Genomic DNA, 56,252 nt, shown 5'->3' with positions numbered 1-56,252 from the left:
GGGTCGGCCCCGGCGAGCGCGTCGGGGTGCGCGCCCCGTCGGGCGGCGCCGACCTGTACGTCGCGATCCTGGCGGTCCTGGCCGCGGGCGCCGCGTACGTCCCGGTGGACGCCGACGACCCCGACGAGCGGGCCGAGCTGGTCTTCGGCGAGGCGGACGCGTCCGTGGTCATCGGCGCGGAGCACGCCCTCACGGTACGGCGGGCCCCCGCGTCCGCGGCCCGGCCACCGCGGCCCGAGGACGACGCCTGGATCATCTTCACCTCCGGCTCCACCGGCAAGCCCAAGGGCGTGGCGGTCAGCCACCGCAGCGCCGCCGCCTTCGTGGACGCCGAGGCCGGGCTGTTCCTGCAGGACAGCCCGATCGGGCCCGGCGACCGGGTGCTGGCCGGGTTGTCGGTGGCCTTCGACGCCTCCTGCGAGGAGATGTGGCTGGCCTGGGCCAACGGCGCCTGTCTGGTCCCGGCGCCGCGGGCGCTGGTGCGCACCGGCATGGACCTGGGGCCCTGGCTGGCCGAGCGCGAGATCACGGTCGTCTCCACGGTGCCCACGCTGGCCGCGCTCTGGCCGGTCGAGACGCTCGACGGCGTGCGGCTGCTGATCTTCGGCGGCGAGGCGTGCCCGCCCGAGCTGGCCGATCGGCTGAGCACCCCGGGCCGGGAGGTCTGGAACACCTACGGCCCCACCGAGGCGACCGTCGTGGCCTGCGCGGCGCCGCTGGTCAAGGGGGAGCCGGTGCGGATCGGGCTGCCGCTGCGCGGCTGGGACCTGGCCGTCGTCGGGCAGGACGGCCGCCCGGTCGCCATGGGCGAGACGGGCGAGCTGGTCATCGGGGGCGTGGGCCTGGCCCGGTACCTCGACGAGAACAAGGACCGGGAGAAGTACGCGCCGCTGGAGTCGCTGGGCTGGGAGCGCGCCTACCGCAGCGGTGACCTGGTGGTCGCCGAGCCGGCCGGGCTGCTGTTCGCCGGCCGCGCCGACGAGCAGGTCAAGCTGGGCGGCCGGCGCATCGAACTGGGCGAGGTGGACGCCGCGCTGCAGGCGCTGCCGGGCGTGACCGGCGCCGCCGCCGCGGTCAAGATCACCGCCTCCGGGCACCAGGTGCTGGTCGGCTACCTCGTGGGCGACGACCTCGACACGGGGCAGGCGCGGGAGCTGCTGCAGGAGACGCTGCCCGCCGCGCTGGTCCCGCGGCTGGCGATCGTGGCCGACCTGCCCACCCGGACCTCCGGGAAGATCGACCGCAACGCGCTGCCCTGGCCGCTGGAGCAGGAGGACGACGAGGAGGCCGGGGAGCTCGACGGCGTCCAGGCGTGGCTGGCCGAGCGCTGGCAGGACGTGCTGGGTGAGCGGGTGAGCGGGCCCGACGCGGACTTCTTCACCGCGGGCGGCGGCAGCCTCGCCGCGGCCAGGCTGGTCTCGATGCTGCGTGAGCGCTATCCGGCCGCGGCGGTGGCCGACCTGTACGAACACCCGACGCTGGCCGCGCTGGCCGACCGGCTCGAGGCGCAGAAGGCGCCCCGGCAGAAGGCTGCGGCGCGGACGGTCGTGCCCATGCCGCGCCGGGCGGCGCTGGCGCAGGCCGCGCTCATGCTGCCGCTGCTGAGCGTGCGCGCGCTGCCGTGGGTGGTGGGTGCGCTGGCGATCGGCAACCTGACGGGCGCGCTCGCGCTGTCGTGGTGGTGGGTGGCGGCGGGCGCGCTGCTGTTCCTGACGCCGTTCGGGCGCCTGGCGCTGGCCGCCGGCACGGCCCGGCTCGTCCTGCGGAAGGTACGGCCCGGCGTTCACCGGCGGGGCGGCGGCACGCATCTGAGGGTGTGGTTCGCCGAGCAGATCGCGGCCGGTCTGGGCGTGGGCGGGCTGGCGTCGGCCCCCTGGATCACCTACTACGCGCGGGCGCTGGGCGCGCAGGTGGGCGAGGACGCCGACCTGCACACGCTGCCGCCGATCACCGGCATGCTCAAGCTCGGCAAAGCCTCCGCGATCGAGCCAGAAGTTGATTTGTCGGGATACTGGGTGGATGGTGATCTCTTCCGGCTGGGCGAGATCAAGATCGGCGCGGGCGCCACGGTCGGCGCCCGGTCGATCGTGCTGCCGGGCACCAGGATCGGGAAGAACGCGCAGATCGCTCCGGGTTCCTCCGTGAGCGGCGTGGTCCCGGCCGGGCAGCGCTGGGCCGGCGCGCCGGCCGTCAGGAAGGGCAAGACGACCCCCGGGGCCCGGCCGCCCAGGTACCGCCGCTGGAGCGTCGTCTACGGCGTGTCGGCGATGGCCTTCAGCCTCATCCCGCTGGCCGCCGCGCTGCCGGGCTACCTCGTCCTGGAGCCCGCGGGCATCGTCGCCGCCACCGTCGTCTCCATGGTCTCCCTGGCGCTGCTGCTGCTCATGGTCGTCCGCCTGCTGTCGATCGGCCTGCGCTCCGGCAGCCACCCGGTGCACAGCCGCATCGCCTGGCAGGCGTGGGCGACCGAGCGCCTCATGGCCATGGCCAGGGTCTGGCTGTTCCCGATGTACGCCAGCGCGCTCACGCCGCTGTGGCTGCGCGCGCTCGGCATGAAGGTCGGCCGCGACGCCGAGCTGTCCACGGTGCTGGCGCTGCCCTCGATGACCGAGGTGGGCGACGGCGCCTTCCTCGCCGACGACACCAAGGTCGCCCCCTACGAACTGTCCGGCGGCTGGATGCGCCTCGACCGGGTGCGCATCGGCAAGCGCGCCTTCGTCGGCAACTCCGGCATGACCGCACCGGGCCGCAAGGTCCCCAAGGACGGCCTGGTCGGCGTGTTGTCCGCGGCGCCCAAGAAGGCCAAGGCGGGCTCGTCCTACCTGGGCATGCCGCCGGTCAAGCTCCGCCGTACCGCCCAGAGCGGGGACGCCAGCCGTACCTATGACCCGCCGCTGCGCTTCAAGGTGGCCCGCGCGCTCGTCGAGGCCCTGCGCCTGATCCCGGCCGTCGCCACGGCCGGGCTGGCGGTGCTCGTGGTCATGGCGCTGATCACCATCGCGCGCGACGCCCACCCGGTCGCCGCCGTGCTGCTCGGCGGCGTCGTGCTGGCCCTCGCCGGATTCACCGCCGCCGCGGTCGCCGTCGCCGCCAAGTGGCTGCTCATGGGCCGCATCCGGCCCGGTGACCGGCCGCTGTGGAGCGCGTTCGTCTGGCGCAACGAGCTGGCCGACAACTTCATCGAGGTGCTGGCCGCCCCCTGGTTCGCCACCCCCTGGCTCGGTACGGCGGCGCTGAACGCCTGGCTGCGTGCCCTGGGCGCCAAGGTCGGGCGCGGCGTCTGGTGCGAGACGTATTGGCTGCCGGAAATCGACCTGGTCACCCTCGGCGACGGCAGTTCGGTCAACCGCGGCTGCGTGCTTCAGACCCACCTGTTCCACGATCGGGTCATGAGCATCGATACTGTCGAACTGGCTGAGGGTTCCACACTCGGCCCGCACGGTGTGGTGCTGCCCGCGGCCTCGGTCGGGAGCAACACCACGATCGGCCCCGCCTCGCTGGTGATGCGCGGCGAGGCGCTGCCCGCGCGGACCCGGTGGTACGGCAACCCGGTCGCCGCGTGGCATCAGGCAGCGTGATCGACGGGAGAGCGGTGCGGTACTTCCCCGACCGGGGCGATGAAGGTTACTCCGTAAGGCACTACGATCTGGCTCTGGACTACCGTCCCGAGCCGAACCGGCTGGCGGGCGTGGCGACGCTGTCCGCGGTCGCCAACGAGCCGCTCGACCAGGTACGCCTGGACCTGGGGACGCCGATGCGCGTGGCCCAGGTGCTGGTCGGCGGGCGCCGGACCAAGTTCACCCACCGGGCGGGCAAGCTGCGCGTGAACCCCGGGCGCTGGCTGCCCGAGGGCGGCGCGTTCACCGTCGAGGTGAGGTACTCCGGCAACCCCCGGCCCGTGCCCAGCCCGTGGGGGCCGCTCGGCTGGGAGCAACTGGAGGACGGCGCGCTGGTGGCCAGCCAGCCGACCGGCGCCTCCTCCTGGTTCCCGTGCAACGACCGGCCCTCGGACAAGGCGACCTACCAGATCGCGATCACGACGGCCGCGCCGTACACGGTGGTGTGCAACGGGCGGCTGGCCTCGATGCGGCGGGCCGGATCGCGCACCACGTGGGTCTACCGCGAGAGCGCGCCGATGGCGTCCTATCTGGCGACCGTGCAGATCGGCCGCTACCAGGTCGGCGAGCTGCCCGGGCAGGTGCCGCAGCGGCTGGCCGCCCCGGCTGCCGGGATGGCCAGGGCGCGGCAGGCGCTGGCCCGGCAGGACCGGATGATGCGGGTCTTCGGTGAATGGTTCGGCCCCTACCCGTTCGACGAGTACGCGGTAGTGGTGACCGAGGACGACCTGGAGATCCCGGTCGAGGCGCAGAGCATGTCGATCTTCGGGCCGAACCAGCTCGCCGAGGAACGCCTGGTGGCGCACGAGCTGGCGCACCAGTGGTTCGGCAACAGCCTCACGCTGGCCTACTGGCGTGACATCTGGCTGCACGAGGGCTTCGCCTGCTACGCCGAATGGCTCTGGTCGGAGGCGTCGGGCGGCGAGCCGGCGGCCGCGCACGCGCGCCGCTGGCACGCCAGGCTGGCCGCCCGCCCGGCCGACTTCGTGCTGGCGGATCCGGGGCCGAAACGCCTGTTCGACGACCGGGTCTACAAGCGCGGCGCGCTCACCCTGCACGCGCTGCGCGAGCGGCTCGGCGAGCCCGCCTTCCGCGCGGTGCTGCACGAGTGGGCCGACGGCTACCGCCACGGCACCGTCACCACCGGCCGCTTCACCGAACTGGCCGCCCGCTACGCCGCCGGGTCGCTGGACGCCTTCTTCATGGCCTGGCTCTACTCGGAACGGCTGCCGCCGCTCTCCTAGCCGAGCAGCGGCATCATGCCGCTCAGTGGACCATCCACACGCCCGGGTCGCCGGGCCGGCCGGACCCGCTCGCGCTGCCGGATCGGGGTGATGTCGCGGGGGTCAGGATCGCACCAGGCGGGCGATGGCGTCGGCCGCCTCCTTCACCTTGAGCTGCGCCTCCTCGCCGCCCTTCTGGGTGGCCTCGGCGACGCAGTGCGCCATGTGCTCCTCCAGGAGCGACAGGGCGAACGACTGCAGCGCGCTCGTGGCCGCCGACACCTGGGTGAGGATGTCGATGCAGTACTTGTCGTCCTCGACCATGCGCTGCAGGCCCCTGGCCTGTCCCTCGATCCGGCGCAGGCGGCGCAGGTGCTCCTGCTTGTTGTCGGTGTAACCGTTCACGTGATCCCCGTCCTCTCCATCTGTCCTGGAGCAACACCATACCCCCCTACCGTATTCCACGGGATACTTTCATGCGCTAACTTGAACATCAGTGTTCGACTTATGGAGGTGACCGTTCATGGGACGCTGGCGCGTCTTGGGACTGCTCGGACTGGCCCAGTTCATGCTGATCGTGGACATCACGGTGGTGCAGGTGGCGCTGCCGGACATCGGAACGGACCTGGGGCTCGGCCGGGAGGCGCTGACCTGGGTGGTGACGGCCTACACGCTGCTGTTCGGCGGCCTGATGGTGCTCGGCGGGCGGCTGGCCGACCTGTTCGGGGCGCGGCGGACCCTGCTGGCCGGGCTGGGGGTGTTCACGCCGGCCTCGCTGCTGTGCGGGCTGGCATGGGACGGCGCCGCGCTGATCGCCGGGCGCGGGCTGCAGGGGATCGGGGCGGCGCTGATGTCACCGTCCGCGCTGGCCGTGATCAGCGCTGCGTATCACGGGCAGGATCGCAACCGGGCGCTCGGGATCTGGGGCGCCATCGGCGGCTCCGGCGCCGCGGTCGGCGTGCTGGCCGGCGGGTTGCTGACCGCGGGACCCGGATGGAGCTGGGTGTTCTTCGTCAACGTGCCGATCGGGCTGGCCGTGCTGCTGGCGCTGCCCCGGCTCGTCGGGCCGGGCGCGGCCAGGGGCCGGGGCGGCGTGGACGTGCCGGGGGCGGCCCTGGTCACGCTGGCCACGGGGCTGCTGGTGTTCGGGCTGGTCACGGCGGGGGAGTCGGGCTGGGGCGGATTCGGCACGCTCGTGGCGCTCGGCGGGGCGGCCCTGGCGTATGCGGCGTTCGCGCTGGTCCAGCGGAGCGTGCGCGCGCCGCTGATGCGGGCGAGCACGATGGCCAGGCGGCCGGTCGTCTCCGGCACCTTCCTCATGCTCGTCGCGACCGGGCTGCTGCTCGGCCTCTTCTTCCTCGGCTCGCTCTACCTGCAGCGGGTGCTCGGCTACGACGCGCTGGTCACCGGGCTGCTGTTCCTGCCGGTGGCCGTCGCGATCACCGTGGGCGCGCAGCTGGGCGGGCATCTCGTCGGGCGGATCGGCGGGCGGCCGGTCGCGGTGGGGGCGTTCCTGCTCACCGCCGCCGGCGCGGCGCTCATGACCCGGATCTCGCCGGAGGCGAGCGTGTGGACCACGTTGCTGCCCGGCTTCACGCTGGCCGCCTTCGGGATCGGGCCGGCGTTCGTCACCGCGACCACCACCACGATGGCCAACGTCCCGTCCGCGGAGGCGGGGGTGGCCTCGGGGGTGCTCAACACCTTCCACGAGCTGGGCGGCTCGATCGGGGTGGCGGTGGTCTCCACGCTGGCCGCGGCGAGCCTGGCGCCGGGGGCGGCGGACGTCTCCGGGTTCACCCGGGCGCTGCTGCTATGCGCGATAGTAGCCCTGGTCGCGGCCGGGGTGTCGGCCGCCCTGGTGCCCGCCGGGAAGCCCTCCGGTGTGGCCGTGGGACACGGGCACGGACACTGATCGCGGTCGCGGCATTCTCCGTTATTCCCTCGATCTAGACGGAAGTTCTATTTTATAGTGTGATTTTCAACCGGTTGGGGGCCCCGTCATCACGTGAACCGAGAGGGTTGAACTGTGAGCACGGTGCAAGAACGGGGGATCCGCGGCTCCGCAGAGGTCTCCCTCCTCGCGGGCGAGCACGCCCTGCACCACGAGGGGGATCTGCAGACCGCACGCGGCCACTTCGAGGCCGCCTACCACCAGGCCGAGCGTGCCGGAGACGGGCCGGCGCTGGCCAGAGCGGCACTCGGCCTGGGCGGAGTCTGGGTGCACGAACACCGCACCGCGGCCGAGGCGCACAGCATCCGGTGCCGCCAGCGGCTCGGGCTGTCCATGATCGATCCGCGCTCGCCGCTGGCGCTGCGGCTGCGCGCGCGGCTCAGCGGGGAGGAGGACTACCGCACCGGCCGGCACGCCACCATCCTGGGCATGCTCACGCAGGCCCGGCACTCAGGCGACCCGGTCGTGCAGGCCGAGACGCTCAGCCTGGCCCACCACTGCGTCCTCGGGCCGGAGCATGGCAGGCTCCGGCGCGAGCTGGCGGAGGACCTCATCGGCCAGGCGGGCCGGACCGGGCGGCGCGGCGACCTGATGATGGGCCTGATGTGGCGCACGGTCGACATGTTCCTGGCCGGGCACCCGCACGCCGAGCGCTCCCTCGACGAGCTGCGCGCCCTGCTGGACGAGGCCGACCACCTGGCCGTCGGCTTCATCGTCAGCGCCGTCGACGTCATGCTCGCCATCCGGGCCGGCCGGTTCGCCCACGCCGAGCACCTGGCCGCCGTCAGCGGCGAACGCGGCGCCCGGGCCGGCGACGTCGACGCCTTCGGCTGGCCCAGCGGCCAGGTGACGATCATCCGCTGGTACCAGGGCCGCCTGCCCGAGCTGCTGCCCGGCCTGGCCGAGCTGGTCAACTCGCCCGTGCTCGGGGTCCTGGACTACTCCTACCTCGCCGCCACCGCCACGGCCGCCGCGGCGGCGGGCGAGCGCCGCCTGGCGCTCAACATGCTCGCCCGCCTGCGGGGCCAGGACCTGTCCGCCCTGCCCAGCTCCAGCGTCTGGCTCACCACCCTGTACGGCGTCGCCGAAGCCGCCCACCTGCTCGGCGACACCGACCTGTCGGCCGGGGCCTACACGCTGCTGCGCCCCTACGCGCACCTGCCGGTGATCACCAGTCTGGGCGTGGCGTGCCTGGGCTCGGCCCACCACCCGCTCGGCGTCGCCAGCCTGACCACCGGCGATCTCGACCGGGCCATCACGCACTTCCGGGAGGCGGTCCGCGCCAACCTCGCGCTCGGCCACTGGCCCGCGGTCGCGCTCTCGCGCTGGCGGCTGGGCCAGGCGCTCGCCCTGCATGGCGAACCGGCCGACCGGGAGCTGGAGCTGGCCGCGCAGGAAGCCGCCGAACTGGGCATGGAACTGCCCGCCCCGGCAGGCGGGGCGGCCCGCCGTACCGGGAAGGTGGGGTGCGCGCGGCACGGGCAGCGGTGGCGGCTCACCTTCGGCACGCGCAGCGTGCTCGTGGACCACAGCGTCGGCATGGGGCACCTGGCCACGCTGCTGGACAATCCCGGGCGCGAGGTGCGGGCCGGTGACCTGGTGGCCGGGCCGGTCGCGGCCGAGCCCGGCGCGGCCCAGCCGGTGCTGGACGAGGAGGCCAAGCGGGCCTACCAGCAGCGGCTGACCCAGTTGCGGGACGACATCGACGAGCTGGAGTCCCTCAACGACCTCGAGCGCGCCACGACGCTGCGGGCCGAGCACGACTGGCTGGTCACCGAGCTCGCGGCGGCGGCCGGGCTGGCCGGGCGCACCCGCGCGTTCACCGGGCCGGAGGAGCGGGCCAGGATCTCGGTGGGAAAGGCGATCCGGCGCGCGATCGCCCGCATCACCGCGGCGGACCCGGTCATCGGCGCCGAACTGCGTGCCACCGTGCAGACCGGGCAACGGTGCGTCTACCGGCCCAGGTGAGCGCTCACTCGCAGGTGAGCTTGGGTTCCGGCTGGTAGACGGTGGTGAACTTCTGCTTGCGCACGACCTTGCCGTCTTTTCCTGAGCCGGCTTTCTTGAAGATGCGCCAGACGTCGATGGTGAACCCCTCGACCCCGCTCATCGGCTGGCACTTGGGGCCCGACTCGCTCAGCGACGGGAAGCTCTTGACGTTGTAGCGGCCGGAGCTCTCCGAGGTCACCTCGTAGCGTTTGGTGCTCCAGAACTGCACGGTGATCGAGGTCGAGGTGAAGGAGGTCTTGATCAGCACGCCGTACTTGGAGTCGTTCTTCCACCGGAAGTCCGGCTGCGGGAAGGAGACCGTGGACTCGCGGCCGGCCGGATAGCGGGAGATGTAGTACATGTGCGGCATGTGCTGGACGTCCTCGAAGCCGCCGAAGAAGACCGCGTTGAACATCGTGGTGGCGAACTGCGAGACGCCGCCGCCGACGTCGTTGACGAAGCGGCCGTTGAGGATCATCGGTGCCTCGACGAAGCCGCGGGCGGTGTCCCGCTTGCCGACGATGCCGTTGAGCGAGAACGTCTCCCCGGGCTTCACCACGTAGCCGTCGATGATCCCGGCGATCGTGTGGATGTTGGTCACCCGGGGCGCGCAGCACGTGTGCTGGGTGGTGTAGGAGGAGACCTTCTCCTTGATGCCGAGCCGGCCCGCGGCCTCGGTCGTCAGGCGGGCCTGCGTCACCTTCACCGGCGCCTTGGCCGTGCGCTCACCGGCGGCCACGGCCGCGGCCACCGCCTGGCCGAGGGCCTTCACGTCGATGCCCTTGCCGTCGCGGGCCGGGACGACCTTCGGCTTGCCCGACACGATCTTGAACGTGGCGTCGCGCGGGAGCTGACTCTCCGCCACCAGCTTCTTCTCCAGGCCGACCACCACCTGCCCGGCGTCGAAGACCGGCTTCAGCTTGCCGTCGTCGCCGGTGAAGCGCAGGCCGGCGGCCAGTTCGGCGCGGGTGATCGCCGCCTCCTTGGCGCCGGAGGTCACGGTGAGGTCCGCGGCGACCGCGGTGCGCGCCGTGGTCGTGGCCAGCTCGCGCACGTCCTCGGCCGGCACCGTGGGCGGCAGGCTCTTCGTGGTCAGCTCGAGCGGGCCGCCCTCCTTCAGGAACGCCTGCCGTACGGCTTGCGCCGCCCCCGCGCGGTCCAGGGCCAGGCCCTTCTTCGGCGGACTCGTGCGCGGCTCCAGGCCCTGGTAGGAGACCACGCCCTCGCGCGGAGCGCGGTCCACGGACTTGGCCAGCTTGGCGATGCGGCCGGTCAGGGCTTGCTCGTCGACCTTGACCACCGGCTCCAGCACCCGGCTGCCGAACAGCGAGCGGAAGACCCCGGCCGGGGTCGAGGCGCCGTCCATCGCGGCCGCGACGGTGGCCGCCGCGTCCACGGACAGGCCCAGTTCCTCCGGCTTCAGCCGCGTCTTCTTGCCCGCGGCGCGCACCTCGATCGGGCGCGCGGCGTGCGGCCCCAGCTCGGCCTCCAGCCGCGAGCGCGCCTGGTCGGGGGAGAGCCCGCCGATGTCCACGCCCGCGACCTTGGTGTCCGGGGGCACGTCACCCGCGAGGGCGATCGCCGGTACGGCATAGGCCAGCACGGCCAGGCCGAGCACGGCGGTCACGATCACGATGGCGAGACGGGGTGTCGACATTTTCGGCATTCAGGTCTCTCCGGGGCATTAGGTATTCGCCGGTCTGAAGAGTACGTTGAATGACGCACCGCCGTCGCCAGACTCGTGCACCACACCTGCCTCAGTGACCGCCGGCAGGCGTCCGTCGTCCACGGCGGTGAAGGCGGGGTTGGCGGCTGCGGGACAAGTTCGGCGCATGCCAGGGATTCTACTAGGAAGCGTCGTAGATGGTCTGCCGGGGCGCACCCGCGGCCACGCCGCGCTTGAGCTTGATCAGGTCCTTGGGGGAGTTCACGGCCACCGCGCCCACGAGGACGCCGTCCCTGGAGAAGGCCACCGCGAACCGGTCCTCCTCCGGGGCGCCGGTCACCACGTCGGCCCGGTCGCCCAGGTGCGGCAGGCCCGCGGTCTGGACGCGGCTGCCGTGCACGCTGGTGGCGAAGCTGGGCACGTCCGCGAAGCCCTGAGCCTCGCGGGGGCCGGCCAGGAGGTTCCTGGCCGCCGCCGCGCCCTGCTCGTTGGCGTTGGACCAGTGCTCGATGCGGACCAGCGCGCCGCCGTACAGGGAGTGAGGCCAGCGCGCCACGTCGCCCGCGGCCACGATCTCCGCCGACCCCCGGGCGAACAGCCGCTCGTCCGCCAGCACGCCGTCGCCCACCTCCAGGCCGCTGCCGTCCAGCCACTCGGTGTTGGGTAGCACGCCCATCCCGGCCACGACCAGGTCCGCCGGGAGGGAGCGCCCGTCGTCCAGGTGGACCCGCCCTTCGTGCACCGCCCGCACGCGCACGCCCGAGATCAGCTCGACCCCGCTGCGCTCGTGCAGCCCGGCCAGCCACCGGGCGGCCGCGTCGCCGAGGCCGGCGTGCATGGGGTAGCGTCCGGCGTCGATCAGGGTCACCTTGAGGCCCAGCTCGCGGGCGGTGGAGGCGACCTCGCCGCCGATGAACCCGCCGCCGATGATCACGACGTGCTCGTGGCCGCGGGCCAGTTCCGCGCGCAGCGCGAGGGCCTCCTCCAGCGTGCGCAGGGTGTGGGCGCCGCCCTCGGGGCGGCGGGGGCGGGCGCCGGTGGCGATGACCAGGCCGTCGTAGCCGACCTCGGTCGCGTCGTCCAGCGTGAGCGTCCTGGTGGCCGGGTTCAGGCGGACGGCGTTGCGGCCGCGCAGCCAGCCGTCGCCGAGCTCCTCCGCGCCGGGCAGGAGGATGTCGTCGTCGCCGCGCAGGACGCTCTTGGACAGCGGCGGGCGGTTGTAGGGGAGGTGGGTCTCGGCGCCCACCAGGGTGATCTCGCCGTCGAAGCCCTCGCGGCGCAGGGTCTGGACGGCACGGAGCCCGGCGAGCGAGGCGCCCACGACAGTGATCTTGTTCAGGGTTCGCATGGCAGTGACCATACCCATAGGGGGTATGGGTTGCGCAAGCCATGCCGGACCTGTATACCTGTTGGGGGTATTGAGAGAAGGGAAGCACGACGAGATGAGCACGACGACGTTCGCGGTGACCGGGATGACCTGCAACGGCTGCGCCAACAAGGTGAAGGGTGAGATCGGCAAGGTTGCCGGGGTCTCACAGGTTGACGTGGAACTGGCCACCGGGCGGGTGACCGTGACCGCGGAGGGTGTGGCCGACACGCAGATCATCGACGTCGTGGAAGAGGTGGGATACGAGGCCGTCGTGGTCTGAGAACGGGGACTTTCTTGGCCTGAGGGGCCGGGTGGCTTTGCCTGCCCGGCCCCTTCGCATTGCTACTATCTTCGATAGTTATCGGGTTGGGGGTGAGCGGGATGCGGCGGTTCGGCAGATGGCTGATGCTCTTCCTGCTCGTCCTCGGGGTGTCCGGGATGCACACGCTCGGGCACAGCGCCCACGCCTCCGGCTCCGCCCACGGGGCTCCGGCCGCGACGGACTTACCGGAACTGGATCCCGGTGACGTCTGCGTCGCCGTACTGACCTCGACGGTCCTTCCGGCGCCGCCCGTCCTCGGGTGGGCGGCCGTGGCGCTTCCGCCGCGCTGGACCACCGGGGGCGTACGGCGGGCCCACGGCGTGGCCCGGGCGCCGCCCCGGCTGAGCGAACTCTCCGTGATGCGCATATAGGCCGGCCGGTTCGGTCACGCCTTCACATCACGACTTATGGGAGTTCAACCATGTTCACCAGCCGTATCGCCCTCACGGGGGTGGCCGCGCTCGCCTTCCTGACCGCCTGCGGAAGCGGGGAATCGGGTGCAGGTCACGACATGTCCGCCATGTCGAGCACGGCGCCCAGCGCCGCGCCGAGCACCCCGGCGTCGTCCGCCGCCGCGTTCAACGACGCGGACGTCATGTTCGCGCAGATGATGATCCCGCACCACCGCCAGGCCGTCGAGATGGCCGACCTGGCCGAGACCCGGGCCGCGGACAAGGAGATCAAGGAACTGGCCGCCAAGATCAAGGGCGCCCAGGACCCGGAGATCCAGACCATGGAGGGCTGGCTCAAGGAGTGGGGCAAGCCCATGCCCACCGGCGGCATGGACCACAGCATGCCCGGGATCATGTCGGAGGAGGACATGAAGAAGCTGGCGGCGGCCAAGGGCACGGCCTTCGACCGCATGTTCGCCGAGCTCATGATCGCCCACCACAACGGCGCCATCGAGATGGCACGCACCGAGCTGGAGCAGGGATCCGACCCGAGGGCCAAGGCCCTGGCCAAGGCCATCGAGTCGGCTCAGCAGGCGGAGGTCGCCCAGATGCGCAAGCTGCTGGAGCGCCTCTGACGCCTCACACCCTCTCGTAGACCGCCACGTTGAAGAAACGGCCCTCGTGGTCCCCGTCCGTGTTCGACACCGACGTGAAGCCCTTGTGGCCGTCGAACTGGGTGTGCAGCAGGCGCGCCTGCGGGCGGGAATGCGTGAGGATCAGGTGGCCGCCCGGCTCGAGGAGACCGCGCAGCCGGTCGGCCACCACGGACATGTTGCCCAGGTAGTAGAGCACTTCGCCCACGAAGATCAGGTCGTACGGCCCGCCGGCGTCGCCGGTCATGAAGTCCATGCGGATGAACCGGGCGCCCGAGCCGGTGCGCGCCGCCTGCTCGCGCGCCCGGCGCAGCGCGCGGGCGGAGATGTCGGCGCCCACGGTCGCGGCCTCCGGGAAGGCGTTCGCCGCCAGCAACGTGAACGCGCCTTCGCTGCAGCCCATGTCGAGGATGGCCCGGTATTCCGTTCCGGGCACCTGCTCCAGGGTCGCCGCGTATTTCGCGCGCTCGTAGGGATCCACCGTGACACTCCACGGATCGGGCCGCAGGTGCCACAAATCAAAGTAACTGCGCAGTACGCGGCGCTGAATGCGCGGACCGGCCATGGAAATGGCTCCGAAAAGGAGCTGATGGAGCCGGTTGGGGCGCTCCTCGGCGTCGGCCATAATCCTCCGCTTTCCCTGCGTGGCTGAGTTTTGCACTCCAACCTATGTCGCGGGTTCCGTGAACGCGGGGGGAAATATCGGTTACGGCATGCGCGGGCTGATCCGGCCCTGGTCGACCAGGGCCAAATAGACGGCGAACGCGCCCACCGCCCACATTTCCGCATGGGCGGTGGTCAAGAGGATTTCGGCGCCGTCACGGGAGATGAGTTCATATCGGCCGAACGGCCGCCGGCGCCATGCGACGAGGACGTTCTCGTAGACGAGCACGTCCAGCATCGCAGCCAGGCTCTCGCGGTCCGGAGGCGGCACGGGGCAGGTCTCCTTGCTCCCTCGCCCTGGCCTCCATTCTGCGACCTCGAAGCGGGATTACCTAGTCGTGGTTTACTGCGGCGCGGACTCGGCGCGCTCGTGCTCGCGGTCGGCCTTCTCCCGCTTGAGGACGGCACGGACCCCGAACAGGAAGGCCGCGGCCACGACGGCGGGCGGGACGAGGGCGGCGACGACTTCATACATGGACGCCAGTTTACGACCCGGAACCTGCGGTCCCTCTCGCGGTGTACAAGCTGCGGAGGTGTTGACATGAAAAGACTGCTGTTCGTGCTCTCCGCCACGCTGGTCCTGGCGGTGGGCCGGCTCGCGGCCCCGGCCGGTGCCGGCGGATGGGCGGCGACCTACCTGGACCCGCTGCCCGCGCAGTTCCGGCCCGGCGTCACCTACACCGTGGGCTTCTGGGTGCTCCAGCACGGCACCCACCCGTTCGAGGGCGACCTCGGCACGACCGGGCTGCGGCTGAGCGGCCCGGCGGGCAAGGCGCTGACCTTCGACGGCACGGCGCTGCCGGAGCCCGGGCACTACGTGACCTCGATCGTCGTGCCGGAGGGCACCTGGAAGGTCGAGGGCGTCCAGGGCTTCTTCAAGGAGCACGACGTCGGGACGCTGACCGTCCCCGGCGCGCTGAAGGTCAACCCGCCGCCCAAGGACCTGAGGGGCGACGGCAAGGACTACTGGGGCGCGATCCGGCCGCCGGGATTCCCGCCGGGCAAGGGCGGGCCGGTCCAGGATCCGGCCACGGCCGCCGCTCAGGCCGGCGGCGCCGCGGCGACGGAGAGCGCCGCTCCGGGGGCGGCTGGTTCGGCGGGCGGGGCGGGGCCGGCTTCCTGGGCGGGTCCGGGGGCGGGCCTGCCCGCCTATACGCTGCTGCCGGCGGGCCTCGGCGGGGCGGTGCTCGCCCTGCTGGTGGTACGGCTGGCGCGCCGCCACCCGAGGCACGAATCCACCGGACCTGACAAGACGGACATCATTCCCACTTCCGGCTGACCAAAAATTACCCCCCACGGGTACTTGACGGAAATGCCGGGTGGGGGGACTGTGGACCTCAGGTACCCCCCATACGGTGTCTGAGGTGGAAAGATGCACATCCTTTCCCGAACGATCCCCGTCTCCGTGCTCGTGCTCGTGGCCCTCGCCGGATGCGGCGGGGGCCAGGGCGAAAAGGACCTTTTGCAGCGCGTTAAATCCGCCGGAGTGCTCCGCGTCGCCCAGACCCAGGCCAACCCGCCGTGGAACTTCCTCGAGGCCGGCAAGCCCGCCGGCTACGACGTGGACGTCGCCAACGAACTGGCCAAGCGCCTCGGCATCGGCAAGGTCGAGTTCGTCCCGTCCAACTTCCAGAACTTCATCCCGGGCATCAAGGCCAGCCGCTTCGACGCGGTCGTCTCCGGGCAGACGATCACCGAGGAACGCGGGAAGCAGGTCGACTTCTCCCGCCCCTACCAGGTCAACGGCATCTCCATCTTCGTCTCCGGCACCTCGGCCGTGACCGGCGTGGCCGACCTCAGGGGCAAGAAGGTCGCCGTGACGGCGGGCACCACCCAGGCCGCGTTCGCCGAGAAGTCGATTCCGGACGCCGACGTCAAGACCTACGAGAACGCCACGCTCGGCCTCACCGAGGTCGGCCGCGGCCGCGCCGACGCCGCGCTGGTCTCCCGCTTCCAGGGCGCCTTCCTGGCCGAGAAGAACGGCCTGGCCGTCAAGCCGGCCGGTCCGCTGCTGGAGTCCGAGGTCAACGGCATCTCCTTCGCCAAGGGCTCGGACGGCTTCAAGCGGGCCGTGGACCAGGCGCTCGCCGACATGATCACCGACGGGACGCTCTCGGCGATCTCCCGCAAGTGGCTGGGCGGCCTGGACATGGCGGCCGAACTGGGGAGACTGTAATGGATCTCCTCGTCGACTCCTTCCCGGAACTGCTCGCCGGGCTGGCCGTCACGCTGGTGCTCGGGGTGATCTCGTTCGTGCTCGGCAGCGTGCTCGGGGGGCTGATCACGCTGGCCCGCATCTCCGGGGTCAAGGTGCTCAAGGCGGCGGCCGCCGCCTACGTCTCCGTCTTCCGCGGCACCCCGCTGCTCATCCAGATCATGATCATCTACTATGGCCTGCCGCAGATAGGGCTGGAGATTCCGCCGATCCCGTCGGCGATCATCGCCTTCACCCTCTTCAGCGCCGCCTACCTGAGCGAGAACTTCCGCGCCGGGGTGCTCGGCGTCGACCGCGGGCAGTGGGAGGCGGCGGCCTCGATGGCCATGCCGTACGGGAAGACGCTGCGGCGGATCATCTTCCCGCAGGCCATCAGGATCGCCACGCCCGCCGTCGGCGGCCGGTTCGTGGCGCTGATGAAGGACACCTCGCTCGCCTCCGCGGTGACCGTGGTGGAGCTGACCCGGGTGGCCGAGGGAATCGGCACCTCGACCTTCAGGTACATGGACGCGCTGCTGATCGTCGGGCTGCTCTACTGGCTGGTCAACACCGGCCTGCAGGTCGGCCAGCAGGCGCTGGAGCGGCGGCTGGGAAGGGCGTATTCATGACTGTCGTGCGGGTGCGCGAGCTGCGCAAGAGCTTCGGCGCCCTGCGGGTGCTGGACGGCGTCGATCTGGACGTGGCGCGCGGGGAGGTGGTCGTGGTCATGGGGCCGTCCGGGTCGGGCAAGACCACGCTGATCCGCTGCCTCAACCTCCTGGAGCAGCCCGAGTCGGGGACCGTCGAGGTGTGCGGGACCCGGGTCGACTGCGCCGCCATGCCGCGCCGGAGGACGGTGCGCGAGTTGCGGGGCCGTACGGCGATGGTCTTTCAGCAGTTCAACCTGTTCCCGCACCTGACGGCCCTGCAGAACGTGATGGAGGGACCGGTCTCGGTGCGCCGCGTGCCGCGTGAGCGGGCGGCGCGGGCGGGCTGCGCGCTGCTGGAACGCGTCGGGCTGGGGGACAAGTGCGACTGTTACCCGGCCAAGCTGTCCGGCGGGCAGAAGCAGCGGGTGGCGATCGCCCGCGCGCTGGCCATGGAACCCGAGGTCATCTTCTTCGACGAGCCCACCTCGGCGCTCGACCCGGAGCTGCACGCGGAGGTGCTGCAGGTGATGCGGGAACTGGCCGCCGAGGGCATGACGATGGTGGTGGTGACGCACGAGACCGCCTTCGCCCGGGAGGCGGCCGACCGCGTCGTCTTCGTGGACGGCGGCCGGGTGATCGAGCAGGGGCCGCCGGAGAGCTTCTTCGGCGCGCCCGGGCATCCGCGCGTGCGGGCGTTCCTGCGCGTGGTGGGCATGTGAGCGGCGGGCCGGTGGCGCTTCTTTCTACTATGATGCATAGTAATCAGGGTGGAAGAGGTCGTGGCCGTCACCTACTGGTTCGAGCCCGCCCCGGAGCCGCCCGTGCAGTCCGCGACCCTGCGGCTGACCGGGCGGCGCCTGGGCGTGCACGGCGCTCCCGGGGAGCGTGATCGGTTCATCCGGGAGGTCCGGGTCGAGGACGTGCCCGCCGGAGGCGGACCGGTCTCCGTCACCGCCACCGTCGATCAGGTCAATCCCGGCGTCTGGCACGTCGGCGCGCGGATGGTCCGCCTGGACGGGCCGTCCGGGCCGCTGCCGGTGCGGCTGGTGCATCCCGCCGCCTGGTCGTGGCGGCGCCGGCGGCTGCTGACCGGAGACCGGCGGCCGGTCAGGACCCGGCCCCCCGGGCAGGTCCGCCCGCCCGGCGTCGTCCCCCGCGGCCGGCGCGTCCTGCTGTCGGCCGGGTTCGCGGCCGGCCTCGCGCTCACCGCCGCGCTGCTGCCCGGCCTGCGCGGGGAGCCCGCCGGCGCGTATCTCGACGCCGCCGCCCCCGGCCTGCTGTACGGCGTGGCGGCCGGGCGGCTGGGATGCCTCTTGGGCGGGTGCTGCGCGGGGCGGCCCACCGGGTCCCGGTTCGGCGTGTGGGCCTCAGACCGCACGGTCGGGGTCCGGCGGTATCCGGCGCAGCTGCTCGAATCCCTGCTGGCCCTGGTCGCCGCCTCGCTGGCGCTGGCCGTCCTGGTGGTGGCCGGGCCGTACCACGGGGTGATCTTCGCCGCCGCGCTCGGGCTCTACACCACCGGACGGCAGGCCGCGCTCGCGCTGCGGGCCGATCGGCGGCCCGCCCGGCTGGCCGGTTCGGCGGTGGCCGGGCTGGCCGTGGGGCTGGCCGGGATCTACGCCTGTGCGGTCACGGGCGCTTGAAGCCGATGTGCACGTGGTCCTCGTGGACGGTGTCCGTGAACGCCCCCGCGAAGGACCACGGGCCGCCCACCTCGTCCGAGCCCTGGCTGATCGCGCGCTCCATGAGCTTCCTGACCGGATCGCCGCCCTTCACCGCGGCCGGCGCGGCCACCCGGCGGCCGTCCACGGCCCAGATGTCCACCGCGCGGCCCCTGGTGTGATTGCTGGTGGACGCCCGGCCGAACACCTTCTCCGGATGGCCGGAGACCAGGACCGTCACCGCGATCCGGTGCTCGCGGGACAGGCGCAGCAGCATGCGGAGGATCCGGTCGTCCACCCGGCCGGCCCGGATGTCCCAGCGGGCGCTGTCCGGGAGCGTGATCCTCGTGGCGGCCAGGACCTTTCTCGCCAGGAGGCTCTCCGCCGCCCCGGCCGGGGCGCGGCCGCCGAGGGAGGCCAGGGCGGTGACCTGCCAGCGCCTGCCCTGCTTCTTCAGGCGCAGGTCCAGGGTGCGGGTTCTGGTCAGCGCGCCGCCTTCGCCGGTGACGGAGAGACGGACCACCGCCATGATCGAGGCCCGGGTGGCGGTCAGGCCGCCCAGCTGCGGGTAGACGACCTGGATGCGGCCCCGGGCGGTGTCGTCCAGCAGGGGCGCGGCGTCGGCCAGCGGTGCTGCCGGGAGGCCGCGGGCGGTCAGGCGGGCCGCGTCGCCGGCCTGGCCGGGTTCGTAGGTGAACAGCGTCTCCAGGAACGTGGTCGCGGCGCGTTTGACCGGGCGGGCGGGCTCGTCGGCGGGCACGTCGTAGGGGACGGGTTTCATCGTGGGGTCCGTGCCTGGTCGTCGGGGCGTGCGGCTGCCGGGTTCGGCGGCGCTTGGGGCCGATCGCCGGGGGGATGTTGCGGTGTCCTGGGTGGCGGTTGAGGAGGGGGCCGCGGCGGGCGGGGCGCAGGCGGTCAGCGTCAGGGCCAGGGCCAGTGCTCCGCCGGCCGCCGGGATGGTCACAGGTCCAGGGCGAACGGCAGCCACGTCTTGCCTTCCGCGTCGGTGATCGGCTCCTGCGGTTTCCAGCCCAGGTTGGCGTAGAAGCGGTGGGCGGCCACGTTGCCGGCCTCGGTCTGCAGGCTCAGCCGTTCCACCCCGTGCACCCGGGCGATCTCCACGAACCCGGCCACCAGGGCGCTGCCCACCTTGGACCGGCGCAGCCCACGCTGGACCGCCACGTGGTTGAGGACGCCGGCGCGGCCGGCCGTACCCTCGGGGGCGGGGTGGCGGAAGCCGCGGGCGTAGCGCTGCGCGCGGGTGCGGACGAACCTGGCCGTCAGGTCCGGGCGGCGCAGCAGGGACGCGGCGCCCGCGCGGGCCAGCCGCCAGCGTTCCAGGTGGACGACGTGGCGGCGGTGGACGCGGGCGTCGGTGCAGCCCACCAGGAAGCCCGCCGGTTCGCCGCCGAGCTCGGCGATGAGGGCGACCGCGGCGGGGCTGGTCAGGTACGTGCGGTAGTAGCGGTTCAGGAAGCGCCGGCCCAGTTCCACGAAGAAGCCCTGGGCCAGGTCCGCCTGATGCATGTGGACGACGGTTGGCACGTCGCGCAGTTCCATGACGCGCAGCGCTGGTTGCGACATGGCCCACACGCTAGCTTAACTACGATGATTCATAGTAGATAGTGCTGGGTTAGATGTCCGGAAAATCTGACTAAGGGATGGTTGGCTGGGCTCGATCGGGGCACTACGGGCCTTAGTAGCTTGGGAGGGGGACGGGAATGCTGGGAGTGGTCGTCCTGCTCGCCGCCGGGATCGCGGGCGTCTACGGGGTCTCGCTCGTCCTCGCGCCGCGTGCCGTGCTGCGGGCCGGGCCGTACCTCTCCGGACGGCGGCCGTCCGAGCATGCGCTGTCCCGCTTCCACGTGCGGTGGTACGCCGTCACGCTCATCTTCCTCGCCTTCGACATGGAGATGGTCTTCATGTACCCGTGGGCGCTGGTCGTGGCCGAGGTGGGGGCGGTCGCGGTGGTGGAGATGTTCGTCTTTCTGGGGCTGCTCATGGTCGGGGTCGTCTACGCCTGGCGGGAGGGGGCGTTGCGGTGGGTCTGAGGGGGTGGCTGCTGCGGCGGGCCGCCTTCCGGCCGCCGTTGCTGGTGGTCGCCGGGCCGTACGGCACGCGGGTGCGGTTGCTGGTGGAGGCCGCCGGGTGGCCGATGGCGCGCTCTCCCGCGTCGGCCGGGGTGCTGGTCACGTGCGGGGCCGATGGAGCGCCGGCCGAGGCGGCCGGGGTGGTCTGGGCGGACATGGCCGGGCCTCGGGCGCGGGTGGTGCTGGGGTGTGACGCCACCGGGGCGCAGGTGCGGGTGGCGCTGGAGGGGGCTCGGGAGGCGCTCGCCGGGTGGGACGCGGGTGCCGATCCGGGCATCGGGTGGGTGCCCGCCCAGGACCATCCTGGGATGTCCGGCGAGCAGGGGCACGGCTGCGGGGCGGGGATGCCCGATGAGGATGAGCATGGCTCCGATGGTGGCCATCAGCATCACATGGGGAGCCCCGGCGGGTTGCCGATGGCCGGTCGCGGGCCCGATCGGGACGGGCTCACGCTGGACCGGCTCCACGTCCCCCTCGGCCCCGTGCTGGCCGACTGGCCGGACGGGCTGGTGGTGGAGACGGTCATGCAGGGGGACGTCGTCCAGGAGGCCCGGGTCAAGCTGCTGGACACCACCGGCTGCCGGGACGCGTGGAGCTTCTGGGACGCACCGTGGCTGGCCGCGGCGGCGGGTGAACCGGTCACCCGGGACGCCGCCGAACGCCGCAGGGCGGCGGCCCATCTCGACAGCCTTGGCCGGTTCCTGTCCGTGGCGGGCTGGCCGGCGGCCGCGGGCACCGCGCGGCACCTGCGCGACCGGCTGCTGTGGTCCGGCGGGCCGGATGCCGGGCTGGTCGCGGGTTATGCGCGGTTCGCTCGGCGGGTGGGCCGGTCGCGGGTGCTCGCCTGGATGACGCGCGGGATCGGACCGCTCGAGCCCGCGGCCGGCGGGGACGTGCTCGGCCGCGTTCACCACTGGCTGGCGGCCACGGGCGCGGCGCTGGGGCACCTCGGGGACCGCACGCCCCTGGCCGGCGACCTCGGGCCCCGCGGGCCGGTCGGGCGGGGGCGCAGCGGGTGGAGCGCCACCGCTTTGGACGCCCTGCCGGGGCTCCTGGCGGGGGCCGAGCTGGGGGCGGCCCGGCTGATCGTGGCCGCGCTGGATCCGGACCTGGCTCAGCTCTCCCCGGCGGCGGCCCATGCGTGAGGGGCGGGGTGCGCGCGGTGGGTGAGGCGGCGGGGCTGGTCGCCGGGCTGGTGGCGCTGGTGGCCGGGACGGTGGCGCTGGACAGGCGGCAGGACGTCGTGGGGCAGGTGGCGCGGGCGCTCGTCACGCAGCCGCGCCGGACGCTGCTGCCGGACCTGCTGCTGGCCAGGCTCGGCGTGATCGGGCTGCCGGTGGTCGCGGTGCTGGCGGCGCTGGTGCTGCCCGTGGGGGAGCGGGCGGTGCTGGACCTGGGCGTCGGCGTGGTGTGGTTCAACGCGATGGAGGTCGGGGCGTGGGCGGCGCTGTGGCTGGCCGGGTGGGGGGCGAATTCGGTCTTTCCGCTGGTGGGCGGCTACCGGTTCGTGGCACAGGGGCTGGCCTACGAGTTGCCGCACATGTTCGCGCTCATCACGGTGGCGCTGGGGGCGGGGTCGCTGCGGTTCGCCGACGTGGTGGCGGCTCAGGACGGGCTCTGGTTCGTGGTGTGGATGCCGGTGGCGTTCCTGGTGTACGTGGTGTCGGCGCTGGCCATGGCGTTCTGGGGGCCGATGGCCGAGCCGGTGGGGGCGGGGATCGCGGGCGGGGTGGCGGCCGAGCTGGCCGGGGCCGACCGGCTGGTGTTCTTCGCCGGGCGGTACCTGCTGCTCGTGGTGGCGGCCGGGGCGGCGGTGCCGCTGTTTCTCGGGGGCGGAGCCGGGCCCCTGCTGCCCGCCTGGGCGTGGACGCTGGTCAAGACCGTGGCCATGGTGGCGCTCCTGGCGGAGATCGGGCGCAGGATGCCGGCCGTACGGATGGATAGGTTCATGACGTTCGCGTGGATGGTGCTGATTCCGGTGTCGCTGCTGCAACTGCTGGTGGTGGGGATCGTGGTGATGTGATGGCGTTCTGGCTCCTGGCGGTGCTGGCGGTGGCGAGCGGGATCGCGGTGTTCGCGGTCGATTCGATGGCCCGCGCCACCTTCGCGTTGCTGGCCTCGCTCGTGGCGGTCGGCGGCACGTTTCTGCTGATCGACCTCGACTACCTGGGCGTGCTGATCATCCTCATGATGATCATGGAGATGCTCGTGATGGCCGTCTTCATGATCATGTACATGATGAACCCGGCCGGGCTCATGCCGATGACGATGGTGCACAACAAGCGCGGCGCCGCGGTCATCTCCGTGGCCGTCTTCGCGCTGCTGGCCGCCGGGATCTTCCTCACCGACCGGCCCGCCCGCAAGGGACCGCCCCCGCCCGACCCCACCGAGTCGCTCGGCATGGCGATCATGGGGCCGAAGATGCTGGTCATGATGGTCATCGGGCTCGCCATTCTGGCCACGATGATCTCCACGGTGGTCCTGGCCACGCATCGGGGGCGCTATGACGCTTGAGGGCTTCCTGCTGCTGGCCGCCGCGTTGTTCGCCATCGGGCTGTACGGCGCGCTGTCCCAGCAGTCGATCGTCATGCTCATGATGGGCCTCGAACTCATGATCAACGGGCTGATCGCCGCCGGGGGCGCCTTCTGGTATTACCTCGCGCCCCACACGGCCGACGGCCAGGTCCTCGTGCTGGTCGCCGTCACCGTCATGGCGCTGGAGATGGCGATGGGCTTCGCCGTCACCACCGCCATCTTCCGGGCCCGCGACGTGGACACCACCGACGACGCGGGGGACCTCAAAGGATGATCTGGATCCTGCCCGCCGCCGTGGGCGCCCTCCTTCTCCTGGTACGGCGGGCGCCGCGGGCCGTCGCCCTCACCACCGCCGCCGCGACCCTCGCGCTGGCCGTCTGGGCGGCGATCGCGCGGCCGGCCGTACGCTTCCCGCACGTCTTCATCTCCGGGTTCGCCGTGGACGGGCTGTCGGCCGTGATGGTGGTGACGGTCGCGGCGGTGGCGCTGGCCGTGCTCGTGTTCGCGGCAGGGGAACTCCGGGAGGCGCGGTTCTACGGGCTCATGCTCGTATTCGTCGGCGCCATGCTGGCCACCGTCACCGCGACCGAGCTGACCGTGCTGCTCATGGGGTGGGAAGTGATGGGCGCGATGTCGTACGCGCTCATCGGGTACTGGTGGCGCGACGACGACCGGGTGACCTCGGCCGGGGTCGCGTTCCTGACCACGCGGGCCGGGGACCTCGGGCTGTACGTGGCCGCGGGGGCGGCGCTGGCCGCCGGCGGGCGGGGACAGGGGCTGTGGCTGGACGGGCTGGCCGGGCTGCCCGCGCCGTGGCGGGACCTGGTGGCCGCCGGGGTCGTCCTCGCCGCTCTGGGGAAGTCGGCGCAGTTGCCGTTCTCGTTCTGGCTGTCGCGGGCCATGGCCGGGCCCAGCCCCGTCTCGGCGCTGCTGCACTCCGCGACCATGGTGGCCGCCGGGGCGTACCTGCTCATGCGGCTCCAGCCGCTGCTGGCCGCCACCGGATGGGCGGCGCCGGTCGCCGCCTGGGCCGGCGGGCTGACCGCGCTGCTGCTCGGCGCCGTGGCCGTGGCCCAGCGAGATCTCAAGCAGCTGCTGGCCGCCTCCACGTGCGCGCAGATCGGGCTCATGATGATGGGCTCGGTGGCGGGCGGCGCGGCACAGCTGGTCGCGCATGCCGCCGTGAAAAGCCTGCTGTTCCTGGGGGCGGGGGCGTGGCTGACCGCCCTGGGGACCAAGGATCTGGCCGAGCTGGGCGGGGCCGCCCGGCGGTACCCCGTGGTGGGGGTGAGCTTCACCGTGGGGGCGCTGGCGCTGGCCGGGGTGCCGCCGCTGTCCCTGTGGGTCACCAAGGACACCGTGCTGGCCTCCGTCGCCGGTCCGTGGCTGCACGCGGTCGGGCTGGCCGCCGGGCTGCTGTCGGCCGCCTACGCGGGCAAGGCGCTGGCGTCGGTCTGGCGCGGCGCCGGCCCGGCCGACGGGCGCCGCGCTCCGGGCGCGCGGTCCTTGGGCGCGCCTTCTCCGGGTGGGCCTTCTCCGGACGAGCTTTCTCTGGTCGCGTCTTCTCCGGTCGTGTCTTCTCCGGGTGTGCCGTCTTCAGAGGCGCTGTCTTCAGAGCCGCCGTCCGCGCCTGTGTGGACGGCGGCCTCCTTGCCGCCGCTGGCCGTGGCCGCCGCCGTTCTCGGGGTGGCCGGGGTGCCGGTCGTGTGGTCCTGGTGGTCGGCTCTGGTGGGTGATCCGGGCGCGGCCGGGGTGAGCGCGGGGGAGCTGGTCCTGTCGGGTGGGCTGGCCGTCGGTGTCCTGGCGGTGGTCCTGGTACGGCCCGGCCTCCTGATGTCCCGGCGGCCGGGCCGTACCGGAGGGTGGCTGGGGCTGGAGGCGCTGGCCAGGGCGGCGGTGTGGCGGCCGCTGATGGGGTGTGCCCGCGCCCTGGCGTGGTTCGACGACCGGGTCGTCGACGGGGCGGTCGGGGCGGTGCCCAAGGTGGGGATGGCGGCGGCCCGGGCGGCGCGAATGCCGTTCGAGGCGGGGCTGGACGGGGTGGTGAGGGCGGTGGCGGGCGCGGCGCTCCGGCTGGGGCGGCTGGCCCGGCGTCCGCAGAACGGGCAGGTGCACACGTACTTCGCCCAGGCCGCGGTCGGGCTGATCATTCTGGCCCTGGCGATCGTGCTGGTGAGGTGAGGTCGGGTGCTCGATCTGGTGATCTTCCTGCCGTTGCTGGCGGCGGCGCTCCTGGTGGTGCCGGGGGTCAGCGCGCGGTGGGTGTGGGCAGGGGCCACGGGGGCCGATCTGGCGCTGGTCGCGGGCATGTGGCTCGGTTACGACGGCGGGCTGGCGTACGAGACGCGGCTGCGCTGGATCCCGTCGGTGGGGGCCGGCTACCACGTGGGCGTGGACGGGCTGTCGTTGCCGCTGATCGCGATGACGGCGGTGTTGTTCCTGCTCTGCGCGGTCTACTCGTGGCGGGAGACGCGGCGGCCGCGGTCTTATGCGGCGTTGTTCCTGTTTCTGCAGACGGTCTCGATCGGGCTGTTCGCCGCGCTCGACCTGTTGCTGTTCTTCGTCTTCTTCGACCTGTCGATCGTGGGCATGTACTTCGTGATCGTCGGCTGGGGGCACGGGGATCGGGCCAGGTCGGCGCTGAAGTTCTTCCTGTACACCTTTCTCGGGTCGCTGGCGCTGCTGCTCGGCTTCATCGGGCTCTACCTCGGCGGCGGGACGTTCGACATGACCGAGCTGATCGCGACGCCGCCGGCGGTGCCCGCGGTGGTGCTGCTGGCGATCGGCGTGGGGCTGGCGGTGAAGACGCCGACGGTGCCGGTGCACACGTGGCTGCCGCCCGCGCACACCGACGCGCCCGCCGCGGGCTCGGCGATCCTCGCGGGGGTGCTGCTCAAGATGGGCACGTACGGCTTCGCCAGGATCGCGATGCCGATGCTGCCGGAGGCGTGGCGGGCGTACGCCTGGGTGATCATGGTCGTGGGCGTGGTCAGCGTGCTCTACGGCGCGCTGGTCGCCCTCGCGCAGGAGGATCTCAAGCGCCTGATCGCCTACACCTCGGTCAACCACATGGGCTACATCGTGCTCGCGCTGGGCGCGGCCGGGCTGGCCGCGGGGGCGGCGCAGGCCAGGGAGGTGGCGGTCAGCGGCGCGGTGACGCAGATGGTCAGCCACGGGCTGGTGACGGGGGCGTTGTTCCTGCTGACCGGTGTGCTGTGGGACCGAGCGGGAAGCTACGACATTTCGCGCTTTGGGGGGATTGCCGGGACTGCCCCGGTCTTCACGTCCATGATGGCGGTGGCGGCTTTCGCGTCCCTGGGGCTGCCGGGGTTGTCGGGGTTCATCGCCGAGTTCCAGATCTTCACCGGGGTGATCGGGGCCGGTGCGGTCGTGGCCGGCGTGCTGGGCATTCTGGGCATCCTGCTCACCGCGGCGCTGCTGCTGCGCGTCTTCCATCGGGCCTTCCTCGGTGGCCCCGGTGAGCTGGGCGTCTCCGACGTACGGCCGCGCGAGCTCTTCGCGATCGCGCCGCTGCTGGCGTTGTCCCTGGTGATCGGGGTGTTCCCGCGCTGGCTGCTGGACGTGGTCGAACCGGCCGCGGCGGCCGTCGTGAGCCTGGTGAGCCGATGAACGGGATGGCGGAGAACCCGCTCGATCTGCTGCCCGAGCTGTTCCTCCTGGCGGGGGCGGTGCTGGGCCTGCTGACCGGGCTGTTCCTGCCCCGGGAGCGTCAGGGTGTCGTGGCCTGGATCTGCGGGGCGGCCCTCGCGGGAGCGCTGGTGGCGACGGCCGCGGTCATCAGAAATCCCGATATGTCGGCATTCGAGGCGTTCGCCGTGGACCTCCCGTCGAACGCCGCCCGCCTCACCGTGGCCGCGGCCACCCTGCTCGTGCTCCCCCTGGCCAGGCCGTGGGCACGCGGCCACCGCCGTGAGAGCGAGGTGTACACGCTGGTCATGCTGGCCGCCCTCGGCGCCGTCGCGATGGCGGGGGCCGACGACCTGCTGGTGCTCGTCGCCGCCTACCTGCTGGCCAGTATCCCCGCCTACGCGCTGGCCGGGTTCGCCAAGGACGCCGCCGGCACCGAGGCGGCCCTGAAGTACTACCTGCTCGGCGCCTTCCTCGGCGTGCTCATGCTCGCGGGCGTCACCCTGGTCTTCGGTACGGCCGGCGCCACCGCCTACCCGGAACTGGACCGCGCCGCGCCCGGCGTCGCCGTCGTGCTGCTGCTGGCCGGGATGGTGTTCAAAGCGGGCGGCGTGCCCGGCCACTTCTGGGTGCCGGACGTGGCCGAGGGCGCCTCCCGGCCGGTGGCCGCGTTCGTGACGACGGTGCCCAAGATCGGGGCGTTCGTGGCGTTGTACCGGCTGGCCGCGGAGGTCTTCGACCAGTCCCTGCTGCTGGCCGTGCTGGCGGCGGCCACGATGACGCTGGGCAACCTGGCCGCCTTCCAGCAGGACAACGTGCGCCGCCTGCTGGCGTACTCGAGCGTGAGCCAGGCCGGGTACCTGCTCGTGCCGGTGGCCGTGGCCGGTCGTGCCGCGCTGGCCGAGCCCGCTCTGCTGTTCTACGTGGCCGCCTACGCGGTGACGAACCTGGGCGCGTTCGCGGTGGTCGCGGCGGCCGGCACGGACCGGCTCCCGGACTACGCCGGGCTGGCCAGGCGCTCGCCGTGGCTGGCGCTGTCGCTGGTGGTCTGCCTGCTGGGGCTCGTGGGGACGCCGCCGACGGCGGTGTTCGTGGGCAAGGTGCTGATGTTCGCCGCCGCCTGGCAGGGCGGGTTCGCCTGGCTGGCGGTGGTCGCGGCGGTCAACACGGTGGCCAGCGTGTTCTATTACCTGCGCTGGATCAGGCCCTTGTACAGCGGTGAGGGGCGGCTCCGGCCGGGCCGCGGATGGGTGGCGATCACGTGCGCGGGGCTCTCCGTGGTGCTGGGAATAGCGAGCGGGGTAGTCTTGCTGTGATACCCGCCTGGGGTATATCTGAAGGAGGAACCATGCGACGCCTGACCGCTCTGCAACCCGAGCAGGCTCCGGCCAGATCCCGCGAGATCCTCACCGAGATCGTCGAGCGACGCGGCTCGGCAGGGGAGATGATCTCCACCATGGCCCATTCGCCCGCCCTTCTGGAGGGCTACCTGGCCTTCTCCCGGGCGATGAAGCGGGTGAAGATCCCCCGGCCGCTGGCGGAGAAGATCTCGCTGGCCGTACAGGAATGGACCGGCTGCGCGATGTGCCGGCAGGCGCACGAGCGGGCCGCGCTCGAGGCCGGGCTCAGCGAGCAGGACGTGAAGCTGGCCCGTCAGGGCGTCTCCACGGACGCCCGTGAGACCGCGCTCATCGGCGTCGCCGTCCGCGTGCTGGCCGAGCCCGCTTCGTTCACCGACGAGGACGTCGCCGTGCTGCGCGCGCACGGCTGGAGCGACCGGATCATCGCCGAGGTGGTCGGGCTCGTCACCCTCAACCTGCTGACCGGCGCGTTCAACCTGCTGACCGGGATCGAGCCGCAAGCAGCGACCCCAGCGACGTGACCAGGACCCCGCCCGCCTCCGCGCGCTCGAGGCGGGCGGCCTCCACCTCCTGGGCGGCCGTGTGCAGCAACGCGAAGAACGCACTGACCTGCCAGGACACCGGCACGTCCGTCCGGAACTCCCCACTCGCCCGGCCGCGGGCGATCAGCGCCTCCACCCGCCGCAGCGGCTCTGCGTGCCGCTCCCGGATCCGCTCGGCCGGCAGCGCCCGGTCGGCGGCGACGAACAGGCGGCTGTGCCGGTTGAGGATCTCCCACGAGGAGGCCACCAGCCGCGCCACCGCCTCGGCCGGCGGAAGCTCCGCCAGCTCGGGGTCGTCCAGCGCCGTGTCGGCATCCTGGATCGCCCTGGTGATGATGGCGTCCACCAGGTGCTCGCGTGACGGGAAATGCCCATAAAGCGTCACCCGGCCCACGCCCGCCGCCTTCGCCACCTCCGCCACGCTCGCCCCCGGATCGAGGGTGAGCAGACGCTGTCCGGCGTCCAGGATGGCTTCGATGTTGCGTTCGGCGTCGGCGCGGACCATGCCCCCGACCTTAATGCCCCGCCCCGGACGCCCGCGTGCCGCACACTGGTGGACACGCCCCGCTCCGGCCGATCTTGACAACGTTGTCACGTCCGCCCTAGCGTCAACCCGGCCCCCACCAGTGGAGATGACGTGCGCACCCTGCACCAAGGATGGACCCTCACCGGCGCGGAGCACTCCGGTGTCCCCGCGACCGTCCCCGGCTGCGTCCACACCGATCTGCTGGCGGCGGGGCTGATCGACGACCCCTACCTCGACCGCAACGAGGAACGCCTGTCCTGGATCGGCCGCACCCCCTGGACCTACCAGACCGTCTTCAACTGGGCCGGCACCGGCGACGAACACGTGGACCTGGTCTGCGCCGGGCTCGACACGGTCGCCACCGTGCTCGTCAACGGCGTGGAGGCGGGCCGGACGGCCAACATGCACCGCACCCACCGCTTCCCGGTCAAGCGGTTGCTGCGGGAGGGCGCCAACAGGCTGGAGGTGCGGTTCGACTCGGCCTACGCCTACGCGGAGGCCCGCCGGGACGAGCTGGGGGACCGGCCGGGCGCCTACCCGGAGCCGTACCAGTTCATCAGGAAGATGGCCTGCAACTTCGGCTGGGACTGGGGGCCGACGCTGGTGACGGCAGGCATCTGGCGGGCGATCGGGCTGGAGTCCTGGTCGGGGGTACGGCTGGCCGAGGTCCTGCCCACCGCGGGGGCCGACGGCGAGGTGGAGGTGCGCTTCTCGGTAGAGGGCACGCCTCCGGCGGAAGCCGGCACCGCGGAGGAGGCCGGCGCTGCGGTGGCCGGTGCTTTCGCCGACGGCGTGCCTCCGGGCGGCGGCGTGCCTCCGGGCGGAGGTGCTGCTTCGGGCGTTGGCGCTGCTTCGGTCGAGGTCGTCGCGGACGTGGCGGGCGTCCAAGGACGTGTACGGCTGGCGGCGGGGCAGACGCAGGGCGTCATCCGGTTGCGTGTCCAGGATCCCGAGCTCTGGTGGCCCCGTGGATACGGGGAGCCCCGGCTGTACGAGCTCACGGTGCGGGCCGGTGACCACGTATGGAGCGGGCGGATCGGGTTCCGTGACGTGCGCCTGGACCGGGAGGCGTTCCGGCTGTCGGTCAACGGCGAGCCCGTCTTCGTCAAGGGGTTCAACTGGATCCCGGACGACTGTTTCCCGGCCCGCATCACCCCCGAGACGCTGCGCGAGCGCATGGGGCAGGCGATCGGCGCCGGGGCGAACCTGCTGCGGGTCTGGGGCGGCGGCGTCTACGAGTCCGACGCCTTCTACGACCTCGCCGACGAGCTCGGGATCATGGTCTGGCAGGACTTCCCCTTCGCCTGCGCCGCCTACCCCGAGGAGGAGCCCTTCACCGGCGAGGTCGAGGCCGAGGCGCGCGACAACGTGGCCCGGCTCATGCGCCACCCCTCCCTGGTCATCTGGTGCGGCAACAACGAGAACCTCGAAGGCCACTGGCACTGGAACTGGAAGAAGGAGCTCCGCGGACGCACCTGGGGCGGCGGCTTCTACCACGACCTGCTGCCCCGGGTCACCGCCGAGCTCGACCCGGCCAGGCCGTACTGGCCGGGGAGCCCTTACTCCGGCGCACCCGACCGCGACCCGAACGACCCCCAGCGCGGCACGATCCACATCTGGACCGTCTGGAACGCCCAGGACTACACCCATTACGCCGCCTACACGCCGCGCTTCGTGGCCGAGTTCGGCTTCCAGGGCCCGCCCGCGTACGCCACCCTGCGCCGCGCCTCCTCCGACCGGCCGCTCACCCCGGACTCCTCGCCGCAGAAGGCGATCGGCGGCCGGGACAAGCTGCTGCGCGGCCTCGGCGCCCACCTGCCGCGGCCGGAGACGTTCGACGACTGGCACTACCTCACCCAGCTCAACCAGGCCCGCGCCCTGGCCTTCGGCGTCGAGCGCTTCCGCGCGCTCATGCCGTACTGCATGGGCACGATCATCTGGCAGCTCAACGACTGCTGGCCGGTGACGTCCTGGGCCGCCGTCGACGGTGACGGCCGCGAGAAGCCCCTCTGGTACGGCATGCGGCGCGCCTACGCCCCCCGGATCCTGACTTTTCAGGACATGGAGCTGGTGGCGGTCAACGACACCGCGCAGCCGTGGGAGGGCGAGCTGGCGATCACCCGGATGTCCGTCCGGGGCGAGACGCTGGCCAAGGAGAGCATGGGCGTGCGCATCGAGCCCAGGGCGGTCCTGGGCGTCGAGCCCGCCATCGGCGACCTGCGGGAGGGCGAGCTGCTGGTGGCCGAACTGGACGGCGCCCGGGCGCTGCGCATGGCCGCCGAGGACCCGGACATGGGCTACCCGGAGGCCGCCTGCACCACCCAGGTGGAGGCCGTGGACGGCGGCGTGCGGCTGCGGGTGACCGCCCGGACGATCCTGCGCGAGCTGGCCGTCTTCCCCGACCGCCTGGATCCGGACGCCCGCATCGACGACCAGCTCGTCACCCTGCTACCCGGGGAAAGCGCGACCTTCCACATCCAGACGTCCCGCAGCCTCGACCCTGCCGCCCTCACCGCGTATCCGGTCCTGCGCTGCGTGAACGAACACCGCCCCGGCTCCTAGGGGCGCGACTGCGGGCTCAGGGGCCCGTCCAGGTCGCGTTCGACGATGTCGCCCAGGATCTCGTCGATCGCCTCCAGCGCGTCCGTCCCCAGCTTGACCCCGGCCGCCGCCGCGGACCCGGTGATCTGCTCCGGACGGGAGGCGCCCACGATGGCCGCGCTGACGTTCGGGTTGGCCAGGGTCCAGGCGATCGCGAGCTGGGCCAGGGTCAGCCCGTGGTCGGCGGCGATCGGGCGCAGGTTCTGGACGCGGGTCAGGACCTCGTCGGTCAGCAGCCGGTTGACGAACTGCCCGCCCACCGGGTCGGTGGCGCGGCTGCCCGGCGGGATCGGGGCGCCGGGCCGGTACTTGCCGGTGAGCACGCCCATCGCCAACGGCTGGAAGACGACCTGGCCGACGCCCTCCCGTTCGCAGAGGGGCACGATGTCGGGCTCGATGACCCGGCGCAGCATGTTGTACTGCGGCTGGTTGGCGACGATCCGGTCGAGGCCCAGGTCGCGGGCGATGCGCAGCGCCTCGGCGAGTTCGGGGGCGGTCCACTCCGACACGCCCACGTAAAGGATCTTGCCCTGCCGTACCAGATCGTCGAAGGCGCGCAGGGTCTCCTCGAGCGGCGTGCTGGAGTCGAAGCGGTGGGCCTGGTAGAGGTCGAGGTAGTCGGTGCCCAGGCGGCGCAGCGAGTCCTCGGCCGAGCGGATGACGTGCTTGCGGTTGAGGCCGCGGTTGTTCATTCCGGCGCCGGTCGGCCAGTAGACCTTGGTGAAGATCTCGACCTCGTCGCGGCGCACGGCGGCCAGGGCCCGGCCGAGCACCTCCTCCGCGCGGCCGTCCGCGTAGGCGTCGGCGGTGTCGAAGGTGGTGATGCCGGTGTCCAGCGCGGCGCGCACGCAGGCGCGGGCCCGGTCCTCGTCGATCTGCGCGCCGTGCGTGATCCAGTTGCCGTAGGCGATCTCGCTGACCATGAGACCAGAACGCCCAAGATGCCGAAATTCCATGAAATCTAGCTCGATTCGCGTATCACTAGGTGCGGAGTGAGGACCAGCGCCGCACGCGACGGACGCTCGCCGGAGATGAGCGAGCTCAGGAGCCTGACCATCTCCCGGCCCATGTCCTCGATGGGCTGGTGGACCGAGCTGAGCCCGGTGAACTGCGCGTGGCTGGAGTCGTCGAACCCGACCACCGCCACGTCCTGCGGCACCCGGCGCCCGGCCTCGGCCAGCACCCGGAGCGCGCCCACGGCCATCAGGTCGGAGGCGGCGAAGATCGCGTCCAGGTCCGGCACGCGCTCCAGCAGGTCCCGCATGCAACGGGCGCCGCTCTGCTCGGTGAAGTCGCCGTGCGCGACGAACTCCGGCAGGCCCGCCAGCATGAGCGCCTCCCGGTAGCCGCCGAGCCGGTGCAGCCCCGCGATCATGTCGATCGGGCCGGAGATCGTGGCGATCCTCCGGCGGCCCCGCGCCAGCAGGTGCTCCACGGCCACGTGCGCGCCCAGGTGGTTGTCCACGTCCACCATCTGCGGCACCACCTGCGGCCCGATCGAGCGCCCGCCCTGGACCGTCGGCACCCCGATGTCCACCAGGAACCCCGGCAGCGGGTCGTCCCGGTGCTGCGACAGCAGCAGGACGCCGTCCACGTGCCCGCCGGACAGGTACCCCTCCAGGTTCGCCCGCTCCTCCGGCGTCCCCGCCATGGTCAGCAGCAGTTGCCGGCCGGTGGCGGTGAGCTCGGAGGTGATGCCCCGGATGATGCCGGCGAAGAACGGGTCGGAGAACAACCGCGCCTCTGGCTCGGCGATCACCAGCGCGATGCTGTCGGTACGGCTGGCGGCGAGGGACCTGGCGGCGTGGTTGGGCACGTAGTTGAGCTCGGCGATCGCCCGCTCGACCAGGTGCCGGGTCTCCGGGCTGACGTTCTCTGACCCGTTGACGACTCGGGAGACGGTGCCCCGGCCCACGCCCGCGTGCGCCGCCACCTCGTCCAGCGTCACCCGTTTCCTGGCCCCGCTCACCATGGGCGTCTCCGCGCGGGTCTCCGTGCAAAACCCCGTGCGCGACTCCGTGCGCGACTCCGTGCGAGGGGTGGCACTAGAGGCCGCCCTTGCGGATCCGGGCGGCGTACCAGAGGGCGGAGTCCTTGGGCGTGCGCTTCTGGGTGGCGAAGTCGACGTGCACGATGCCGAACCGCTGGCCGTACCCGTGCGCCCATTCGAAGTTGTCCAGCAGCGACCAGGCGAAGTAGCCCTGGAGCGGCACGCCCCTGTTGACCGCCTCGGCGCAGGCCGAGATGTGCCGCTCCAGGTAGTCGATGCGGTCGGCGTCGTGGACCGCGCCGTCGGGGCTGACGGTGTCGGCGAAGGCGGCGCCGTTCTCGGTGACGTAGAGGTCGATGGGCGGGTAGTCCTTGACGATGCGCTGGAGCAGGTCGAGCAGGCCGTTCTCGTCGATCTCCCAGCCCATCGTGGTGCGCTCGCGGCCGCCGTCGGCCCAGTGGGCGGATTCGGCGCCGATCCACGGGGTGGTGCCCGGCGGGGCGGGCTCGCCGGCGGCGATCAGCGCGGGGGAGTAGTAGTTGACGCCGAGCATGCCGATCTTGCGGGAGATCACGGCGAGGTCGCCGTCCTTGACGTGGCCGAAGTCGCTGAGGTGGGCGAGGTCGGCACGCACGTCCTCGGGGTAGGCGCCGAGCAGCACGGGGTCGATGAACAGGCGGTTCTGGATGCCGTCGATCCTTCTGGCGGCGTCCACGTCGGCGGGCGCGGTGCTGGCGGGCGTCACATGCGACATATTTAGCGTGATGCCGATATTTCCGGACAAAAGAGGCACTGCCAGCCCATGCCCCAGCAGCAGGTGATGAACCGCCTTCACCGCCTCGGCCGGCTCCTTGCGCCCCGGCGCGTGCTCACCGTTGGCGTACCCCAGCAACGCCGAGCACCAGGGCTCGTTCAACGTCGTCCAATTGGCCACGCGATCACCCAGCGCCGCATGCACGATGTCGGCATAGTCGGCGAACCGGTAGGCGGTGTCGCGGTCGGGCCACCCCCCGGCGTCCTCAAGGTACTGCGGCAGATCCCAGTGATAGAGCGTCGGCCAAGGCGTGATGTCGCGTTCCAGCAAGGCGTCCACGAGCCGCCGGTAGAAGTCCAGACCGGCCTGGTTCACCACCCCGCGCTCCGGCACGATCCGCGGCCAGGCGATCGAGAACCGATACGCCCGCAGCCCCAGCCCGGCCATCAGCTGCACGTCGTCGAGATACCGGTGGTAGTGATCGCAGGCGACGTCCCCGTTCTCGCCGTTGCGCACCCTGCCCGGCACGCGGCTGAAGGTGTCCCAGATGGACGGCCCTCTGCCGTCGTCCGCGAACGCCCCTTCGATCTGGTAGCTGGACGTCGCCGCGCCCCAGAGAAACGTGCTCATGCCTTGACGGCTCCTTCCATGATGCCGCCGATGATCTGGCGGCCGAAGACGATGAAGACGACGAGCAGCGGCAGCGTGGCCGCCAGCGTGCCGGCGAACATCAGCGTGTAGTCGGTGTAGTACTCGGTGGCGAGCTGGCTGAGCGAGAACTGGACGGTCGGGTTGTCGGCCTCCAGCACGGCCCGGGGCCAGATGAACTCGTTCCAGGTCCCCATGAACGTGAAGAGCGCGAGTACGGCGGCGCCCGGCCGCAGGGCGGGCAGCACGACGCTCCAGTACACGCGGAAGCTGGAGCTCCCGTCGACGACGGCCGCCTCGATCAGCTCGTCGGGCACCGCCCTGATCGCGTACTGCCGCATCAGGAACACCCCGAAGGCCGACACCAGGAACGGCACCACGACCGCCTGCAGGGTGTTCTGCCAGCCCAGCTCCACCATGACCATGTAGAGCGGGATGATCCCCATCTGGACCGGGATCATCATCGTGCCCAGGACGATCACCAGCAGCGCGTTGCGCCCGCGGAAGCGCAGTTTGGCGAAGGCGAACCCGGCCAGCGAGCAGAAGAACACGGTCGAGACCGTCACCGCGACCGACGCGATGGCCGAGTTGAGCATGCCGAGCGCGAAGTTGGCCTGCTCGGCCTCGAACAGCCGGGTGACGTTGGCGCCCAGCTCGCCGCCGGGTGTCAGGGGCGGCGGGTACTCGCCCACGACGTCGTTGGTGCGCGTGGCGATGACGAACATCCAGTACAGCGGGAAGACGGAGATCACGATCGCGATGAGCAAGGTGAGATAGACCAGCTTGTTGTTCCTGATCACTTCAGCCTCCGGGAGATCAGGAAGTGCACCAGCGCGATCAGCACGATCAGGATGAAGATCATCCAGGCGACGGCCGAGCCGTACCCGTAGTCGAACTCCTCGAACGCCTGCTGGAACATGTACATCGCGGCCGTCTGGAACTGCCGCAGGCTGCCGCCCGACAACTCGCCCTGGCCGAACAGCAGCGGCTCGGTGAACAACTGCATGCCGCCGATCGTGGACATGATGACCGTGAAGATCACCGCCGGTTTGATCATCGGAATCGTGATCTGCCAGAACTGCCGCGCCTTCGACGCCCCGTCCAGCTCGGCCGCCTCGTACAGGTCACGCGGGATCGACTGCATGGCCGCCAGGTAGATCAGCGCGTTGTAGCCGGTCCAGCGCCAGTCGACCATGACCGCGATCGCCGTCCACGACGACCACTTGTCGGCCTGCCAGTCGATCGGGTCCACGCCGGCGAGCCCGATCGCCCAGTTGGCCAGGCCCGCGTCCCGCGAGAACAGCTGCGAGAACACGATGGCCACCGCCGCGATCGAGGTGATCATCGGCGCCAGCACGCCCATCCGCAGGAACGTCAGCCCGCGCAGCGGCCGGTTGAGCAGGCCGGCCAGCACCAGCGCGATCAGCAGCTGCGGCACGCCGGCGACGACCAGCATCCCCACGGTGTTGCCGACCGCGTTCCAGAAGTCCGGATCGGCGAGCAGCCCGGCGAAGTTGTCCAGCCCGACGAACCCCTGGTTCCCGCTGACCAGATCCCACTTGTGCAGCGCCACCCAGGCCGTGTAGCCCAGCGGGAACAGCCCGAAGACCGCGAAGATCACGAAAAAGGGCACGATGTAGAGGTACGGCGCCACCGCCCGATCCACCCGCGACCCCAGCCGGCCCCGGGGCACCTTCTTCACATGTGCCCCCCGGACAGAGGGCGGCACCTGCAGGTCAAGGCCCATCAGGACTCACCGCCCGCGCCGGAGAAGGGAGCAGACCGGGGGCCGGGTCCTCCACCGGATTCGTGCGCCTCCGGCAGGGGTCGTGTGCTTTGGATCCGGGAGGCGGCCCCGAGGCGCGTTCCGGCCTGGATGCGTTCACCACGGCGCGGGCCGACGACAGGCCGTGACGGCGGGGACCACGTCCGACGTGAGAAGCGATCCCCACGACACGCTGACCGGCGGCGGCGGGTGGCGGCGGCTTGGCTCCGCCGTAAGAGATCGCGCGGAAAGGCGCGTCACGGCGAGTGCGCACAGTCACTTGGCGGATCGCTTGGCGTCTTCGAGGGCCTTGGACCAGGCGGCGGAGACATCCAGTTTCCCCTGCTCCAGAGCCTGCAGCGCCTCGCCCACGCGGTCGCCCACCGCCTGGTTGTCCGGCCCGAGGTAGACCGGTTTGAGCGTCTTGGCCGACTCACCGAAGATCTTGCCGACCGGCGCGCCGTTGAAGTACTCGTTGGTGAACGCCTGCACCGCCGGGTCGTCGATGGCCTGCGGCGAGGACGGGAAGTTGCTCTCGGCCTTGAACGCCGCGAGCTGCCCCTCCGGGCCGGTGAGGAACGCGGCCAGTTCGGCGGCCTCCTTCGGGTGCTTGCTCTGCTTGGGCACGGCCAGGAACGAGCCGCCGCGCACCGCGCCGGAGCCGGGCACGCGGGCCACGTCCCACTTCCCGGCCAGGCCGGGCCCCGCCTGCTCCTTGATGAGGCCGAGCATCCACGCCGGGCAGGCGATGGTGGCGAAGGAGCCCTTCTTGAAGCCGGCGTTCCACTGCGGGCCCCACATCTGGAGCTTGGCCGACAGCCCGGCCGTGACCATGGCGGTGGTGGTGTCCCAGGCGGCCTTGACGCCGGGGTTGGTGTCGATGACGAGTTTGTTCGCGGTGTCGAAGTAGGTGTGGTCGCCCTGCTGCATGAGGACGTTCTGGAAGATGCCGCCGGCCGAGTCGAAGAACTTGGCCTCCTTGCTCGCGGCCACGAACTTCTTGCCGGTCTCGAGGTATGCCTGCCAGGTGGGCCAGAGCTTGCCGACCTCCTCGCGGCCGGCGGGCAGGCCGGCCTGTTCGAACAGGTCGCGGCGGTAGCACATGCCCTGGGCGCCGACGTCGGTGCCGAGGCCGATGAGCGTCTTGCCGTCGGGGGTCAGGGCCTGCTTCCACTTCCAGTCCAGGAACTTGTCCTGGAGCGGGCCGGCGCCGTGGTCGAGCAGGTTGACGAAGTTCTCCGGTTTGGCCATGAACTGGACGAGGATCCCCTCCTCCAGCGCGACGATGTCACCGGCGCCGCTGCCCGCGGCCATCCACTGCTGGAGCTTGGGGAGGTAGTCGCCGAGCTGGGCGATGTTCTCTTCCTTGATGGTGATGTCCGGATGCGTGGCTTCGTACTTCTTGTACAGCTCGTCGTAGCCGAACTTGCTGAAGGTCTTGACGACCAGCTCGATCTTCTCGCCCGCCTGCGGGGTGCCTTCCTGCTTGGCCGTGCCGCCGCCGCACGCGGCCGTGGCCACGAGCCCGGTGATCGCGACCGCCGCGAAGAGGCCACGGCGAACCTGTGTCGTCATGTGGGGGGTACCTCTCTGGGAAAATGCACCGAGGACCTGCGTTTGACGCCGCCGGCACCGGTGTCGGTCTCCCGTTGGGAGCGCTCCCATCGACGTTAGACCATGGTTCCGGTCGCGCAAAAGAGGTCCGACATAACAGAAAATTTACCGATTAGGTGGGGCTTGACCCTGACCTGTCGCGTCAGTAATGATCGCGCCGACGCCGCCGGACCGCACGAGAGAGGTCCGGCATGTCCTTTCGTTCGCGGCCGGCGTGCGCGCTGACCATGGGCCTGACCGCAACACTGACCGCAATTCTGGCCGCAATCCTGGCCGTAACCCCGGCCGCAATCCCGGCCGCCGCCCTGACCGTCACGACTCCGGCCGCCACCCCCTACGAGCGCGTGCTCAACGGCACCTTCGACGGCGGCTCCAAGGAACCGTGGTGGAGCAGCGAGACCACGCCCTCCCGGGCCGAGGGCGGCAGGCTGTGCGCCGACGTCCCGGCGGGCACCGCCAACCCGTGGGACTCGATGATCGGCCAGAACGACATCCCGCTGGAGAACGGCCAGCCGTACAAGCTGACCTTCACCGCGGTGGCCACGAGGAGCGTCACGATCAAGGCGATCGCCCAGATGAGCGGCCCGCCGTACACGACCCCGATCGCGGGTGAGGCGCAGGTCGGCACGAGCCCGCGCGCCTTCGAGATCACCGGCACGTCCACGATCGCCGAGACCAAGTCGCAGATCGCCTTCCAGATGGGCGGCGCCGCCGAGGCGTACACGCTCTGCCTCGACGACATCTCCTTCACCGGCGGCGTGATCCCGCCCGGCGGCGTGCGCGACCTCGGCTCGCCGGTGCGCGTCAACCAGGTCGGCTACCTGCCGGGCGGGCCCAAGCGGGCGACGATCGTCACCCCCGGGACCCGGCCCCTGACCTGGCGGCTCCTGGACGCCTCGGGCCGGGCGGCCGCCACCGGCACGACGCGGGTCTTCGGCGCCGACGCGATGTCCGGCGACCACGTCCACACCGCCGACTTCACCCGATACCGGACGCGCGGCACCTTCCGTCTCGCGGTCGGCGCGGACGTCAGCGAGCCCTTCGAGATCAGCGAGAGCCTGTACGGCCGGCTGCGCACGGACGCGCTCGCGTACTTCTACCACAACAGGTCCGGCATCCCGATCGAGGCGAAGTACGCCGGCGCCGCCTACGCCCGCCCGGCCGGGCACGCCGGCGTGGCACCCAATCGGGGCGACCTCGACGTCCCCTGCGCCCCCGGCGCCTGCGACTACCGCATGGACGTGCGCGGCGGCTGGTACGACGCGGGCGACCACGGCAAATACGTGGTCAACGGCGCCCTGGCCGCCTGGCAGCTCATCGACGCCTACGAGCAGGCGGGTGACGTACGGCTGGCCATCCCGGAGACCGGCGGCGGGATGCCCGACGTCCTCGACGAGGCCAGGTGGGAGCTGGACTTCCTGCTGCGCATGCAGCGCCCGGACGGGATGGTCCACCACAAGATCCACGACGCCGCGTGGACCGGGCTGCCGCTGCGGCCGGAGGCCGATCCGCAGGCGCGCCTGCTCTTCCCGGTCAGCACGGCGGCGACGCTGAACCTGGCCGCCGCCGGCGCCCGCTGCCACCGCGTCTACCGGCGCTTCGACCGCGCGTTCGCAGCCCGCTGCCTCGCGGCGGCGACGAAGGCGTGGGCCGCCGCGCACCGGAACCCGGCGCTGTACGCCCCCGCCGAGAGCGTGGGCGGCGGGCCGTACGACGACACGAAGGTGAGCGACGAGTTCTCCTGGGCGGCGGCCGAGCTGTTCGCGGCCACCGGGCGGCGCTCCTACCTCAAGGAGGTCACCACCGGGCTCACCGCGGAGAACTTCTCCTGGAAGGAGACGGGCGGGCTGGCCGACCTGGCGCTGGTCAGAGTGCGCGGCAGGCTCGATGTGGTCAGCCGTCTCCGGCTGGCTGCGCGGCTGGTCAAGGTCGCCGACGGGCATCTGGCCGATCTGCGGGCGCAGGGGTACGCCAACCCGTTCCTGCCCGCGGACGGCAGGTACGTCTGGGGCTCCAGCAGCGCCACGGCCAACACGGCGCTGGTGCTGGCGTACGCCCACGAGCTCACCCGTCTGCCGAAATATCGGGAAGGGGCGCTCGAATCGCTGGACTACCTGCTCGGCCGCAACGCGCTCAACCAGTCGTACGTCACCGGGTACGGCGAGCGGGCCAGCAAGAACCAGCATCACCGGTTCTGGGCGCACCAGCTCGACCCCGCCCTGCCGTACCCCGCGCCGGGATCGCTCGCCGGCGGGCCGAACAGCGGCCTGCAGGATCCGGTCGCCCAGCGCAACCTGCGGGGATGCGCTCCGGCGACGTGTTATATCGACGACATCGGCTCGTATGCGACCAACGAGGTCGCCGTGAACTGGAACTCCGCCCTGGCGTGGCTGACCGCCTACGCCGACACCACCACCTGAGACCCAAAGAAGGGTGATGTAGTGCGATTTTTCGCAGTCAAAGCCACAGTGGCGCTGATCTCGGTCGCCGCGGCCGTCTTAGTGGCGCCCGCCCCGGCCTCCGCCGCCGCCCAGCTCGTCGGCAACAGCACGTTCGACGGCGGCGTCGCCGGTTGGAAGCAGATCGACCAGGCCGAGGTCACCGCCGACGCGGGCCGGATGAAGGTCCGGGCCAAGGCCGCCGTCACCAACCCGTGGCAGGCCATGACCGCGGCCGACACCACCGCCACGCTGAACCCGGGCAAGACCTACACGCTCTCCTTCGACGCCCAGGGCTCGGCCGCCTTCGAGGCCACCACGACCGTGCAGTACCTCAAGACGCCCGGTCAGAACCAGTCGCTGGGCACCGCCTTCCCGGTCACCACCGGCAGCAGGCGCTACCTGTACACGTTCACGGCCAAGGCGCCGATCGACACCTCGGACCTGACCGTCGAGGTCACCTTCCAGATCGGCCGGCCGAACCTGACGCCGACGGTGTGGTTCGACAACGTCTCGCTGATGGAGACCTCGTCGGCCCGGCCGGCCGGTCTGTTCGTCTACGGCGAGTCCAACCCGGCGGTGTGGGTCAGGAACAACTGGAACGCCGACCGGACCCGGGCCGAGGCGATCAACAACGGCATCGCGACCAAGCCGATCTTCATGTGGTTCGGCGGCTGGTTCGGCGACCTGACCAAGGCGGTGGACGACTACGTGGGCGCCGCGCAGAAGGCCGACAAGCTGCCCATGCTGGTCGCCTACAACATCCCCTACCGCGACGCCTGCGCGACCGAGTCCAACGGCGGCGCCCCTGACGCGGCCGCGTACCATACCTGGATCACGACGTTCGCCAAGGCGATCGGCAGCCGGCACGCGGTCGTGATCCTGGAGCCGGACGCCGTCGCCGCCGCCCCGTGCGTGACGCGGGTCGGCGGGAAGGAGGACGACCAGTACAAGATCCTTCTCGACGCCACCCAGGTGCTCAAGGCGAACGCGCCCAACGCCTGGGTCTACCTCGACGCGGGCAACTCCGGGTGGGTGACCGACAAGAACAACCTGGTCACCCGGCTGGGCAAGGCCGGTATCGCCAACACGCGCGGCTTCTCGCTGAACGTCTCCAACTACAAATGGACCGCCGACACCACCGCCTACGGCACGGACGTCAAGAACCTGCTGGCGCCGGCCCACGGGACCAAGACGTTCGTGATCGACACCAGCCGCAACGGCAACGGCCCCTACGGCGGCGACGCCGATCCCGGCGACGACTGGTGCAACCCGCCCAAGCGCAAGCTCGGCGCGGTTCCGGCCAAGCCCGCCTCAGGCGCCGAACACCACTTCTGGGTCAAGGTCCCCGGCGACTCCGACGGCAGGTGCGGCATCGCGCCGGACACCCCCGCCGGGCAGTTCAGCCCCAGCCTCGCGATGGCTCTGATCAACGGCAACCCGTGACGGACCGGTGTGCCCCTTCCGCGGGGGGAGGGGCACACCCTCACGCCCGGCCGTCGCCGACCGCCCGCGCGGCCATGACATCCTGGACGTACTGCTCGGCCCAGTCGGTGATCGCCTGGATGGGCTCCTGAAGGGAGTGCCCGAGCGGGGTCAGTGTGTACTCCACCCGGGGCGGCACCTCGGCGAAGACCTTCCGGGTGACCAGCCCGTCGGCGGCCATGGCCCGCAGGGTCTGGGTCAGCACCTTGGGCGTCACCCCGCCGATCATGTCGCGCAGTTCGGTGAAGCGCTTGGGCCCCTCGCGGAGGCTGAGCACGACCAGGACCGACCACTTGTCGCCGATCCGGTCGAGGACCAGCCGGGTGGGGCAATCCGGGTCAAAGGCATCGCCGTTCTTCATGGTTTCCCAAAGGTAGCAATGGCACGTTGAAGTAACCAGTATCCAACGGATACTTTCCTCTTCGCAACCGCTACCGCTCTCGAGGAGGCCCACCATGAACATCTTGCTGATCGGCGCCAGTGGAATGATCGGCAGCCGGGTCGCCGCCGAAGCCACCGGCCGCGGCCACCAGGTGACCGGTGTGACCCGCTCCGGAGCCGGCGGCACCCATGTCGCCGACGCCGCCAACGCCGAGGCCGTCGCCGCCCTGGCCAAGGGCCAGGACGCGGTGGTGCTGTCCATCGCCCCGCCCAGGGACGGCTCAGAGCCCGAGGCCCCGCTGCTGGCCGCCGGTCGCGCGGTGCTCGCGGCCCTGCGCACCGCCGGCGTGGACCGCCTGGTGATCGTCGGCGGCGCCGGCAGCCTGGAGGTCGCCCCCGGCACCCGCCTCGTCGACACCCCCGACTTCCCCGAGATCTACAAGAAGGAAGCGCTCTCCCAGGCCGCGCTGCTCGACGTGATCCGGGCCGAGGCCGGCGACCTGCGCTGGACCTACGTCTCCCCGGCCGCCCAGATCGCCCCCGGCGAGCGCACCGGCGCCTACCGCAAGGGCGGCGACACCCTGGTCGGCCTGTTCATCTCCGCCGAGGACTACGCCGTGGCGCTGGTGGACGAACTGGAGAACCCGACCACCCCGTCCCAGCGCATCAACGTCGCGCACTGAACCGCACGAACGGGATCTGCGCTCCGATCCGCCGGAAGTCCTGGTCCTCGTCGAAGCCCAGGAACCTGCACAGCCGCCGGGCCGCCGCCGGGTGCATCGAGGCATACGTCTCCATGATGTCCGCCCCCTCGTCGGCGGTCAGCGGTACGGCACGCGCCCGGCGGGCATGGGCGCCGATCTGGATCGTCACCTCCGGCGTCTTGCGCACGTTCCGGTACCAGTCGGACCCCGCCCCGAACCCGGAGACCGCGATCACCGCGCTGCCCTCGTGGGCCACGACCTCGACGACGGCCTGCCGCGGCAGCCCGGAACCGCGCCCGGTGTGCGTCAGCAACATCACCCGGCGCGGCATCAGCCACCCGAGCCCGGCACGGTAGAGCGCGATCGGCAGCCGCCAGAGCCGGCGCCGCCAGCCCTTCGGCGGCCGCGCGCGGACCGGCAGGATCGTGCCGGCTCCGAACTGCCGTCGCAGCACCGGCGCGAACGCCTTCCTGGTGACCACGCGCATGACCGTCCGCTGCGCCACGAGCCCCGCCCGGGAAGCCGGGATCAGCGTCTTGGTGAACAACAGCGCGTTGCGCTGCCGCCTGGCCACCTCCGGGCGCATCCGCCGCTCATAGCGGGCGAAGGCGCGCTCGGGGCTGTCCTCGTCCCGCAGCGCCTCGGCCAGCAGGTAGGCCCCGCCCATGGCCATCGAGACGCCCTGCTCCGAGACCATGGTCATCGACCCGCAGGCGTCGCCCACCAGCGCCACCCTGCCGCGGTGCCAGGAGGGCATGACGATCTGCGTCATCGTGTCCATGAAGATCTCCTCGCCGGCCGGCGCGTCCTCCAGCAGGGACGGGGTGATCCATCCCATCCCGTCGAAGGTGCTCCTGAGCAGATCCAGCCGCTCCGCCCTGGGTACGGCGGCACGGGCCCTGGACCGGAAGATGAACAGCGCCACCACCTCGCCCGGGCGCCCCGTCGGATGGACCACCGTCATCCGGCCGGGCTCGGTGTAGTGCGCCCTGATCGGCCCCAGGTCGTAGCGGTCGGGCACCGGGTACGACGCCAGCTTGTATCCCAGGTAGCGGGCGAAGCGCTCCTCGGCGCCGAAGGCCAGCTCCCTGGTCACCGAGTGGATGCCGTCCGCGCCGATCAGCGCGTCGTAGTGCTCCTGGCCGCCGGAGGCCAGCGTCACGTCGACCCCGGTCGCGCCGGGCCGTACCTGCGCGATGCTCTCCTCGAAACGGATGTCGACGTCGTCCTGAACCGCCTCCATCAGCGCACCTTCCAGGGTGCTGTGCATGAGCATGAGATAGGGGCCTTTGACCACCCGCTCGAGCAGCGGCTTGGACAGGTGCGCATGAGCCCGGCCCGAGGCGTCCACGAGGCCGATCGAGTCGATCGGCAGCCGCTCCCGCGCCAGCCGGTCGCTGATCCCCATGCGCGAGGCCACGTCGTAGCCGGTGCCGTAGAAGCTGATCTCGTAGACGCCCAGCCGCCCGCGTGCCGAGTGCTCCACGACGACCGGTTCCATCCCGAACCTGCGCAACCAGTAGGCGAGCGTGAGTCCCGAGACTCCGCCCCCGCAGATCAGCACCCTCATCCCAGCATCCCTTCCACCGCGTTGACCGCCTTTCCGACACCCAGCTCCGGGTCGAGCAGGTAGTGCAGCATCAGCCCGTCCACCGCCGCGGTGACCAGCACCGCCACGCCCGCACACCGCTCCTCGCCCCACTCCGGCCGGATCCGCCCGAGCCACCGCGCGACCTGCTCCCTGGCCTCGCGGAGCTGCTCGCGCAGCACGTCCCCGAGCTCCGGGTCGCGGGCCGCCCCGGCGATCACCTCGACCGCCAGGCGCGTGGCCCGCTCGTCTCCGGTGGTGGCCTCGCCCATCAGCCGCCTGATCGCGTCCAACGCGGCCCGCTCGTCCCCGGCGGCGAGCACCTGCTCCACCAGCGGCCCGATGATGAGGTCCCCGGCCGCGCGGGCGATCGCCGCGTGCAGGCCGGGCAGGCCGCCGAAGTGGTAGTGGATCAGGCCCGGGTTGGTCCCGGCGCGCTCGGCGACACCCCGTGTGGTCACGGCGGGCCAGCCGTTCTCGCAGAGGAGGGCGATGCCCGCCGCCACCAGCTCGTCGCGCCTTCTGTCGCCACGTGGCGAAGTTGGCCGATCGGCCAAGTTAGTCATACGGCCAAATTAGCACACGACCGTCCGGCGGGAGCAGCAGAGCCATCGCGTGGTCCCGGCCGGCGGAGGGGGTTGATAGGTCGGGGGCTTCGTGACACATTGCGGATGCTTTTCGTCAAACGTCACGGAGGACACGCGTGCCACAATTAGCCCCAGTCATCACCGCGGTCGCCGTCACCCTGGCGCTCGCCACCCCCGCCCAGGCGGCCGCCGACCCGGCCGTCACCGTGGCGAACGGCCGCACCCAGCCGGTCTTCTCGTACGCGGACGCCGTGCGCGAACACGTCTACGTCGAATCGCCCCTGGACGGCGACGCCGACGGCAAGCTCGACCGGGTCCGGGTGGACATCATCCGCCCCAAGGAGTCGGGCCCCGGGCTGAAAGTCCCGGTCATCATCGACGAGAGCCCCTACTACGACAATTCCGGGCGCGGAAACGAGGCGGAGCGGAAGGTCTACGATGCCGCCGGGAATGTCGTGAAGTTCCCGCTCTTCTATGACAACTTCTTCGTGCCACGCGGCTACGCCGTCCTCAACGTGGACATGCTCGGCACCACGCGCTCCGACGGCTGCCCCGACGTCGGCGGCAAGGCGGACGTGCTCGGCGGCAAGGCCGTCATCGACTGGCTCAACGGGCGCGCCAGAGCCTTCCGCGCCGACGGCAGCCCCGCCGTGGCCGACTGGACCAGCGGCAAGGCCGCGATGATCGGCAAGTCGTACGACGGCACGCTGGCCAACGCCGTCGCCGCCACCGGCGTGGACGGCCTGAAGACCATCGTCCCGATCTCGGCGATCAGCTCCTGGTACAAGTACCAGCGCTCCAACGGCGTGATCTACAACTACAACTACGCCTCCTGGCTGGCCAACTACGTCGACACCGACCCCGAGGCGAAGTGCCAGGCCGTCCGCGACAAGATGGACGCCGAGGACGGCGACGACACCGGCAACTACAACGCCTTCTGGGCCGAGCGCGACTACATCAAGGGCCTGCTCGGCGACGTCTCCAAGGTCAAGGCCAGCGTCTTCGTCGCCCACACCAGCAACGACCTCAACGTCAAGCCGGACAACTTCTCCATCTGGTGGCAGAAGCTGGCCCAGCGCAACGTCCCGCGCAAGATCTGGGTCGGCCACTACCAGCACGTGGACCCGTTCGACTTCGAGGGGCGCCGCGACCTGTGGGTGGACACGCTGCACCGCTGGTTCGACCACTGGCTGTACGGCGTGCGGAACGGCATCATGAACGAGCCCAGGGCCGACGTCCAGCTCTCGCCCACGCAGTGGGTCACCCAGCGCGACTGGCCGGCGCCGCACGCGGTCAAGGTGCCCCTCAGCCCGGCCGCCGACGGCTCGCTCGGCCTGATCCCGGCCCGGCGCGGCACGACGGCCGCGTTCACCGACCTCCGGCTGTCGGAGGAGCAGATGGTCGCCGACATCGGCACCCCCCAGCCCGGCCGGGTGGCGTTCACCACCGGCGCGCTCCCGCTCGACCTGCGCCTGTCCGGCACGCCGACCGTGGACCTGCGGGTGGCGCTGGACAAGCCGACGTCGAACCTGACCGCCCTGCTCGTCGACTTCGGCGAGGACACCCGCGTCGACTGGCGGCGCGGCCTCGGCATCACCACGATCGCCGAGGAGAGCTGCCACGGTGAGAGCACGGCGCAGGACGACGCCTGCTACAAGAAGACGATCACCAACGTGGCCACCCGCCCGCTGGAGATCGTCGCCCGCGGCTGGATCGACGTGCAGAACCGCGACTCGCTCACCGAGCAGAAGCCGCTGCCGCCCGGCACGTTCGCGAAGGTCTCGTGGGACACCCTGCCCCACGACTACACCTTCAGGAAGGGCCATCGGCTCGGCCTGGTGATCGCCGGCACCGACGCCAACTACAGCGGCGAGGCCGGCACGGGCGCGCGGGTGACCGTGGACCTGGCCAAGAGCCGGGTGCTGGTGCCGCTGGTGGCCGGCACCCCGCTGACCAGCGTGCCGAAGGACACCTCGACGTTCCGCGGCCCGGCGCTGCTGGACCTGCCGGAACCGGAGAACACCTTCTTCTAGCCCACCCCGGCCCGGGGCCGAGCACGGCCCCGGGCCCCTCTTTCCGCGTTGTGGGGAGTCCGATGACACACCCGTACGACGCCGGCCGCCGCCGGGAACCAGCCGGGGGACAGCCGGAGGAAGCGCGACCCGACCTGTGGGAGAGCCGCCCGCGCACCTCATGGCCGGGGCAGGGGGACGACCGCTACGACGAGCCCGACGAGCTCGCGGACCGGCCGGACGGCGGGCTGCTCAGGCTGCGGGCGGCCGCGCCGGTCGCCGCCGCGGTGGTGGCGCTGGCCGGGGCCGGCGTCTGGCTCGGCCTCGGCAACGGTACCGGCGCCCCGGACCCGGTCCCCGTGGCCGCGGGGTCGCCGGGCGTGAGCCGCATGCAGGTGCCGGGCCAGGAGGTCGTGATCACCCCTTCGCCGGGCCGTACCACCGACAGGGCGCAACCACCGGCGACCGCCCAGCCCGTGCGGGCGAAACCGACCCCGCGGCCGGCGACCCGGGAGCCGAGTGTGAAACCCGTCGCCGAGCCGTCCGCCCGGCCCTCGGTCAAGCCGTCCACCAGGCCGTCGCGCAAGCCGACGGCCAAGACCTCCGCGAAGCCCAGCGCCAAGCCGTCGGCCACCCGCAAGCCGACACCCGAGCCGTCCCCCAAGCCGTCGGAAAAGCCCTCCACGACACGGCCCCCGACACAGCCACCCGCGCAGCCGACGGGCGGCGAGCCCGAGCCCACCTGCGACAACTGGGTGGACTGCCACGACCTGCCGCCCGACTTCTAGCTCACACCAGCACGAAGATCTCGCTGACCCCCTTCGCCAGCGCCCCGATGTCCGCGCTCACGCTCACCTCCGGGTTGGCCGGGTCGAAGAGCACGGAGAGCCGCTCCCGCATGCCCTTGGCGATCAGCGCCTTCCACACCTCGTTCGGCTGCAGCCCGGCGTCGAGGATGCGGCGGTGGTCGGCGTCGTAGCTGATCCGGTGTCCCCACAGCGTCACGGTCTGGGCGCCGAGCCCGATCGCGTTGCCGACCCGGGCGTCGACCTCGGCCCGCGCGCGCTCGGCCCCCCACGGAGAGCTCTGGTCGCCGTGCGTCAGGCCGTACTCGCGCGAGCCGACCTGCACCACGGCGTCCCAGCCGAGCGCCTTGACCGCCATCCACTGCGCCTGCGCCGCGATGGCCGGGGTGATCGCGCTCTCCTGGCCGTCGAGGGTGACCTTGAAGGTGCCGTACGACTTGCCGAACAGCCCGGAGGCCACATACACCCGGTCCACGCCCGAGGTGCGGATGTAGTCGTCCACCCGCGAGCGCGTCACCACCGGGTAGCGCGAGCGCATGTCCGTCACACACGCCTGGGAGGAGCCGCACCCCAGCTCGGGCACCACGACCCCCATGGCCAGCCGCTTGCCCGGCAGCTTGGCCCGCAGCGCGGCGGTCGCCTCCGCGACGAACTTCTTGACCTGCGCCGCCGAGGTGAAGTCACGGAAGCCCAGGTAGTCGGCGAACTTCACGCCCACCACGCCCGGCTTGCCCGCCGCCGCCACCAGCTTGCTCACCGCCGCCCGGAACTGGGCCTCACCGGCCCGGTAGTCGTCGGCCAGATCGTTCTCCACCCAGATGCGCAGGCCCGCCTTCCCGGCCGCGGCCAGCGCGTGGCCGACCGGGTTGCCCGAGCTGACGGTGGGCCCGGGACCGAGGTCGGCCGACGGGCTCGGGCTGGGCTCCGACCTGGGCTCCGCCCCGGGGTCCGTGCTGGGCTCCGACCTAGGGTCCGTGCTGGGCTCCGACCCGGGGTCCGTGCTAGGGGCCGTGCTGGGTCCGGCGTCCTTGGGTACGGCCGGCGCCGCCGTCCTGGCGCCGGGCGGGGCGCTGCGCTCCTCGCCGGCAGGCTGCGACGGAGCGGGATCGGGCTGGGAACCCTGGGCGTCGGGCGCCGAGGCGTCCCCGGCGGGTTCGGCCGGCTGGTTCACGCCCGGAGGCGGGCTGGTCAGCACCTGCTTCTCGCCGTTGACGTAGCGCTCGTAGGTGACCTTCCTGTTCACCATGTTCGTGCACTTGTACCACCCGCTGGGCAACTCCTCGCAGAACGTCTGGCCGCCTCTGCAGTCCGGCTCCTTGGACAGGTCCGTCTTCTGGTTGCAGCGCACATAGCTCTGCGGCAGCGGCTGGGCCTTCTCCATGTTGGCCCCGCCGTCGGCCGCCCAGAACGCCGCCACCTTCGCCGCGTCCTGCGGCGGGGTGAGCCAGTCGCACACCACGTACGACGGCGTGTCGGCGGGCATCAGATCCGCACACGAGTCGCCCTGCCGTACGTCGACGGGCGTCTCCGCCGCCATGGAGGGCCGCTCGCCGGAGGCGTCGGAACCCGGGACGCTGCCCGGATCCGCCAAGGCGAGGAACGGCATGAAGAACACGAGCGCGATCACGATCCCGACGACCGCGAACTGCTTTTCACGCCGCGTGATACCACTGAAGAAATCTCTCATCACGATCCCTTAGCCGTTGGCGCTGAGCGGGCTGCAGTTGCTCCAGTAGCCGCCGCCCTTCATGTCGGGCACGAACGTGCCCTTGTCCTTGCTCACCGTCCACGACACGCTCAAGGTCAGCGTGCCGCCGCCGGTGGTGGTGCCCTCGGTGGTGGTGCCGTCGCCGGTCTTCGTGCCGGACCAGGAGACGGTGACCGTGCCGGACTCGCCGGTCGGCGGCCCCGGGCAGCCGGGACGGCTTTCCGGCGCCTCGACCGTGTAGGTGGTGCCGGCGACGCTGATGCCGGGGCTGCCGGAGGCGGAGGTGACCTGGCAGGTGCCGTCGCAGTCGAGCGCGAGCGAACCCGACCGGCCCGAGCCCAGCGACGCCGACGCCGACGACAACCGCGCGGTGGGCGCCGGCGGTTTGGGCAGCGCCTGCTTGGCCAGCGGCTGCGTGGTCTTCATCTGCTTCTCGGAATCCCTCTCCGGCTGCCGGGTCGGCTCCTTGACCGGCTCGCGCGTGGTGGGCCGGCCGGTCGGCTCGCGGGGTCCGTCGTCGTCCTCGGCCTTGGTGGTGGGCTTCCTCGTGGAGGAGGGCTGCGGGCCGGAGTCGGTCGTGACCCGGGAGGTGACCGGGCGCTTCGTCGGCGGCGGGGTCCTGACCGGCTGCCCCTCCTCGGGCGCCGGCTCGCGCTGGGCCTCCTCCGGCGGCACCTCGACCTCCGAATCGCCGACCGGCTGGTCGGTCAAGGTGATCACCGGATGCGGCTGGGGGACCGCGGCCTCGTTGACCGACACCGGCCGGGGCCGTGAGTGGATCCCCGACCAGGCCAGCCCCGCCACCAGCACCCCCGCGCCGACCAGCAGGGTGACCCTGGCCACCGAGCGGACCGTGATGCGCGCCTCGGGATCGGCCTCGTCCGGGCGGTCCTCCCAGAACTCCTCCCACTTGCCGCCCCGCTGCTCCCAGGCCCGGAACTCGTCCTCGGCCAGCGGCACCTCCGAGGCGGGCAGCTCGTAGGAGGCGCCGTCGAAGGGCTCGCCATAGGGCTTGATCGCGGAGCCGGGCACGTCGTACGCCCCGGCCGCGGCGTCCGGCCCGGACTCGCGCGGACCGGACGGCCCCGCCTCGCTCTCGGGGATCCCGTACGGCCGGTCAGCCGTCGCCGGGATCCCGTACGGCCTGGCCGTCGCGTCCTGGGCGTCACCGGCCGGGCCGGTCCCGATGTGGGTCGCGTAAGGGTGGGCCCTGCCGGGCGACGTGGGGCGTTCGCGCCTGCCGCCGAACGCCGCCGGCGGCCCGATGGAAGGATCGGTGTCCTCGATGTCCGGGTTCGACCCACGAGAGATGTCCTGGTTAGACCCGCGAGGGATTTCCGGGCCCGTCCCATGAGAGGGGCCGGAGTCGCGATCCGCGCCCAGGGCGATCAACGCGTCCAGGTATCCGGAGACCGCCGCGTCCTTGTCCGGAGGGTCGGGCTCGACGTCGAAAGGGGTGGGCGCCGACAGGAGGATCCGGCCGGAGGCAGCCGCGCCCGCCCCCGGCCAGACCCGGGCCCCGGTCGCCGTCGTGGGGTCGGCGACCGGGGTGCTTGGGCGTTGGGCGGCGTGCGCCGCCCGGGTGGAGGTCTGGCGAGAGTGCGGCCGGGCGTGGATGCCAGGCGAGGGTCGAGGGTCCTGAGCTGATTGTGCAACGGGGTCGGGGGTCGCCGCCAGAGCCGCACCGTCAGCAAGTCGTGCCGGGGGAACGTCGTCCAGGTCGTGCGTCTGCACGGGGAAGCCGTCGGCCCGCCAGGCGACCGCGTCGCCGGGCAGCGGGGCGGCGAGCGGCAGCAGTCCGGCCAGCGGCCGGCGTGGCGTGGCGATCGGCAGGCGGGTCAGCAAGGTGGCCGCGGGTAAGCCCCTGGCCACGGCAAGACAGGACGGGCAGCCGTACAGGTGCCGCCCGAGCCGGGCACGGGTGCTGCGGCTGGGGGAGGCGGCCCACTCCGCCACCCACGCAGCCAGCTGGACGCAACCGTCGGCGGCCCTGGCCGCGGTCACCGCGCCCAGCCAGGTCTCCAGCCGCCACGCCGCCTCCCGCACGGTGGCGTCGATCAAGGACACGGACACGTCGAAGAGCAGGGCCAGCTCGGTGTGCGGCAGGCCGTGCCGTACCGAAAGGTCGAGGAGCTCCCGGTGCGGTGCGTCCAGGGCGATCAGCGCCTCCGGCAGCAGGCCGGATTGGCCCGGCCGGGCCCACGAGCCGATGCTGGCGGGCCGGGCCGCCGACAGCGTCGCGCGATGTGCGCGGGCCAGCGCGTACAACCAGGGCCGCAGCGCCGCCGGGTCGGCCACGCCCGCCGCGCGGGCCGACGCCGTCAGCAGGGTGCCCGCGGCGGCCAGCTCGGCGTCGGACTCGCCCAGCTCGGTTCTGCAGTAGTCGTACAGGTGTGGCCCGTATTGCTCACACAGTTCGCGGGACACAGTCGCTCCTCCGGAGGGGGTGAGGGGGACCAGGGCTAGCGGTGCAGTCTTTGGGCGACCTCGGTGGCCCAGTAGGTGAGGACGATCCGGGCGCCGGCCCGCCGGATCGACGTGAGGCTCTCCTCGATGGCCCGTTCTCGTTGCAGCCAGCCGTTCGCGGCCGCGGCCTCGATCGCCGCGTACTCGCCCGACACCTGATAGGCCGCGACCGGCACGTGGACCGCGTCGGCCACCCGGCGCACCACGTCCAGGTAGAGCCCGGCCGGTTTGACCATGACCAGGTCGGCGCCCTCCTCGACGTCGAGCCCGACCTCGCGCAGCGCCTCGCACAGGTTGGCCGGATTCTGCTGGTGGGTGGATCGGGTGCCGACCAGCGACGACTCCACCGCGCTCCGGAAGGGCCCGTAGAAGGCGGAGTCGTACTTGGCGGCGTAGGCGAGGATGGGCACGCGCTCGAACCCGGCGGCGTCCAACCCGGCGCGGATGGCGGCGACCTGGCCGTCCATCATGCCGCTGGGCGCCACCATGGTCGCGCCGGCCGTCGCCTGCGCGACCGCGACCTCGGCGTAGGCGCGCACGGTGGCGTCGTTGTCGACGTCGCCGTCCGGCCCGAGCAGGCCGACGTGGCCGTGGTCGGTGTACTCGTCCAGGTTGATGTCGCCGATCACCACGGTGGCCTCGCCGACCTCGGCCGCGACGTCGGCGAGGGCGAGCTGGGCGATGCCCTCCTCGTCCCAGGCGCCGCGCCCGTCCGGGTGCTTGGCGCAGGGCACCCCGAAGATCATGATCCCGCCCACGCCGGCCTGCGCCGCCGCGGCGGCGGCCTTGCGCAGGCTCTCGCGCGTGTGCTGGACCTGGCCCGGCATCGACGGGATGGGCCGGGGCTCCTCGATGCCCTCGCGCACGAACAACGGCTGCACCAGGTCCGCCGGGTGCAGCCTCGTCTCGGCGACGAGGGAGCGCAACGCGGCCGTACGGCGCAGCCGCCGCGGCCGATCGACGGGGAAGCTCATAGCCGCCCCCCGAGGACCCGCTCCGCGTGCTCCAGCACGACCTCCGGAGGACGCCGGTACCAGTAGCCGGTCTCGGCGCGTGCGGTGATGCCCAGGTCCCGCAGACGGACCAGGTGCTCGGCGGTCTTGACGGCCAGGCCGCCCGGGTCGATCACCGGCAGCCCGTGCAGGTCGCGGATGCCGAGATGGACCAGGATCTCGTTCGGGATGCCCTCGGCGGGCACGAGCCACTGGGCGCCCCGGTAGGCGGCCCGGCGCGCGGCCGCCGTGTAGGCGCGGACGAACGGGTCGAAGTCACCGGACAGCGCCCGGCTCACCACGGCCGCGCCCTCGTCGATCAGCTCGTAGGCCGACAGGGTGGCGCCGGCGGCCTGGATGTTGTCGGTGATCGGCTCGGCCAGGTGCGGGATGAACCCGATCAGGCCCAGCCGGTGGCGTTCCTGGCGGGCGGCCTGCCAGGTGGCGTCGCCGTACCCGACGACGGGGATGGTCGCGCGCACGCGGGCGGAGGTCAGGCCGGGGTCCTGGCCGGCGCCGGTGATCCAGGCGGCGCAGCCGTCGCGTTCCGCGGCGGCGGCGGTGCGGGCGAAGTATTCGCCGAACAACAACCCGATGGGGCCGAAGCCGACCAGTTCCTCGGGCAGCTCGGTGGCGTAGGTCTGGGGCGGCAACGTGTGGATCTCGACGGTGGTGCCGGGGCCGGCCACCTTGCCGAGATGTTCCGCGTACAGCTTGTCGAGCAGCGGCGCACGGCCCTCGACGGCATGCTTCTGGAACCAGATTCGCATCTCAGGTGTGCCTCACGGGAAGCGGGACGGTGTCGAGCATGGATGCCTTGGCCAGGTAGGCACGGGTCGCCTCCCCGTCCGCGGCGATCGCGCGCAGCGCGGCCACGGCGGCGGGCAGCCGGGCGGCACGGGCGTCCTGCACGCCCGCGACCCTGGCCTCGCTGGCCGGGATGACGTGGTCGACCAGTACGGCGCGACGGCGGCGCGCCCAGGTCTCCAGCGCCGCCGGCGGCGCGTGGCCGCCGAACACCTCGGCCAGGGTCCTGCCGAGATCGATCGCGTCGTGGATGCCGGCGTTCATGTTGAGCCCGCCGGCGGTGGAGGTGACGTGCGCGGCGTCACCGGCGAACAGCACCCGGCCGTGGCGGAAGGAGGCGAGCACACCGCGGACCAGGTCGTAGCGGTGTGTGCCGAGCACCTCCAGATCGGCGAGGTTGAGCCCGGCCACCCACTCCGGCGCCGGCGTCCCCGGCCCCAGCCGGAGGACGACGCGCCAGTGGTCGGGCAGGCGCAGCAGGCTGCACGACTGCGCGGGATCGCGGACATACGTGAGCGGCGCCACCCCGGGCAGCAGCTCCTCCAGCGGCGAGCCGGTGAAGATCCGCAACGCCCTGGTGGGGTAGCCGGCCTGCGGAAAGGGCACGCCCAGCGCCGCTCTGACACTGCTGTGCGCCCCGTCGGCCGCGACCAGGTAACGCGCCCGCTCCCAGCGGTCGCCGGACCGGACCCGTACGGCGGTGCCCGTCATGGCCACGTCCTCGACCGGAGCCCCGAACCGGACCTCGGCCCCCGGATGCGCCCGGAGTTCGTCCAGCAGCAGCGGCGTGAGCACCGTCTGCTCGGCGTGCAGGCGGAACGGGTGCCGGGTCATCCCGGCCAGGCCGGACATCGACATCTCCGCCAGGATCGCGCCGGCCAGATCACGCCACTGCACCCGGTCCACGACCGTGCCGCGGGCGATCAGCTCGTCCGCGAGGTCCAGCTCCTCCAGCAGGTCGAGGGTGGCCGGATGGATCGTGGAGGCGCGCGAGCGCGTGCTGAGCGCGTACTCCCGCTCCATCACGAGCACGCGCACGCCGGCCCTCGCCAGCGTGAGCGCCGCCGTCAGTCCCACCGGCCCGGCGCCGGCCACGATGACCCCGTTCACGTCGGCACCCGCTCACCGTCGCGCGGCTTCCTGCGGCCGAGCGTGACGGGCTGGCCCGCGCTGGTCAGCGCCCACCACGCGCCGCACAGGTTCGAGGTCAGCACGACCCGCTCGTCGCCCTCGGCCAGCTTGCCGATCGCGCGCAGCGTGGGCATGCCGGTGCCGGTCAGCAGCAGCACCGCCCCGGGCGCCACGCGCGCCGCCTCGACCTGGCCGACGAGCTCCTCCGTGGTCACGTCGTACGGGGCGAACTCGTCGCCCGCCTTCACCGGAACCACCCGGGTCACCCGGATCCCGGCCGCCGCCCAGAAACGCTCGGCCAGATCGGTCAGCCACGGCTGGTACGGCGAGACCAGCGTGATCTCCTTGGTGCCCAGATGCTCCAGCGCCGCGCGCGTGGCCTCGGTGGCCGAGGCGATCGGGAACCCGGACTCCGTGCTCAGCGCGTCGCAGCGCTTGCGGTCCTCCTCCGGGCCCAGCAGGTAGCGCGCGCCGCTGCAGGCCATGACCAGCGCGTCCAGCGGCAGGCCGCCGAACGAGCGGATCATGTCGGGCAGCGCCTCGTTGTAGGAATCCAGGCGCTCGGCCAGCGGCCGGCCGGGCCGTACGGGGAAGCGGGTGACGTGCAGGTCCGCCTGGGCGCCCAGCAGGCGCGCGAACTCCGGCTCCACGGCCGGGTTCGCCGGCGGCACGACGACACCCACTCTGGTCACGATCTGCCTCCCGAGGGGTCGAGTGAGAACA

The 56,252-nt window shown here is 72.1% G+C and carries 52 protein-coding genes (2 of these 52 running past the window's edge); 27 read left to right on the top strand and 25 right to left on the bottom strand.

The genetic code is table 11. The features are described from left to right. Window positions 1–3,578, top strand: the 3' portion of a protein-coding gene (locus tag FVE25_RS10670) for a Pls/PosA family non-ribosomal peptide synthetase (protein WP_157246240.1). It extends 187 nt beyond the left edge of the window; the window shows 3,578 of its 3,765 coding nt (coding positions 188–3,765); the start codon falls outside the window, past its left edge; it ends in the stop codon at window positions 3,576–3,578. Continuing rightward, window positions 3,575–4,861, top strand: a complete 1,287-nt coding sequence (locus tag FVE25_RS10665; RefSeq protein ID WP_157246239.1) for a M1 family metallopeptidase — start codon at window positions 3,575–3,577, stop codon at window positions 4,859–4,861. Before FVE25_RS10670 ends, FVE25_RS10665 begins: the two co-directional genes overlap by 4 nt. A gap of 102 nt (window positions 4,862–4,963) precedes the next feature. Here FVE25_RS10665 and FVE25_RS10660 read toward each other — a convergent pair whose 3' ends face one another. Beyond that, entirely contained in the window at window positions 4,964–5,245 is a 282-nt protein-coding gene (locus FVE25_RS10660) for a metal-sensitive transcriptional regulator (protein WP_157246238.1), read from the bottom strand. A 118-nt stretch (window positions 5,246–5,363) separates the two neighbouring features. Between FVE25_RS10660 and FVE25_RS10655 the strand changes: the two genes are divergently transcribed. Beyond that, entirely contained in the window at window positions 5,364–6,752 is a 1,389-nt protein-coding gene (locus FVE25_RS10655; protein ID WP_157246237.1) for an MFS transporter, read from the top strand. Between the two features lie 114 nt (window positions 6,753–6,866). Continuing rightward, entirely contained in the window at window positions 6,867–8,759 is a 1,893-nt protein-coding gene (locus FVE25_RS10650) for an ATP-binding protein (RefSeq protein WP_246266897.1), read from the top strand. Between the two features lie 4 nt (window positions 8,760–8,763). Here FVE25_RS10650 and FVE25_RS10645 read toward each other — a convergent pair whose 3' ends face one another. Both FVE25_RS10645 and FVE25_RS10640 read right to left on the bottom strand, forming a co-directional pair. After that, on the bottom strand, window positions 8,764–10,437 hold the full coding sequence (locus FVE25_RS10645; protein WP_181019524.1) for a VanW family protein: 1,674 nt from the start codon (window positions 10,435–10,437) through the stop codon (window positions 8,764–8,766). Window positions 10,438–10,627: 190 nt separating this feature from the next. Continuing rightward, entirely contained in the window at window positions 10,628–11,794 is a 1,167-nt protein-coding gene (locus tag FVE25_RS10640; RefSeq protein ID WP_157246235.1) for an NAD(P)/FAD-dependent oxidoreductase, read from the bottom strand. A gap of 94 nt (window positions 11,795–11,888) precedes the next feature. Here FVE25_RS10640 and FVE25_RS10635 point away from each other — a divergent pair, with 94 nt between their 5' ends. The 3 genes from FVE25_RS10635 (at window position 11,889) to FVE25_RS10625 (ending at window position 13,164) form a co-directional block, all read left to right on the top strand. Beyond that, on the top strand, window positions 11,889–12,095 hold the full coding sequence (locus FVE25_RS10635; protein WP_157246234.1) for a heavy-metal-associated domain-containing protein: 207 nt from the start codon (window positions 11,889–11,891) through the stop codon (window positions 12,093–12,095). A 101-nt stretch (window positions 12,096–12,196) separates the two neighbouring features. Then, window positions 12,197–12,508, top strand: coding sequence for a hypothetical protein (locus FVE25_RS10630; RefSeq protein WP_157246233.1), 312 nt, complete (start codon window positions 12,197–12,199; stop codon window positions 12,506–12,508). 50 nt (window positions 12,509–12,558) lie between these two features. Further along, complete coding sequence (locus tag FVE25_RS10625) at window positions 12,559–13,164, top strand: DUF305 domain-containing protein (RefSeq protein ID WP_157246232.1); 606 nt, start codon at window positions 12,559–12,561, stop codon at window positions 13,162–13,164. A 4-nt stretch (window positions 13,165–13,168) separates the two neighbouring features. Here the strand turns inward: FVE25_RS10625 and FVE25_RS10620 are convergent, their stop codons facing one another. The 3 genes from FVE25_RS10620 to FVE25_RS56230 all read right to left on the bottom strand — a co-directional run bounded on the left by FVE25_RS10620 (window position 13,169) and on the right by FVE25_RS56230 (window position 14,320). Then, window positions 13,169–13,807 carry a class I SAM-dependent methyltransferase gene (locus FVE25_RS10620; protein WP_157246231.1) on the bottom strand — a complete coding sequence of 213 codons (639 nt, stop codon included), beginning with the start codon at window positions 13,805–13,807 and terminating at the stop codon, window positions 13,169–13,171. Window positions 13,808–13,888: 81 nt separating this feature from the next. Beyond that, the gene (locus FVE25_RS10615; protein ID WP_157246230.1) at window positions 13,889–14,083 is read right to left on the bottom strand and encodes a hypothetical protein; all 195 of its coding nucleotides are present in this window, start codon (window positions 14,081–14,083) and stop codon (window positions 13,889–13,891) included. A gap of 105 nt (window positions 14,084–14,188) precedes the next feature. Beyond that, window positions 14,189–14,320 (bottom strand): hypothetical protein, encoded by a 132-nt coding sequence (locus FVE25_RS56230; protein ID WP_281367838.1) that lies wholly within the window; start codon window positions 14,318–14,320, stop codon window positions 14,189–14,191. Between the two features lie 66 nt (window positions 14,321–14,386). Here FVE25_RS56230 and FVE25_RS10610 point away from each other — a divergent pair, with 66 nt between their 5' ends. The 5 genes from FVE25_RS10610 to FVE25_RS10590 all read left to right on the top strand — a co-directional run bounded on the left by FVE25_RS10610 (window position 14,387) and on the right by FVE25_RS10590 (window position 18,332). Continuing rightward, window positions 14,387–15,124 (top strand): hypothetical protein, encoded by a 738-nt coding sequence (locus FVE25_RS10610; RefSeq protein WP_157246229.1) that lies wholly within the window; start codon window positions 14,387–14,389, stop codon window positions 15,122–15,124. 93 nt (window positions 15,125–15,217) lie between these two features. Then, window positions 15,218–16,021, top strand: a complete 804-nt coding sequence (locus tag FVE25_RS10605; RefSeq protein ID WP_157246228.1) for a transporter substrate-binding domain-containing protein — start codon at window positions 15,218–15,220, stop codon at window positions 16,019–16,021. Further along, a complete protein-coding gene (locus FVE25_RS10600; RefSeq protein ID WP_157246227.1) occupies window positions 16,021–16,668 on the top strand; it encodes an amino acid ABC transporter permease in 648 nt (215 codons plus the stop codon). The genes FVE25_RS10605 and FVE25_RS10600 overlap by 1 nt, the downstream gene beginning before the upstream one ends. Next, window positions 16,665–17,408, top strand: a complete 744-nt coding sequence (locus FVE25_RS10595; protein WP_157246226.1) for an amino acid ABC transporter ATP-binding protein — start codon at window positions 16,665–16,667, stop codon at window positions 17,406–17,408. The genes FVE25_RS10600 and FVE25_RS10595 overlap by 4 nt, the downstream gene beginning before the upstream one ends. Window positions 17,409–17,456: 48 nt before the next feature. Then, window positions 17,457–18,332 carry a prolipoprotein diacylglyceryl transferase family protein gene (locus FVE25_RS10590; RefSeq protein WP_157246225.1) on the top strand — a complete coding sequence of 292 codons (876 nt, stop codon included), beginning with the start codon at window positions 17,457–17,459 and terminating at the stop codon, window positions 18,330–18,332. On the opposite strand, the gene FVE25_RS10585 is transcribed toward FVE25_RS10590, so the two are convergent. Together FVE25_RS10585 and FVE25_RS10580 are read right to left on the bottom strand one after the other, a co-directional pair. After that, window positions 18,319–19,131, bottom strand: coding sequence for a hypothetical protein (locus FVE25_RS10585; RefSeq protein WP_246266895.1), 813 nt, complete (start codon window positions 19,129–19,131; stop codon window positions 18,319–18,321). The two genes, FVE25_RS10590 and FVE25_RS10585, sit on opposite strands and share 14 nt — an antisense overlap. Window positions 19,132–19,310: 179 nt before the next feature. Continuing rightward, entirely contained in the window at window positions 19,311–19,934 is a 624-nt protein-coding gene (locus FVE25_RS10580) for a GNAT family N-acetyltransferase (protein ID WP_157246224.1), read from the bottom strand. Between the two features lie 137 nt (window positions 19,935–20,071). Here FVE25_RS10580 and FVE25_RS10575 point away from each other — a divergent pair, with 137 nt between their 5' ends. From FVE25_RS10575 to FVE25_RS10535, 9 genes are read left to right on the top strand one after another with little or no spacing between them, the layout of a single operon-like run. Further along, window positions 20,072–20,401: an NADH-quinone oxidoreductase subunit A gene (locus FVE25_RS10575; RefSeq protein WP_157246223.1), complete on the top strand. Its 330-nt coding sequence runs from the start codon at window positions 20,072–20,074 to the stop codon at window positions 20,399–20,401. Beyond that, window positions 20,392–21,585, top strand: coding sequence for a hypothetical protein (locus FVE25_RS10570; RefSeq protein WP_157246222.1), 1,194 nt, complete (start codon window positions 20,392–20,394; stop codon window positions 21,583–21,585). The genes FVE25_RS10575 and FVE25_RS10570 overlap by 10 nt, the downstream gene beginning before the upstream one ends. A gap of 17 nt (window positions 21,586–21,602) precedes the next feature. Beyond that, entirely contained in the window at window positions 21,603–22,463 is an 861-nt protein-coding gene (locus FVE25_RS10565; protein ID WP_246266893.1) for an NADH-quinone oxidoreductase subunit H, read from the top strand. Continuing rightward, window positions 22,463–22,954 (top strand): NADH-quinone oxidoreductase subunit J, encoded by a 492-nt coding sequence (locus FVE25_RS10560; protein ID WP_157246220.1) that lies wholly within the window; start codon window positions 22,463–22,465, stop codon window positions 22,952–22,954. Before FVE25_RS10565 ends, FVE25_RS10560 begins: the two co-directional genes overlap by 1 nt. Continuing rightward, window positions 22,944–23,249, top strand: a complete 306-nt coding sequence (gene nuoK, locus FVE25_RS10555; protein WP_157246219.1) for an NADH-quinone oxidoreductase subunit NuoK — start codon at window positions 22,944–22,946, stop codon at window positions 23,247–23,249. The genes FVE25_RS10560 and nuoK overlap by 11 nt, the downstream gene beginning before the upstream one ends. Continuing rightward, a complete protein-coding gene (locus tag FVE25_RS10550) occupies window positions 23,246–25,156 on the top strand; it encodes an NADH-quinone oxidoreductase subunit 5 family protein (protein WP_157246218.1) in 1,911 nt (636 codons plus the stop codon). The genes nuoK and FVE25_RS10550 overlap by 4 nt, the downstream gene beginning before the upstream one ends. A gap of 6 nt (window positions 25,157–25,162) precedes the next feature. Next, window positions 25,163–26,605, top strand: a complete 1,443-nt coding sequence (locus FVE25_RS10545; protein WP_157246217.1) for a complex I subunit 4 family protein — start codon at window positions 25,163–25,165, stop codon at window positions 26,603–26,605. Then, complete coding sequence (locus tag FVE25_RS10540; protein WP_157246216.1) at window positions 26,602–27,939, top strand: NADH-quinone oxidoreductase subunit N; 1,338 nt, start codon at window positions 26,602–26,604, stop codon at window positions 27,937–27,939. The genes FVE25_RS10545 and FVE25_RS10540 overlap by 4 nt, the downstream gene beginning before the upstream one ends. Before the next feature lie 32 nt (window positions 27,940–27,971). Continuing rightward, window positions 27,972–28,505 (top strand): carboxymuconolactone decarboxylase family protein, encoded by a 534-nt coding sequence (locus FVE25_RS10535; protein WP_157246215.1) that lies wholly within the window; start codon window positions 27,972–27,974, stop codon window positions 28,503–28,505. Here FVE25_RS10535 and FVE25_RS10530 read toward each other — a convergent pair. After that, complete coding sequence (locus FVE25_RS10530; protein ID WP_157246214.1) at window positions 28,456–29,031, bottom strand: TetR/AcrR family transcriptional regulator; 576 nt, start codon at window positions 29,029–29,031, stop codon at window positions 28,456–28,458. The two genes, FVE25_RS10535 and FVE25_RS10530, sit on opposite strands and share 50 nt — an antisense overlap. 132 nt (window positions 29,032–29,163) lie before the next feature. Between FVE25_RS10530 and FVE25_RS10525 the strand changes: the two genes are divergently transcribed. Further along, window positions 29,164–31,614 carry a glycoside hydrolase family 2 protein gene (locus tag FVE25_RS10525; protein ID WP_246266892.1) on the top strand — a complete coding sequence of 817 codons (2,451 nt, stop codon included), beginning with the start codon at window positions 29,164–29,166 and terminating at the stop codon, window positions 31,612–31,614. On the opposite strand, the gene FVE25_RS10520 is transcribed toward FVE25_RS10525, so the two are convergent. The 6 genes from FVE25_RS10520 to FVE25_RS10495 form a co-directional block, all read right to left on the bottom strand. Beyond that, window positions 31,611–32,609, bottom strand: coding sequence for an aldo/keto reductase family protein (locus FVE25_RS10520; protein WP_157246213.1), 999 nt, complete (start codon window positions 32,607–32,609; stop codon window positions 31,611–31,613). The two genes, FVE25_RS10525 and FVE25_RS10520, sit on opposite strands and share 4 nt — an antisense overlap. A gap of 5 nt (window positions 32,610–32,614) precedes the next feature. Beyond that, the gene (locus tag FVE25_RS10515) at window positions 32,615–33,625 is read right to left on the bottom strand and encodes a LacI family DNA-binding transcriptional regulator (RefSeq protein ID WP_157246212.1); all 1,011 of its coding nucleotides are present in this window, start codon (window positions 33,623–33,625) and stop codon (window positions 32,615–32,617) included. Window positions 33,626–33,698: 73 nt separating this feature from the next. Next, a complete protein-coding gene (locus FVE25_RS10510) occupies window positions 33,699–35,027 on the bottom strand; it encodes a GH1 family beta-glucosidase (RefSeq protein WP_157246211.1) in 1,329 nt (442 codons plus the stop codon). Beyond that, a complete protein-coding gene (locus FVE25_RS10505; RefSeq protein WP_246266890.1) occupies window positions 35,024–35,845 on the bottom strand; it encodes a carbohydrate ABC transporter permease in 822 nt (273 codons plus the stop codon). Before FVE25_RS10505 ends, FVE25_RS10510 begins: the two co-directional genes overlap by 4 nt. Then, the gene (locus tag FVE25_RS10500) at window positions 35,842–36,747 is read right to left on the bottom strand and encodes a carbohydrate ABC transporter permease (RefSeq protein WP_246266888.1); all 906 of its coding nucleotides are present in this window, start codon (window positions 36,745–36,747) and stop codon (window positions 35,842–35,844) included. The genes FVE25_RS10505 and FVE25_RS10500 overlap by 4 nt, the downstream gene beginning before the upstream one ends. 339 nt (window positions 36,748–37,086) lie before the next feature. Next, on the bottom strand, window positions 37,087–38,385 hold the full coding sequence (locus FVE25_RS10495) for an ABC transporter substrate-binding protein (RefSeq protein ID WP_157246209.1): 1,299 nt from the start codon (window positions 38,383–38,385) through the stop codon (window positions 37,087–37,089). A 230-nt stretch (window positions 38,386–38,615) separates the two neighbouring features. Here FVE25_RS10495 and FVE25_RS10490 point away from each other — a divergent pair, with 230 nt between their 5' ends. After that, complete coding sequence (locus tag FVE25_RS10490; protein WP_246266887.1) at window positions 38,616–40,844, top strand: glycoside hydrolase family 9 protein; 2,229 nt, start codon at window positions 38,616–38,618, stop codon at window positions 40,842–40,844. A 21-nt stretch (window positions 40,845–40,865) separates the two neighbouring features. Continuing rightward, window positions 40,866–42,308, top strand: a complete 1,443-nt coding sequence (locus tag FVE25_RS10485; protein ID WP_157246208.1) for a glycoside hydrolase family 6 protein — start codon at window positions 40,866–40,868, stop codon at window positions 42,306–42,308. A 40-nt stretch (window positions 42,309–42,348) separates the two neighbouring features. Here FVE25_RS10485 and FVE25_RS10480 read toward each other — a convergent pair whose 3' ends face one another. Continuing rightward, window positions 42,349–42,708 (bottom strand): winged helix-turn-helix transcriptional regulator, encoded by a 360-nt coding sequence (locus FVE25_RS10480; RefSeq protein WP_157246207.1) that lies wholly within the window; start codon window positions 42,706–42,708, stop codon window positions 42,349–42,351. 94 nt (window positions 42,709–42,802) lie between these two features. Here FVE25_RS10480 and FVE25_RS10475 point away from each other — a divergent pair, with 94 nt between their 5' ends. Then, complete coding sequence (locus FVE25_RS10475) at window positions 42,803–43,411, top strand: NAD(P)-dependent oxidoreductase (protein WP_157246206.1); 609 nt, start codon at window positions 42,803–42,805, stop codon at window positions 43,409–43,411. Here FVE25_RS10475 and FVE25_RS10470 read toward each other — a convergent pair. Together FVE25_RS10470 and FVE25_RS10465 are read right to left on the bottom strand one after the other, a co-directional pair. Then, window positions 43,395–45,002, bottom strand: a complete 1,608-nt coding sequence (locus FVE25_RS10470; RefSeq protein WP_157246205.1) for a nitroreductase family deazaflavin-dependent oxidoreductase — start codon at window positions 45,000–45,002, stop codon at window positions 43,395–43,397. The two genes, FVE25_RS10475 and FVE25_RS10470, sit on opposite strands and share 17 nt — an antisense overlap. Continuing rightward, entirely contained in the window at window positions 44,999–45,586 is a 588-nt protein-coding gene (locus FVE25_RS10465) for a TetR/AcrR family transcriptional regulator (RefSeq protein ID WP_157246204.1), read from the bottom strand. Before FVE25_RS10465 ends, FVE25_RS10470 begins: the two co-directional genes overlap by 4 nt. A gap of 137 nt (window positions 45,587–45,723) precedes the next feature. Between FVE25_RS10465 and FVE25_RS10460 the strand changes: the two genes are divergently transcribed. Together FVE25_RS10460 and FVE25_RS10455 are read left to right on the top strand one after the other, a co-directional pair. Continuing rightward, a complete protein-coding gene (locus FVE25_RS10460; RefSeq protein ID WP_157246203.1) occupies window positions 45,724–47,640 on the top strand; it encodes a Xaa-Pro dipeptidyl-peptidase in 1,917 nt (638 codons plus the stop codon). 62 nt (window positions 47,641–47,702) lie between these two features. Then, window positions 47,703–48,407, top strand: coding sequence for a hypothetical protein (locus FVE25_RS10455; RefSeq protein ID WP_157246202.1), 705 nt, complete (start codon window positions 47,703–47,705; stop codon window positions 48,405–48,407). Between the two features lies 1 nt (window position 48,408). On the opposite strand, the gene FVE25_RS10450 is transcribed toward FVE25_RS10455, so the two are convergent. The 7 genes in view from FVE25_RS10450 to FVE25_RS10420 are tightly spaced (at most 35 nt apart) and all read right to left on the bottom strand, a layout consistent with a single transcriptional unit that may run on beyond the window. Further along, window positions 48,409–50,112, bottom strand: a complete 1,704-nt coding sequence (locus FVE25_RS10450) for a hypothetical protein (RefSeq protein WP_157246201.1) — start codon at window positions 50,110–50,112, stop codon at window positions 48,409–48,411. 9 nt (window positions 50,113–50,121) lie between these two features. Continuing rightward, window positions 50,122–52,560, bottom strand: a complete 2,439-nt coding sequence (locus tag FVE25_RS10445) for an RNA polymerase sigma factor (protein WP_157246200.1) — start codon at window positions 52,558–52,560, stop codon at window positions 50,122–50,124. A gap of 35 nt (window positions 52,561–52,595) precedes the next feature. Further along, complete coding sequence (gene hemB, locus FVE25_RS10440) at window positions 52,596–53,573, bottom strand: porphobilinogen synthase (protein WP_157246199.1); 978 nt, start codon at window positions 53,571–53,573, stop codon at window positions 52,596–52,598. Next, the gene (locus tag FVE25_RS10435; RefSeq protein ID WP_157246198.1) at window positions 53,570–54,361 is read right to left on the bottom strand and encodes an aspartate/glutamate racemase family protein; all 792 of its coding nucleotides are present in this window, start codon (window positions 54,359–54,361) and stop codon (window positions 53,570–53,572) included. The genes hemB and FVE25_RS10435 overlap by 4 nt, the downstream gene beginning before the upstream one ends. Window position 54,362: 1 nt before the next feature. Continuing rightward, window positions 54,363–55,508 carry an FAD-dependent oxidoreductase gene (locus tag FVE25_RS10430; protein WP_219825416.1) on the bottom strand — a complete coding sequence of 382 codons (1,146 nt, stop codon included), beginning with the start codon at window positions 55,506–55,508 and terminating at the stop codon, window positions 54,363–54,365. After that, the gene (locus FVE25_RS10425; RefSeq protein ID WP_219825415.1) at window positions 55,505–56,221 is read right to left on the bottom strand and encodes a maleate cis-trans isomerase family protein; all 717 of its coding nucleotides are present in this window, start codon (window positions 56,219–56,221) and stop codon (window positions 55,505–55,507) included. Before FVE25_RS10425 ends, FVE25_RS10430 begins: the two co-directional genes overlap by 4 nt. Next, window positions 56,218–56,252: the end of a hypothetical protein gene (locus FVE25_RS10420; RefSeq protein ID WP_157246197.1), read on the bottom strand. 292 nt of this gene lie beyond the right edge of the window; the window shows 35 of its 327 coding nt (coding positions 293–327); the start codon falls outside the window, past its right edge; its stop codon occupies window positions 56,218–56,220. The genes FVE25_RS10425 and FVE25_RS10420 overlap by 4 nt, the downstream gene beginning before the upstream one ends.

It is taken from the genome of Nonomuraea typhae, from assembly GCF_009760925.1.
In the GTDB taxonomy this organism is placed as follows: domain Bacteria; phylum Actinomycetota; class Actinomycetes; order Streptosporangiales; family Streptosporangiaceae; genus Nonomuraea; species Nonomuraea typhae.
Note: the sequence above shows the minus strand (reverse complement) of the source record. Positions and strands in the feature narration are given on the sequence as shown.

Excerpts from the sequence above, each read along its gene's own strand:
- FVE25_RS10620 (WP_157246231.1), bottom strand. The coding sequence starts at position 13,807 with ATGGCCGACGCCGAGGAGCGCCCCAACCGGCTCCATCAGCTCCTTTTC.
- FVE25_RS10625 (WP_157246232.1), top strand. The coding sequence starts at position 12,559 with ATGTTCACCAGCCGTATCGCCCTCACGGGGGTGGCCGCGCTCGCCTTC.
- FVE25_RS10605 (WP_157246228.1), top strand. The coding sequence starts at position 15,218 with ATGCACATCCTTTCCCGAACGATCCCCGTCTCCGTGCTCGTGCTCGTG.
- FVE25_RS10475 (WP_157246206.1), top strand. The coding sequence starts at position 42,803 with ATGAACATCTTGCTGATCGGCGCCAGTGGAATGATCGGCAGCCGGGTC.
- FVE25_RS10535 (WP_157246215.1), top strand. The coding sequence starts at position 27,972 with ATGCGACGCCTGACCGCTCTGCAACCCGAGCAGGCTCCGGCCAGATCC.
- hemB (WP_157246199.1), bottom strand. The coding sequence starts at position 53,573 with ATGAGCTTCCCCGTCGATCGGCCGCGGCGGCTGCGCCGTACGGCCGCG.
- FVE25_RS10585 (WP_246266895.1), bottom strand. The coding sequence starts at position 19,131 with ATGAAACCCGTCCCCTACGACGTGCCCGCCGACGAGCCCGCCCGCCCG.
- FVE25_RS10450 (WP_157246201.1), bottom strand. The coding sequence starts at position 50,112 with ATGAGAGATTTCTTCAGTGGTATCACGCGGCGTGAAAAGCAGTTCGCG.
- FVE25_RS10435 (WP_157246198.1), bottom strand. The coding sequence starts at position 54,361 with ATGCGAATCTGGTTCCAGAAGCATGCCGTCGAGGGCCGTGCGCCGCTG.
- FVE25_RS10510 (WP_157246211.1), bottom strand. The coding sequence starts at position 35,027 with ATGAGCACGTTTCTCTGGGGCGCGGCGACGTCCAGCTACCAGATCGAA.
- FVE25_RS10580 (WP_157246224.1), bottom strand. The coding sequence starts at position 19,934 with ATGTCGCAACCAGCGCTGCGCGTCATGGAACTGCGCGACGTGCCAACC.
- FVE25_RS10515 (WP_157246212.1), bottom strand. The coding sequence starts at position 33,625 with ATGGTGAGCGGGGCCAGGAAACGGGTGACGCTGGACGAGGTGGCGGCG.
- FVE25_RS10455 (WP_157246202.1), top strand. The coding sequence starts at position 47,703 with ATGACACACCCGTACGACGCCGGCCGCCGCCGGGAACCAGCCGGGGGA.
- FVE25_RS10560 (WP_157246220.1), top strand. The coding sequence starts at position 22,463 with ATGGCGTTCTGGCTCCTGGCGGTGCTGGCGGTGGCGAGCGGGATCGCG.
- FVE25_RS10520 (WP_157246213.1), bottom strand. The coding sequence starts at position 32,609 with ATGGAATTTCGGCATCTTGGGCGTTCTGGTCTCATGGTCAGCGAGATC.
- FVE25_RS10575 (WP_157246223.1), top strand. The coding sequence starts at position 20,072 with ATGCTGGGAGTGGTCGTCCTGCTCGCCGCCGGGATCGCGGGCGTCTAC.
- FVE25_RS10615 (WP_157246230.1), bottom strand. The coding sequence starts at position 14,083 with ATGCTGGACGTGCTCGTCTACGAGAACGTCCTCGTCGCATGGCGCCGG.
- FVE25_RS56230 (WP_281367838.1), bottom strand. The coding sequence starts at position 14,320 with ATGTATGAAGTCGTCGCCGCCCTCGTCCCGCCCGCCGTCGTGGCCGCG.
- FVE25_RS10610 (WP_157246229.1), top strand. The coding sequence starts at position 14,387 with ATGAAAAGACTGCTGTTCGTGCTCTCCGCCACGCTGGTCCTGGCGGTG.
- FVE25_RS10495 (WP_157246209.1), bottom strand. The coding sequence starts at position 38,385 with ATGACGACACAGGTTCGCCGTGGCCTCTTCGCGGCGGTCGCGATCACC.
- FVE25_RS10550 (WP_157246218.1), top strand. The coding sequence starts at position 23,246 with ATGATCTGGATCCTGCCCGCCGCCGTGGGCGCCCTCCTTCTCCTGGTA.
- FVE25_RS10530 (WP_157246214.1), bottom strand. The coding sequence starts at position 29,031 with ATGGTCCGCGCCGACGCCGAACGCAACATCGAAGCCATCCTGGACGCC.
- FVE25_RS10635 (WP_157246234.1), top strand. The coding sequence starts at position 11,889 with ATGAGCACGACGACGTTCGCGGTGACCGGGATGACCTGCAACGGCTGC.
- FVE25_RS10480 (WP_157246207.1), bottom strand. The coding sequence starts at position 42,708 with ATGAAGAACGGCGATGCCTTTGACCCGGATTGCCCCACCCGGCTGGTC.
- FVE25_RS10630 (WP_157246233.1), top strand. The coding sequence starts at position 12,197 with ATGCGGCGGTTCGGCAGATGGCTGATGCTCTTCCTGCTCGTCCTCGGG.
- FVE25_RS10595 (WP_157246226.1), top strand. The coding sequence starts at position 16,665 with ATGACTGTCGTGCGGGTGCGCGAGCTGCGCAAGAGCTTCGGCGCCCTG.
- FVE25_RS10640 (WP_157246235.1), bottom strand. The coding sequence starts at position 11,794 with ATGCGAACCCTGAACAAGATCACTGTCGTGGGCGCCTCGCTCGCCGGG.
- nuoK (WP_157246219.1), top strand. The coding sequence starts at position 22,944 with ATGACGCTTGAGGGCTTCCTGCTGCTGGCCGCCGCGTTGTTCGCCATC.
- FVE25_RS10490 (WP_246266887.1), top strand. The coding sequence starts at position 38,616 with ATGTCCTTTCGTTCGCGGCCGGCGTGCGCGCTGACCATGGGCCTGACC.
- FVE25_RS10655 (WP_157246237.1), top strand. The coding sequence starts at position 5,364 with ATGGGACGCTGGCGCGTCTTGGGACTGCTCGGACTGGCCCAGTTCATG.
- FVE25_RS10645 (WP_181019524.1), bottom strand. The coding sequence starts at position 10,437 with ATGTCGACACCCCGTCTCGCCATCGTGATCGTGACCGCCGTGCTCGGC.
- FVE25_RS10540 (WP_157246216.1), top strand. The coding sequence starts at position 26,602 with ATGAACGGGATGGCGGAGAACCCGCTCGATCTGCTGCCCGAGCTGTTC.
- FVE25_RS10465 (WP_157246204.1), bottom strand. The coding sequence starts at position 45,586 with ATGACTAACTTGGCCGATCGGCCAACTTCGCCACGTGGCGACAGAAGG.
- FVE25_RS10470 (WP_157246205.1), bottom strand. The coding sequence starts at position 45,002 with ATGAGGGTGCTGATCTGCGGGGGCGGAGTCTCGGGACTCACGCTCGCC.
- FVE25_RS10600 (WP_157246227.1), top strand. The coding sequence starts at position 16,021 with ATGGATCTCCTCGTCGACTCCTTCCCGGAACTGCTCGCCGGGCTGGCC.